Below are 56,986 nucleotides of genomic sequence, written 5' to 3' on the forward strand. Positions count from 1 at the left end.
GGTCCAGGTGCCGGTACCGCCGCGCCGGTGCCTGCCCGCGTGCGAAGGAGGGTGATCCGTCGAATGTGCCCCACCGTTCATGCCGGATCGACCCCCGAGCGCCGCGGGCGTGACGGGAAACGCGGCCGGATTAGACCGATCGGACCAGCGGCGCGCCGTGGATGGCCGGGTGCGATGCTCCCGCCCCGGGAATTTGCACGCCCGGCTGCACGCGCACGCGCATGCGCGTTGCAGGATGCAAGGCCGTGACCCGGCCAGGACGAGGGGGGCACTCCCCAAGACTAAGAGGACGCCGGAGCCCGAGGTGCCGGGACCCCGTGGTTTCACCCTCTCGGGCGCGCCCAAATGGGCGTCACTCGCGAAAAAGTCTGGTACTGCTACCCGCCGTTGCGGTATTTGGCCTGGGTCGACTGCAGCGCCTTGGTCGCGACCGCGCCACTGCCCGCGGCGAGGATGACCGCCACGATGTCCATCCCGAAGCCACCCGAGGTCAGCAGCCACGCGAGCAGCGACACCGCGGTGGTGCCGCCCGCGACCGCCCACCGGCTGCGCACGTACTGCGCGATGGGGGCGCCCCCCGCGCGCTTGGTGGCCGCGTTGTTGAGCATCGCCAGGTACCCGGCGTGGCCGAGCGAGGCGAGCACACTGGCGATCGCGATGAGCACGGCGATCACGTTGAAGATGGCGTCCATGACACCAGTGTGCCCGTGAACCCGGCTTCCCGGCTCAGGGGTTCACCCTGATTTCGCCCCGGGTGCCGGATTTCAGCGGCCGAGCCTGCCCCGCCCGAGGTTGAGCAGCGCCATCGCCAGCTGCCGTCCTTCGGGCCCGAGGTCGCGGTAGCGCGCGAGCACGTCCATCTCGCGGTTGTAGACGATCCTGGTGCCGCCCGCCGCCATGCGCGCCGCGCCGATCGTCTTCGACACCTCGACGCGCCGCTTGACCAGGCGCAGGATTTCGGCGTCGAGGAAGTCGATCTCCTGGCGCAGCTCGCCGATCTGTTCGGCGGTCGGCGCCGCGGGAACCGCGTCCTCGGCTGGTCCGGTGTTCTTGGCGGTCTGCGCGTTCATCTGGTCCTCCGGTCGGTCCGGATCCACCTGCGGCCCCTGAGCTGACGAAAGCCCCGGGTCCGAGGACTCCGGGGCTTGGCGTGACTGCGGTTCGAGCACTACGCGATCACGGGAGCCGGAGTCCGGGTCCCGTAGAAAAATCGGTGCGCGCTCGTCTGGTGCACGCCGTCAGTATGGCACAGCCCGGCGGCCCGCTACCGCGAAACGGCGGAACCTGGCGTGCAGCACCAGGCTGAGCGCGAGCCAGCACAGCGGGACGATCGGCCAGAAGAACTGCACCGGCCCGGCGACCCAGCGCGCCACGAGCGCCGTCGCGATGACCGCGACGACGGCGGCGTGCACCCGGAGCGGCCGCGGGATCCCGCGCCGGGTGGCGGCGGGGGCCGGTTCCGGGAGATCGGCGGTGAGCTCGGTGAGTTCGTCGGTGTACCTGGCCGAGTAGACCCTGCCGAGCCGTTCTTCGATCTCGGCGAGGGTGAGCCTGCCGTCCGCGCCGGCCCGCTCCACGAGCTGCGCGATCCGTTCTCGTTCGGCGTCCGAAGCGCGGAGCCTGGCGGGGTTCGTGTCCATGTCCCCCACGGTCCCCGCCCGCGGACGGCGGCGCGTCGGCCCTGCGGCGGCAGTCGCGGCTACGTCCGCTGCGGTAGCGCAGTAGCGCCTCGACGTTCCGTCGGTGCCCCCGAGTAGCGTGAACACCCGATGGACACCCTCTTCGATCTCCCCGCCGAAACACCCGGAACCGTCCCCGGCCGCCATGCCGAGCTGCTCGAGGACCTGAACCCGGCCCAGCGGGACGCGGTCACCCACACCGGTGTCCCGCTGCTCGTGGTCGCGGGCGCGGGTTCCGGCAAGACGCGGGTGCTGACCAGGCGGATCGCGTACCTGCTCGGCGCGCGGGACGTGCACCCCGGCCAGATCATGGCGATCACCTTCACGAACAAGGCCGCGGCCGAGATGCGGGACAGGGTCAGCGAGCTGGTCGGCCGCCGGTCGAACGCGATGTGGGTGTCCACGTTCCACTCGATGTGCGTGCGGATCCTGCGCCGCGAGGCCAAGACGCTGGAGATGTCGTCGAGCTTCTCGATCTACGACTCCGACGACACCAAGCGCCTGATCACCCTGGTCGCGCGCGATCTCGACCTCGACCCGAAGCGGTACCCGGCGCGCACGCTCGCGGTGGGCATCTCGAACCTGAAGAACGAGCTGGTGGACGCCGACGGCGCCGCCTCGCGCGCGGCGAACGACCTGGAGCGCAGGGTCGCCGAGGTCTACGCCGAGTACCAGCGCAGGCTCGCGCAGGCCAACGCGATGGACTTCGACGACCTGATCATGCGCACGGTCGAGCTGCTGCAGGTGTTCCCCGACGTCGCCGAGTACTACCGGCGGCGGTTCCGGCACGTGCTGGTCGACGAGTACCAGGACACCAACCACGCGCAGTACACGCTGGTGCGGGAGCTGGCGGGCACGGAGACCAGCGGGACGGGCGTGCCGCCTGCCGAGCTGTGCGTCGTCGGTGACGCGGACCAGTCGATCTACGCCTTCCGCGGCGCGACCATCCGCAACATCGAGGAGTTCGAGCGCGATTTCCCGAACGCGCACACGATCCTGCTCGAACAGAACTACCGCTCGACGCAGACCATCCTGTCCGCGGCGAACGCGGTGATCGCGCGGAACCCGAACCGCAGGGACAAGCGGCTGTGGACCGATTCCGGCGACGGCGAGAAGATCGTCGGCTACGTCGCGGACAACGACCACGACGAAGCGGCCTTCGTCGCGAACGAGATCGACGCGCTGGCGGACCGCGGCGAGGCGAACTACGCCGACGTCGCGGTGTTCTACCGGACCAACAACCAGTCGCGCGTGTTCGAGGAGATCTTCATCCGGCTCGGCCTGCCGTACCGGGTGGTCGGCGGCGTGCGGTTCTACGAGCGGCGCGAGGTGCGGGACATGCTCGCCTACCTGCGCGTGCTGGCGAACCCGGAGGACACGGTCAGCCTGCGCCGGATCCTGAACGTGCCCAAGCGCGGCATCGGCGACCGCGCCGAAGCGGTCGTCGCGACGCACGCCGAGCGCGAGCGGATCTCGTTCGCGGCCGCGTTGCGCCAGGCGGCCGGCGGCGGGATCCCGCTGCTCAACCCGCGCTCGCAGAAGGCGATCGCCGGGTTCGTCGCGCTCTGGGACGACCTGCTGGAGCTGGTGGAACGCGGTGACGAGGTCGCCGACGTGCTGGAGGCGGTGCAGGAGCGCACCGGCTACCGCGCCGAGCTGGAGGAGTCGGACGACCCGCAGGACGCCTCGCGCGTCGAGAACCTCACGGAACTCGTGACCGTCGCGAGGGAGTTCACGGAGTTCGCCGTCGAGGTCGCGAACGCCGAAAGCGGCAGCCCCGAAGACACCGAAGACACCGACGGTGCCGAAGACGGCGCTGAAAGCGCGCCCCCGGCCGAAGACGCGGCGGCCGGGGTGCCGGCGGCCGGCTCGCTGCCCGCGTTCCTGGAGCGCGTCTCACTGGTCGCCGACGCGGACTCCATCCCGAGCCCCGATGGCGGCGAGGACGGCGAAGAGCAGGACGCCGGGGTGGTCACGCTGATGACGGTGCACACCGCGAAGGGCCTCGAGTACCCGGTCGTGTTCGGCACCGGCTGGGAGGACGGGGTGTTCCCGCACATGCGCGCGCTCGGCGACCCGGCGGAGCTGGCCGAAGAACGCAGGCTCGCCTACGTCGCCATCACGCGTGCGCGTCAGCGGCTGTACCTCTCGCGCGCGATGGTCCGGTCCGCGTGGGGGCAGCCGTCCTCGAACCCGCCGTCGCGGTTCTTCGACGAGATCCCCGCCGAGCTGCTCGACTGGCGTCGCGAGGAGCCGTCGTCGAGCGGTATGGGTGGCGGCTTCGGCTCGCCGCGCGCGGCGACCACCTGGGGCCGGAAGGCCGGCTTCGGCGAGTCGGCCCAGTCCGGGTTCGGCAGCCCGAAAACCTCGTTCAACAAGGGCTGGAAGGACACCGTCGCGCTCAAGCTCGACGTCGGGGACAGGGTCAGCCACGACAAGTACGGCCTTGGCACCGTGGTCTCCACCGACGGCACCGGCCCCCGCGCCACCGCGACGATCGACTTCGGCGGCTCCGGCAAGGTCCGGCTCATGCTGATCGGCAGCGTGCCGATGGTGAAGCTCTGACGAAGGCGGCCCGCGGCAGGGTTTTGAGCGAAATTGCCGGTGGGCGCGTTCGACGATAAGACCCCGCCACGTCGAAGAGGCGGAATTGCCCCTTGTTCGTACCTTCTCGTGCGGCCCATTCCGGGCTTCGGGTGATCGTCCCGGCACTGCCGCGCCCCGAAACTGTCGGACCACTCCGGTACAACGGTATCGAACACAAGTTCGAACTATGGGGTAAGCTGTCCTAGCGCCCCGGAGCGGGGAACAAACGGTGTGGCGTGGTGGTTTCGATACATCAGTAGCGGGGTACTGGAACGACTGGAGGACATCGCGGGGAGGGCGGCAGCGGATCGGGGTCCGCTCGCCGCCGAGGCGGCCACACTGGCCGCCGCGTGGACGTGCTTGCTGCGCCTGCACCGGCAGCAACCGGGGAAGCGGTGCGCACTCTGCGGCGGTGGCACGGGCACGCCCACCGAGCTGTGCAGCGCCTGGCAGGTGGCGGTGGCGTACTTGCTCCGCCGGATGCCGGAACGGCGCTGAGGGGACACTCGGGGAGTGTTCTCAGCGCCGTTGGCGAATGCCGGGAGAGGGCCCGGTAGAGGGCTTCGAGGGGAAGGAGTCAGAGCTTGACGCCGCGGGCCGCGAGCCACGGCTGCGGGTTGATCTTCTTGCCAGCCGGGGTCCACACCTCGAAGTGCACGTGCGGGCCGGTGGACTGGCCGCGGTTGCCGATCTCGGCGATCTTGTCGCCCGCTTCGACCTTCTGGCCCGCGCGCACCGAGAAGCTGTTCATGTGGCCGTAGACGTTGATCGTGCCGTCGTCGAGCTGGATCCGGACCCACAGGCCGAAACCGCTGGCGGGGCCGGCCTCGATCACGGTGCCGCCCATGGCGGCGACGATCGGGGTGCCGATGGAGTTCGCGATGTCCACGCCGAGGTGGCTCGTGCCCCACCGCGCGCCGAAGCCCGAGGTGAAGGTGCCCTGGGCGAACCGGACGCACTTGGGCTTGTTCTTCTCCGCCTCGGCGGCCTTGGCCGCGGCGTCGTCGCGCTCCTGGCGGGCCTGGGTGATGTGTTCGCTGTCGCTGAGCTTCTGCACCTCGGCGGAAGCGTCGCTGACGCGGGCCACCGGGAGCAGCTCGGGCGCACCCGCGGTGGCGTCGCCGCCGACTCCGAACGCCGCACTCGCGTCACGAGCGCTGGCCAGCGGCGTCACACCGCCGTGCGAATCGGTGGAGTCGGTCGCGGCGGCCTGCAGGGTCTGGCCTGCGGCCGCGGCGGCGAAGGCGCCGCAGGCGACCGCGGCGACCACGACGCGGCCACGAAGGGCGGAGGGGGGCGCGGGGAGCCGGTGCGTGCCCCGGACGCGGACAGCCGCACCGTCCAGTGCGTCATCCAGGTCCGGGGAAGGAGCTTGGCCGCCGGGGGAGCGGTGTCGAGCCAAGACAGGGCCTTCCGTTACTCGGGGAGTCGAACCACCAGACCCGGGCGGGGGATCCCGGTGAGCCGACCTCGGGGGTGGTTGGCTCGGTGCCTGCGTTCGTGATCCGACTGTAATGGGGGACCGGGGGACAGTAACGAAGGGGCACCGGTGTGAGCAAGAACAGGCACGTTTCTGGGCCGAACGGGGAGTCGTGACGGACGATCAACTACGGCGGTGACGTCGAAAAGAGCGCAAATTACTCCATTCGATGTGACCTGCATTACAGTCGCGCAACGACTTGCGGGCGGTGGCGTCGGCAGACTCTTGACCTCGGGTGGAGGGTCTCGCGGCGGTGCCGCCGCCCGTGCGCCGGGCGCGGGCGGTCTCGCGGCGGACCAGCGCGCCTCTTGCTAGCGTCGTCCGCGATGTCCTCGCTCACCTGGCCCTTCCGAGGGGCACCTTCGGAATCGGATCCCCGGTCACTGGACGCCGTCGGCCAGCGCGCGGAAAGGCTGCTGCTGTTCGCACTCGCCGGCGGTGCCGCGGGCGGGCTGCTCGAAGCGGCCGGTGGCGTGGTCCCCGCCGTCGACGGCGGTTCGCCCGGCTTCACCAGCGCGCCGGTGCTCGTGGTGCTCGCGCTGCTCGGTCCCGCGCTGGCCTGGGTGAACGCGCTGCGGGGGCGGCTGCCCGTGGCCGCGGGCCTGCTCGCCGGGGTGGCCGCGCTCGCCCCCGGCAGGCTGGTGCTCGACCTGCAGCTCGCCGCCGACCCGACGTTCGCCGCGCGGCCAGAGTTGTACCGGGCGACGAGCTTCGTGTTCCCCGCGCCCGGCGCCGGGCTGTGGCTGCTGGTCGCGGGGCACGGGGTGCTGCTGGTGGCCGGGGCGGTCGCGATGCGCGCGTCGAGCAGCCTCACCGATCCGGCAGGCGCCCCCGGCGCGCGGCCGTGGCTGCTGCCCGCGCTGCTCGCGGCGCTGGTCGCGGCGGTCGGGGTCACGATGGCGCCGTACCGGTCGGACGACCCGTTCCTGCCCGCGCCGAACGCGTTCGAAGGTCCCGTCGTCGCGATGGCCGCGTTCCTGCTGATCGCCTGCCTGACACCGCTGTCCGCCGCGATCTGCACCGGTTTCGGCACCGCCGAGGTCGGCCGCGGCGGCCTTCTCGGCCTCGCGGCCGCGCTCGCCGGGCTGGCCGTGCCGAGCCTGGTCGCCGGGTTCAGCGTGCCGTCGGCGGGGATTTCCGCGGGGCCGATCGTGACGCTGGCGGGGGCGGCGGCACTGGTCGCCGTCGCGCTCGTCGGCGACCGCGCGCCGTCCGCGGCACCGCCGGAAGAGGACGCTCCGGAGGCGGTGCTTCCCGGCGCGCGCAGGCTGAACTTCGTGACCGGCTGGCTCGCGCTGGTGACCGCGGCGTTCGCCGTGGCGGGCACCTTCACCCCCCAGGTGCTCACCGCCGCGGGCGCTCCGGCGGCGCAGAGCCCGGCGCGCTGGCTGCTGCTGTTCTCCGGCGTGGTCACCGGGCTCGCCGGGCTCGCGCTGCTCGTGCCCAGGATCGCCGCGACGGTCCGCCCGGCGATCTCGGTCTGTTCCCTCGGCGTGCCGTTCGCCGCGGTCGCGGTGTTCGGCACCGCGCGCTCGGCGTCGGAGATCGGCGGGCTGTCGGACGGGTCCGGCGTGGTGTGGACGTGGCTCGCGCTGGTCTTCGCCGTGGTCACCGCGTGCTGCTCGGTGGTGTCCGGGATGGTCGAGCGTGACGTGGATGACGCTGACGGCGACGCGGACGAGCGGCGCCCTGGCCCGGACGTGCTCGCCCCGCTGGCCGCGGCCGCCCTGCTCGCGGTCGTCGGCGCCGGGCTCCCGCCGATCGACGCCGACGGCTACCGGGCACCGGGGCTGTGGTCCAACTTCGGCACCGAGTCGTGGGGCATCCTCCTGATCTTGCTCGCGGTCGTCGGCGCCTGCGTGCTCGCGCCGCGGAGCAGGCCGTCGAGGGCGGCGGCCCTGCTCGTCGGCGCCGCCGCGGTGACCGCGGCCCGGCTCGTCGAACTCCCCGCGCTGGAAGGCGGCGTCGCGAACGCCACCGCGAGCACCGGGTGGTGGCTGACGCTCGCGAGCACGGTGGGGCTGCTGGTGGCGGCGGTGCTCGCGGTGGCCCGGAAGCGGTCGTGAACCGCCAGGTCACCAGGGTGGTGCTCGCGGTCATGGGCGACGGCGACGCCGGTCTGGCCACCGCGTTCGCGAGGGTTCTGCGCGACGCGGGTGCCGAGGTGGTCTTCGCCGGAGTGCTGGCGACGGTCGCGGACGTCATCGCGACGGCCGGGCAAGAGGATCCCCGCGCGCTGGCCGTCACCGGCGCACGAGAGGAAGACGTCGTCGCGCTCGCCGCGGAAGGCGTGCCGCTCTTCGTCTTCGGCGAGCCGTCACCGCCCGTAGTGCCCGACGGCGTCGCGGTGGTGGGACCCGAGTGGGACGAAGCCGCCGAAGCGGTGCTCAGTGCGCGGTTTCACACCGCGGAAGCACCGTCTGACCGCGCACGGTGACGGACTTCACCGGATGCGGAGTGCCCGACCTCTCCGCAGGTCGCTAGGGTCGTTTGCGTCGCAGAGCGGGAGCTGTCGCGCGCTGGCCACCAGCAGGTGCGCAGACGCCCGCGGTCAAAGCACCGTGACATCAGAAGCACAGTTGGTTCAGCAGCACAGTGGTTTCAAAAACACAGTGGCGTGTCGTCAGGAGACTGGAGTAGTGGACCTCTACGAGTACCAGGCGAGGGATCTCTTCGCCGCCCACGGAGTGCCGGTTCTGCCCGGCGCCGTGGCGAACAATCCGGAAGAAGCCAAGGCCGAGGCCGCCAGGATCGGTGGCCAGGTCGTCGTCAAGGCGCAGGTGAAGGTCGGTGGCCGCGGCAAGGCCGGTGGCGTGAAGCTGGCCCAGACCCCTGACGAGGCGAAGGAGAAGGCGGAAGCCATCCTCGGGCTCGACATCAAGGGGCACATCGTGCACCGGGTGCTGGTGGCCGAGGCCTCCGACATCGCCGAGGAGTACTACTTCTCCTTCCTGCTGGACCGCGCGAACCGCACGTTCCTCGCGATGGCGTCCGCCGAGGGCGGCGTCGAGATCGAGCAGCTCGCGGTCGAGCGCCCCGACGCGCTGGCCAAGATCGCCATCGACCCGATCGCGGGTGTCGACAAGGCGAAGGCCACCGAGATCCTGACCGCGGGCAAGTTCCCGGCGGAGGTCGTCGACGAGGCCGCCGACGTCGTGGTGAAGCTGTGGGAAGCCTTCGTCGCCGAGGACGCCACCCTCGTCGAGGTCAACCCGCTGGTGCGCGACCCGCAGGACAAGATCATCGCCCTCGACGGCAAGGTCACCCTCGACGAGAACGCCGGGTTCCGCCAGCCGGGCCACGAGGTGCTCGTCGACAAGCAGGCCGAGGACCCGCTGGAGGCCAAGGCCAAGGCGAAGGACCTCAACTACGTCAAGCTCGACGGCCAGGTCGGCATCATCGGCAACGGCGCGGGGCTCGTCATGTCCACTTTGGACGTCGTCGCGTACGCGGGTGAGAAGCACAACGGCGTGAAGCCCGCCAACTTCCTCGACATCGGCGGCGGCGCCTCGGCGGAGGTGATGGCGGCCGGGCTGGACGTCATCCTGCACGACGCCGACGTCAAGAGCGTGTTCGTCAACGTGTTCGGCGGCATCACCGCGTGCGACGCGGTCGCCACCGGCATCGTCGAGGCGCTGAAGATCCTCGGCGACGAGGCCACCAAGCCGCTCGTCGTGCGGCTCGACGGCAACAACGTGGTGGAGGGCCGCCAGATCCTGGCCGACGCCAACCACCCGCTGGTCACCGTCGTGGACACCATGGACAACGCGGCCGACAAGGCCGCCGAGCTCGCTGCGGCAGGTGCGTGACATGTCGATCTTCCTGACCGAGAACAGCAAGGTCATCGTCCAGGGCATCACCGGGTCCGAGGGCACCAAGCACGCGACCAAGATGCTGAAGTCCGGCACCGACATCGTCGGCGGCGTGAACGCCCGCAAGGCGGGGCAGACCGTCACCATCGAGGGCAAGGACCTCACCGTCTTCGGCACCGTCGAAGAGGCGATGAAGGAGACCGGCGCCGACGTGTCGGTCATCTTCGTGCCGCCGAAGTTCGCCAAGGACGCGGTCATCGAGGCGGTCGACGCCGAGATCCCGCTCGCGGTGGTGATCACCGAGGGCATCCCGGTGCACGACTCGGCGTACTTCTGGGCCCACGCGGGCGCGAAGGGCAACAAGACCCGGATCATCGGGCCGAACTGCCCCGGCGTGATCAGCCCCGGCAAGTCCAACGCGGGCATCATCCCCGCCGACATCACCGGCCCCGGCAAGATCGGCCTGGTGTCGAAGTCCGGCACGCTGACCTACCAGATGATGTACGAGCTGCGGGACATCGGCTTCTCCACCGCGGTCGGCATCGGCGGCGACCCGGTCATCGGCACCACGCACATCGACGCGCTCGCGGCGTTCCAGGACGACCCCGAGACCGAGGTCATCGTGATGATCGGCGAGATCGGCGGCGACGCCGAGGAGCGGGCCGCGGACTACATCAAGGCCAACGTCACCAAGCCGGTCGTCGGCTACGTGGCGGGCTTCACCGCGCCGGAGGGCAAGACGATGGGCCACGCCGGCGCCATCGTCTCCGGCTCGTCCGGCACCGCCGCGGCGAAGAAGGAGGCCCTCGAGGCCGCGGGCGTCAAGGTCGGCAAGACCCCGACCGAGACCGCCAACCTCGCGCGGGAGCTGTACCAGGGCCTGCACTGAGCGGGTTCGAGCTGAACGGCTGACGGGCCGGGCACCCATCGGGTGCCCGGCCCGTTGTCGTTGGTGAGTGGCCAGTTCGGCCGCCGACGCAACCGTTTGCGGTCCCGGCACGTCGGTTACTCGCAGAGGGCGCGGTGCGCTAGCTTTCCGGTGCGCGCCGACCTCGTATTCGTTTCCGACGGCCACATGGCAGAGCTGGCATCGGTCCAGCGAGTTCCTCGAATGACAGGAGAGCACGGATGTCCTTCCCCAGCGGGCCCGGTTACCCCCAGCAGGGTGGTGGCGCGCAACCCGGCCCCCAGGCCCCCGGCACCGGCGGGTTCGGCCAGGCGGGCCCGGCGCAGCAACCTCCGGCGCCGCCCGCGCCGTCGCAGGCGAGCGCGGGGATCCCGATGAACCCGGGCGTGCTCGCCGCGCTCGTCACCACCGTGCTCGGGGTGGTGGCCTACTTCCTCAGCTTCTCCAGCGAGGCTTCCGGCACCAGCATGGTCGTCACGCTGCTGCTCGTCGGCGGCCTGCTCGCCGCGCTGCGGCTGCTGCCGAACGGCCCGAAGGCGCTGCCGTTCGCCACGGTGATCAGCGTGGCCGGTGGGCTGCTCGGCGTCTCCACGGTGGTCGGCGCGCCCGCCGACTCCACCGTGCCCGGCATCGTGGTCGTGCTGCTGATCGTCGGCATCCTGCAGCTGCTCGCCGCGGTGGCGGCCCTGCTGTTCGAGTACAAGCTGCTCAAGGTGCCCGCCCCGAAACCGCAGCAGCCGCAGCAGCAGGCGTACGGCCAGGGGTTCGCGCCGCAGCAGCACCAGCAGCAGAACCAGCAGTTCCCGCAGGGCCAGACGACGCAGTACCCGCAGCCGCAGCAGGGCCCGAACGAGGGTGGCGGGTTCGCCCAGCCGACGAAGTACGGCCCGCCGGTGACGCCGCCGGGTTCGGCTCCGCAGCAGCCGCCCCAGCCGCAGGCCACCACCTACGCGCCGCAGCAGGGCCAGTTCTACCAGCAGCCCAGCGGCGAGGGTGAGCAGAAGCCCGGCACTCCGCCGGGAGGCTTCGGCCAGCCCAGCTGACCCTCCGGCTCAGGCACGGAAACGCCCGCGGTGACCCTCGGTGTCACCGCGGGCGTTTTTGTCATGCGGCTGACTCGACCGGGTGGGGATGGGCGCACCTGGCGCGGAAAAACCGGCGTGGCTCACCCGGACGGCCCAACGCGAATGCGATGGTTTTGATCATGCTGCTCGCCACGTCTGAACGCCAGGAGGGGGACGAGCTGCCGCCGGAGCCCGGCGACGGCGACGCGCTCACGGGCGCGGCGCGCACGCGGGCCGTGCTGGCAGCCGCCCTGTCTCCGCTGGTCACCGGGTACCTGGTGGTCGCGGCGCTGCTCGCGCTGGTCACCGCGATCGCCTCGCAGGCGCAGTTCAGCACCACCGGCGTGCTGTTCGCCGCGGCGCCGGCGTGGCTCGCGGCGTACCAGGTGCCGGTGGAGATCGCGGGCCAGCAGCTCGGCGTGCTGCCCCTGCTCGCGACGATCGGCGTGTGCCTGCTGGTGGCGCGCGCCGCGGGCAACGCCGCCCAGCGCCTCGGCTACCGCGAGCCCGGTCGCGCGGTGCCGCTGGTCGCGGTGATCGCGGGCGCGCACGCGGTGGCGGGCACGGTCGTCGCCGTCGTGGTCACCAGCCCCCAGCTCGACGTCGAACCGCTCCCGGCGTTCGGCGCGCCCGCGCTGCTGTCCGCGCTCAGCGCCGTCGCCGGTGTCGCGCCCCGGTGCGGCGCACGGCGGGTGCTGCACGCCTACCTCGACCCGATCGCGATCCGCGGCCTCCGCGCGGGTGCGCTCGGCCTGGCCGGGCTGGTGCTGTGCGGCGCGGTCGTGTTCACGGTTTCGTCGCTGCTGAGCTTTTCGACGATGCGCGAGCTGTTCGCCGCGGGCGGGCCGGGTTTCGGCAGCGGCGCCGGGATGACGCTGCTGTCGCTCGGGTACCTGCCCAACGCGGTTGTCGGCGGCCTCGGGTTCGCGGCCGGGCCGGGCTTCTCGATCGGCGGCGCCACCGTGTCGGCGTTCGGCTACACCGGCGGCCCGGTGCCCGCGCTGCCGTTGCTGGCAGGCGTGCCGGAGAGCCAGGCCGGGTGGTGGCCGGTGTTCCTGCTGCTGCCCCTAGCCGTCGGCGCGCTGGTCGGCTGGACGCTGCGGGCGATCGATCCCGATCCGGTGGTGCGGCTGCGCACGGTGGCGGTCGCGGGCGCGCTCGTCGGGTTCGGCTGCGTGCTCCTGTGCACCTTCGCGGGCGGGAGGCTGGGCGGCGGCGCTTTCGACCCCGTTTCGATGTCGGCGGTCACGGTCTCGCTGGCGGCGTTCTGCTGGATCGTGATCCCGGGCGGGTTCGTCGCCTGGCTGGCCGGGCCGAGCGCGCCGGAGCCCGCCGCCGAAGAGCCCGCCGCCGAAGAGGCCGTCGCCGCAGTTCCCGCCGAGGAGCCGGTCGAAGCGCCTGCGGAGGAAGCCGTCGAGGAGTCGTTCGACGAGGCCCACGAAGAGCCGTTCGCCGAATCCGAGGACACCTGGGACGACCTGGAAGACCTCGAAGCCGGGATGGCCGAAGAGGAAGAAGAGCCCGAACCAGCGGAAACCGGCGAAGGTGCCGGAGACCACAGCGAGCCGGAGCCGGAGGCCGCGACGGCGGAACACGGGCAGGACCGGGCTGATCCCGAGGTCGAGCCGGAAAAGTGACCGGCAGCGCCCGCTTCGGGTGCGCTCGCTGGCCGCGTCTACGCTGAACACCCCCAGGTGGATCGCGCCAAGGAGACCATTCTGTCCAGTCGGTTGGACCTGCCCACGCCGGTCAAGCTCGTGGTGCTCGCGTCCGGTTCCGGGACGCTGCTGCAGGCCGTGCTCGACGCCGCGCGCAAGCCCGGGTACCCGGCGAGGGTCGTCGCCGTGGGCACCGACCGCACCGGGATCGAGGCGCTGGACCGAGCGGAGCGCGCGAGCGCACCGCACTTCACGGTGCGCCTGTCGGACCATCCCGACCGTGCGGCCTGGGACGAGGCGCTGACCGAGGCGGTCGCCGTCTACCGGCCCGATCTGGTGGTGTCCGCGGGGTTCATGAAGATCCTCGGCCCCGGCTTCCTCGCCCGGTTCTCCAACCGGGTGCTCAACACGCATCCCGCGCTGCTGCCCGCGTTCCCCGGCATGCACGCGGTGGCGGACGCGCTCGAACTCGGCGTGAAGGTGACCGGCTCGACCGTCCACTTCGTGGACGCGGGCGTCGACACCGGGCCGATCATCGCGCAGGAGGCGGTGCCGGTCGAGGCCGACGACGACGAGGCGCGGCTGCACGAACGGATCAAGGCGGTCGAGCGCCGCCTGCTGGTCGAGGTGATCGAACGGCTCGGCCGCGGCGGGTGCACTGTGGACGGACGAAAGGTGAGTTTCAGGTGATGGGATCCACGGAGTCCACTTCGGACGGCCGGCGGCCGGTGCGCCGCGCGCTGATCGGCGTGTCGGACAAGACGGGCCTGCTCGAGCTCGCGACCGGGCTGCACGCGGCCGGGGTCGAGATCGTCTCCACCGGCGGCACCGCGAAGGTGATCGCGGACGCGGGCGTGCCGGTGACGCCGGTCGAGGAGGTCACCGGGTTCCCGGAGTCGCTCGACGGCAGGGTCAAGACGCTGCACCCCCGCGTGCACGCCGGCCTGCTCGCCGACCGCGACCGGCCGGAGCACGTCGAGCAGCTGCGCCAGCTCGACATCGCGCCGTTCGACCTGCTCGTGGTGAACCTGTACCCGTTCCGGCAGACGGTGGCGTCCGGGGCGAGCCCCGAGGACTGCGTCGAGAACATCGACATCGGCGGGCCCGCGATGGTGCGCGCGGCGGCGAAGAACCACGGCAGCGTCGCGGTCGTGGTGGACCCCGCGCGGTACGAGTGGGTGCTTTCGTCCGTGCGCGACGGCGGTTTCGCGCTGGCGGACCGGAAACGGCTCGCTGCCCAGGCCTACGCGCACACCGCGAGCTACGACGTCGCGGTCGCCGCGTGGTTCGCCAACGTCTACGCCCCCGCGGACGACTCCGGGTTCCCCGAGTTCACCGGCGGCGCGTGGGAGCGCGGCGAAATCCTCCGCTACGGCGAGAACCCGCACCAGCGGGCCGCGGTCTACAAGCACTGGCGCGGCGGGCTCGCGCACGCCGAGCAACTGCACGGCAAAGCCATGTCGTACAACAACTACGTCGACACCGACGCCGCGCGGCGGGCGGCCTACGACTTCAGCGAGCCCGCGGTCGCGATCATCAAGCACGCGAACCCGTGCGGTATCGCGGTCGGCGCGGACGTCGCCGAAGCGCACCGCAAGGCGCACGCGTGCGACCCGGTCTCGGCCTACGGCGGCGTGATCGCCAGCAACCGGCCGGTCACGCGCGAAGCGGCGGAGCAGATCGCGGAGGTGTTCACCGAGGTCGTGCTCGCGCCCGAGTTCGACGCCGACGCGCTGGAAGTGCTGCGCCGCAAGAAGAACGTGCGGCTGCTGCGCCTCGCGCCGCTCGCCGACGCCGATCCGATCGAGTTCCGGCCGATCTCCGGCGGCATGCTGGTGCAGACCGTCGACACGATCGAGGCGCCCGGTGACGACCCGGCGAACTGGCAGCTCGCGACCGGCGAAGCGGCCGACGAGGCGACGCTGGCGGATCTCCGGTTCGCGTGGCGCGCGGTGCGGGCGGTGAAGTCGAACGCGATCCTGCTCGCGCACGACCTCGCGACCGTCGGCGCCGGGATGGGCCAGGTCAACCGGGTCGACTCGTCGCGGCTCGCCGTGCAGCGCGCCGGGGACAGGGCCAAGGGCTCGGTCGCCGCGTCCGACGCGTTCTTCCCGTTCCCCGACGGGCTGCAGGTGCTGCTCGACGCGGGCGTGCGCGCGGTGGTGCAGCCGGGGGGCTCGGTGCGGGACGCCGAAGTGATCGCGGCCGCCGAGGAAGCGGGCGTCACCCTGTACCTCACCGGCACCCGCCACTTCGCCCACTGACCCCCGTCACCCTGAGCGACCCCTGGCCTGGTCGCGGAGTGCGTTTAGCCCGCTAAACGCACTCCGCGACCAAGCTGGAAGGTCCGGAATGGGGGGAATGGGCGGATTGGGGTGTGAAGGCGGCTACGGTGCGTGTGTGCCCCAGGAGTCGGGCTGGGTGCCGTCGATATCGGTGAAGCCGTAGGTCCTGGCGAGGTCGGCGGCGGTGACCGACCGCTGGTTCCAGCGCGCGCGGTCCTGGTCGGCGGCGAGCGAGGCGACGGCCCTGCCGACGTAGCGGGGTGATTCGGACTGGGCGAATCCCGGCGGCGCGGTGGGGTTGCCGTCGGCGCGGTCCTGGTCGAGCGCGTCGCGCCAGTGGGGTTCGGCGACGCCGAAGTTGTCGAGCATCATCTCCGAACGCAGCCAGCCCGGCGTGATGGCGACGGCGGTCGCGCCGTGCGGTTCGAGCTCGTGCCCTTGGGAGAAGGCGAGCCGGTTCACCGCGACCTTCGCCAGGTCGTAGAACACCGAGATCCGGTACTCGGCCGCGTTGAACTCGGTGGTGCCGTCGGTGATCTCGGCGAGCAGGCCGCCCCGGCGGCGGATCAGCAGCGGCAGCAGGTGGTGGGAGGTGATCAGGTGGGTGTCCACGGCGAGCCGGAGGATGCGCAGGCCGGTGTCGAGATCGTGCTCCCAGATCGGGGTGTTCCAGTCGGCGGGGCCGCCCTTGAGCACCTCGGCGCCCCAGATGTCGTTGACCAGCACGTCGATCCCGCCGTGCTCGGCGTCGATCCGCTCGGCGAGGCGGCGCACCTGGGCCGGGTCGAGGTGGTCGACCGGGACGGCGATGCCGGTGCCGCCGAGTCCGGTGACCAGGTCGGCGGTCCCTTCGATCGTCTCGGCGCGGTCGTAGTCCGACGGGATCGCGCCGGTGACGCTGCTGCGCCCGGTGCAGATCACGGTGGCGCCGGCTTCGCCGAGCGCGGCGGCGATACCGCGCCCGGCGCCCCTGGTCGCGCCCGCGACCACCGCCACCCGGCCTCGCAGTGCCTCAGGATCAGGTGCCCAGGTCATCGGGCGAGTATGCGCGACCGGAACCTCGGCGAGCTACCCGATGCACTGATCTGTACCTAAACTTCCTCATTTGAGGTAACTTGGATGCTGTTACGGATGGATGAGGAAGGGCCGATGCTGGAGCTGTACTCGGTGGAGCAGGTGGCCGATCTCCTCGGCCTGCACGTCCGCACGGTCCGGGGCTACGTGCGGGACGGAAAGCTGCCCGCCACCCGCATCGGCAAGCAGTACCGGATCGCGCGCCACGACCTCGAGGAGTTCACCGGCGGTGCGCTGCCGGGGCCGGTTCAGCGGCACCGGCGGGTCGAGGTGACCAGCGTCGTGCAGGTCGACGCGGTCGATCCCGACACCGCGAGCCGGATCGGCATGACGGTGGTGGGCATGCTGAACGGCCGGGACTCGGGCGACGCGCGGATCCGGGTCGAGACGGCCTACGACGCCGAACGCGCCTGCCTGAAGATCGTGCTGATCGGGGACACGGACGACACCGCCGAGCTGCTGCGGCTCGTCGGAGCGATGGCCAGGGGAGATCGATGACCGAGAACTACCGGAGCGCGCTGGGCAAGCGCATCGTCGAACAGCGCTATCGCGCGCTGCTCGACACGTGGCCGGTCGAGAAGACCGAGCTGCGCGTCCCGACGAGGGAAGGCGAGACGTTCGTCGTCGCGAGCGGCCCGGAGGACGCGCCGCCGGTGATCGCCCTGCAGGGATCGGGCGCCAACGCGGCGATGTGGCTGCCGTCCATCGCCGTGCTTTCCGCGCGGTTGCGGGTGTACGCGGTCGACGTGATCGGCGAGCCCGGGTTCAGCGCGCCCTCGCGCCCGGAACTGGGTTCCGAGGCGTACGCGTGGTGGCTCGACGACGTGCTGCGCGAGCTGGGGCTGAGCGAGGCGGCCTTCCTCGGCGTTTCGCTGGGCGGCTGGTTCGCGATCGACTACGCGTCGCGAAGGCCGGACGCGGTGACCCGGCTCGTGCTGCAGACGCCGAGCGGGATCGGCAGGCAGAAGCTCGGCGTGCTGTTCAAGGCGATCGCGTTGCGCCCCTTCGGTGACTGGGGAGCGCGCAAGCTGCTGCGCGGTGTCGCGGGCGTGGACGTGCCGGCGGGTGACGAGCTGGTCGACCTGATGCTGAGCGTGGGCAAGCAGTTCCAGTACCGGATGGGCACGATCCCGATCTTTTCCGACGAAACGCTGGCCGGCCTGAAGATGCCGGTGTTCGTGGAGGTCGGCGGTAAGGATTCGATGATCGACACCCACGCCACCCAGCGGCGGGTCGAGGCGAACGCGCCGAACGCGTTGGTGCGGATGCTGCCGGAGGCGGGGCACCTCCCGCTGAAACCGTCGCGGCCGTTGCTGAAGTTCCTCGGCGGTGCCCCGTGACGGCCCGGCGCGGCGGATGATCGAGGTCGGGCACGCCTGACCACGTCAGCAAGGACGCCGTCCCGAAAGCGCGGCACCGTCAGGCAAGGCGGCTGCGGCTGATCGGCGAGGCGCTCGACACCGGGCGCGAGGTCGCGGTCGACAACACCAATCCCTCGGCGGAGGAGTGGCAGCCGATCATGGCGGCGGACCGGGAGCGCGGAGCGGGGGTCGTCGGCTACTGGTTCCCGCCGGACCTCGCCGGGGCGCGGGCGCGTGACGCCGTACGGGACACCGAAACCCGAGTGCCCGACGTGGGGCTATGCCACCCTGAAGCGCCTGCGGCGGGCCGACGGGTGCGGCAAGCCGTTCGACGCGGGGGTTCTCCCGGTCGATGGCGGAGACCGCGCAGGCACTGCTGACCGAGTTCGGCGCCCGCTACGCCTATGCCGAGAGCGACGAGATCTCCGTCGTGCTCGACCCCGGCCACGGCATGTTCGGGCGCAGTGTGTGGAGAAGATCGTTTCGATTTCGGCTGGCGTCACCTCCGCCGTGTTCACCCACGCCGCCGGGCAGCCGGCCCAGTTCGGATGCCGAGGTCACCGCCACCAGGCGGGATGACGCAGGCGAGCCCGCTTCGGGCGGCGATTCCGCTGGGTAGGCTTGCGGTATGACCGAAGAAGGCGGTGTACCGACGGGGCCGGTCGCGCCCGGGGACTTCCGGGTGTCCGATGTGGACCGTGCGAGGGCGGCGGCGCTGCTCGAAGAGGCGGTGGGTCAGGGCATGATCACCCTGGCCGAGTTCGAAGAGCGCGCCGGGATCGCGATGGCCGCGCGGGTTCGCCGCGAGCTGGAATCGGTGCTCGCGGACCTCCCGGTGGGCGAGGCCGCCGCCGTCGAGGAGGCGCCGCTGGAGCTGAGCGCGGGGATGGGTGAGGTGAAGCGGACCGGTCGCTGGGTCGTGCCGCGCCGGATCACCGCGCGGTGCTCGATGGGCAACGTCAAGCTCGACTTCACCGAAGCCGACTGCAGGCACAGTGAAGTCGGGCTCGAGGTGCACTGCGGGTGGGGCACCGTGACCGTGATCGTGCCGAAGGGCTGGACCGTGCTGACGGAGTCGATCTCGGTCGGGTCCGGCGATTTCGTCAACAAGGCGACCGGGCCGGGCAGCCACGGCAAGCCGGTGCTGCGGGTGAGCGGCAAGGTGACCGCGGGCACGATCAAGCTCAAGCACCCGCGACGCTGAGCGGCCAGGATCCGCTTCGCGCGCCGGAATTGTCGGTGCGCCGCGGTAGTGTTGAAATCAGGGGCTCCCCTGAAGCGGGTGTACGAAGGGTGGACCTCGTGTGGGGGCGAAGGGCACCCCTCACCGGCGGTGCCGGTAGGCCGTGCGGGCGGCGCGCGGGAGCCACGAGCCGTCGCCGGGCGGGGCGAAGACCTCGTCCAGGTGGGCGATCAGCTCGGGCAGGCCGTGGTGGCGGTCGCCGGTCCGCCAGACCAGTGAGTGCGGGTAGTACGGCATCGGGCCCGCCACCGGGATCCGCCTCAGGTCGTGGTCCTGCGGCCAGACGATGCTGGTCCGGTCGCCGACGAAGGTGAGCGTGGTCGCCGATTCGGCGACCACGTCGAGCAGCGCCTCGATGCCGAAATCGGGGCCGGTCGCGTCGACGGTGATGCCGAAGTCCTCGGACAGTTCGCGGTAGAAGTCCTCCCATTCGCTGCCGCCCGCGATACCGGGCATCCAGACCCGGAACGGCGCGAGCTCGGCCATCCGGACCGATCTGGCCGCGGCCAGCGGATGCCGGTTGCCGACCACGACCTGAACCGGGTCGAGGTAGGCGAACGCGTGCTCCAGCCCGGCGCCGACCGGCTCGCGCAGGTAGGCGAACCCGGCGTCGATCTCGCCGTCCCGCAGCGCGCGCGTCATGTCGTCGGCGTTCGCCAGCGTCACCGTTTCGACCGGAAGATCGGGGTGCCCGCGGCGGAACTCGCGCAGGATGTCCGCCGTGCAGACGCGGCGGTGCCGCACGTCGACGCGCAGTGGCCGGGTTTCCGGCCGCACCGAGCCGATCGCGTCCTCGACCGCGGTCAGCACCGCCCGCGCGCGGGGCAGGAACGTCCGCCCGTCCGCGGTCAGCGCCGCGCCCGTGGCGACGCGGGCGAACAACGCGGTGCCGAGATCGGTTTCCAGCGCGGCGATCCGCTTCGACACGGCTTGCTGGCTGATGCCGATCTGATCGGCGGCGAGCCGGAACTGCCCCTCCTCGGCGACCGCGACGAACGCGCGCAGGCCGTCGAAGTTCATGACCGCGACCCTAACATCGCACAACAAACGGTTGTCGTACCTGACTTCGATGCGCGGAACGGCCGAGTGTGGCGTGCGCACGAACAACCCCGAATTGTGCACTGCTCGGGCACGGGTGCGTGCCCTACCCGGAGGCGGTGGTACTCCGGCGTGAGCGCGGCCGCCGCGATCCCCAGCGCGCTGGAACCGGGCGCACCATCGGTGCGGCTGCATATCGTCCACTGTGGACGAACTGCGCACGGCGTGCGGCATGGAGTTGCGGCGCCACCCGTCGAAACCGTTCGCCGACGGCGTGTGCTCCGGCGGTTCGACGCACCTCGGCTCGACCGTGACGGCCACCGCGGACATCGTGCGCTGGTTCACCGGCCGGTTCCCACCGGGATAATCGGCGGGATGGGGATCTGTGCCGACGACGGACAGCGGCTGTGGGCGGTGGAGCGCGGTGCCGGGGCACCGGTGGTGTGCTGCCACGGCGGGCCGGGGCTGTGGGACATGTTCGAGGACGTGACATTGCCGGGCCGGGTGATCCGCTGGGACCAGCGCGGCTGCGGCCGGTCGGCGCCCGGCGGCCCGTATTCGCTGGCACGGACCGTCGACGACCTGGACGCGGTGCGGCGCGCCTTCGGGCTGGAGCGGATGGCCCTGTTCGGGCATTCGTGGGGCGCGCAGGTCGCGCTGCGGTACGCGCTGGACCATCCGGAGCGGGTGACCGAGCTGGTCTACGTTTCCGGCGTCGGGCTCGGCGGAAGCTGGCACGCGGAGTTCCTGGAGAACTTCCTCGCCAGGCTGGGCGCGGACCGTCCGCGCTGGGAGGAACTGCGAACGCGCGAGCGGACCCCGGACGAGGATCGTGAGCTGGCGGTGCTGCAGTGGACGACGGACTTCGCCGACACCTCCCGCGCCCGCGAGCACGCCGAGGGCATGGCGACGCCGTGGTTCGAGGTCAACTACGAGTGCAACGCGGCGATCGCGGCGGAGGAGCCGCGGGTCTGGCGGGAACCCGAGCTGGTGGCGGAATGCCGTGCGCTCACCGTTCCGGTGCTGCTGGTGGACGGCGCCGCCGACATTCGGCCGCGGCGGGCGGTGGATTCCCTGGCGGCGGCGCTGCCTTCGGTGGACCGGGTGGTGCTGCCGGGGGTGGGGCACGTGCCGTGGCTGGAGGCGCCGCGGGAGTTCTACGCCGCGGTTTCCGGGTTCTTGACGAGGACGACGTAGGGATCGCCGTCGGCGTAGGGCCGCCTGGTGAGTCCCGCTCGTTCGGCCACGGTGATGGCGGCGGCGTTACCGGGCCTCGTTTCGACCATGACTGGCCATTGTGGACGGATCTCGGCGGCGAGCGCGAGCGCTTCGCGGGCCATTTCGGTGGCGAGGCCCCTGCCGTGGAGCGCCGGGTCGATGCGGTAGTAGAGGTTCCAGTGCGGGCCGTGGTCGCCGGTGATCAGCCGGATGCCGCCGAAACCCGCGATCCGGCCCTCGTGGAGCATCGTCCAGTAGCCGAGTTCGCCCGCTTCCCACACCTCGACGAAGGCGTTCAGGTACTTCGCGGAGGTTTCGCGCGAGGGTGGATCGCGCGGTGGCTCTTCCTCGCGCCGGATGGCGATTTCGAGCGCGTGGAAGGCGTCGAGATCGGTCCGCTCGGCGCGGCGCAGCCGGAGCCGCGCGGTGGTCCGCTCGTACGCGGTCATCGGCGCGCCGCCAGGAAGTCCTCGATCAGGGCGTTGACCTCGGCGGGGCTTTCCAGCGCGGCGAGGTGCGCGGTGCGGGGCAGCACCTCGAACCGCGCGCCGGGGATGGCCTCGGCCATCGCGCGCGTTTCGGCGACCGGGAAGGTCGCGTCCTCCTCGCCCGCGACGACCAGCACCGGCGTGCGGATGCCACCGAACAGCGCGCGCTGATCGGGGCGCCGCGGCACCACGCTCGTGACCGCCCACGAGGCCGACCGCGGGTCGGCGCGTTCCGCCGACGCCTTGATCGCGGCCACCACGTCGGGCTTCTCGCGCCGGGTGGTCGGCCCGGTGAACGCGGTCACCACCGATCTCGTCAGCGGCGGCCGGATCCCGCCGAGCAGCTTCGCCACCCGCGTCAGCAGCGGGTATTCGAGCCGCTGCCGCAGCCCGGCCGGGGACGCCGTGCAGTTCATCAGCACCGCCGTGCGCACCCGCTCGGGATGGCGCGCCGCGAAGGTGCCGCCGATCATGCCGCCCCACGAGTTGCCCACGAAGTCGGCCGCGGTGAGATCGAGCCCGTCGAGGATGTCGACGACGCAGCGCGCGCACTCGTCGAAGGAGAACCCGCGCGTCAACGGTTCGCTCGCGCCGTGCCCCGGCGGGTCGACGAGCACGACCCGGCGGCCGGTGCCGAAGTGGCCGGCCTGCGCCGCCCACAGCGAACCGTCCATCAGCAGGCTCGGCCAGAAGAGCATCGCCGGGCCTTCCCCGCCCACGCGCACCCTGATCCTGCCGAGCACCGTCGGCACGTCGCGATCGGTCAGCTCCATGCGCGGAGTCTGCCCCACCCCCGCCCCGATATCGAGCCGATATGCCCGGTGACCACCCCTTTCCGCCGCTACGCCCGCTCGAAGATCAGGTCGAAGTCCTTGCGCCAGGTCGCCCCGTGGTCCTGGGACGCCTCCCAGCGGCCGTCGATCCGGCCGGGCCCGATATCCGCGATGAAGCGCTGGAACAGGTCGGGGTCCTCGCGGTTCAAAGTCCACCGCGAACCGTCGAAGGTCATGGCGAAGACCCGGCAGACCCCTCGTTCGTCGTGGTAGAGGGCCGTGTAGACGTCCTGCGCGTCGCTGCGGCCGAGCACCAGGACCGTTTCGCTCGCCGCCTTTCCGGGCTCGCCCGCCATCGTCCAGCGGAGGACCACGAACGCGTCACCGAGCCACTCGGCCGTCGCCTCGCCCGGCACCTCCTGGCCGGCGGGCTCCAGGAACCACGCGTTCCGCAGCGTGGTCCGCCACGATCCCACCAGCGCGCCCACCCGCTCCATGGCCTCGTTGCGCATTGTCTCCTCCTCGATGTCGTCGGCAACGTTAGCCACGGGGTACGACAGTTTCCGGAAAGTGCCGTTTTCCTCGCGGCGGCAAGGAAAACGGCACCCCGGGGATCACGCCGTCCGCTGCGCCACCCGATCGCGGCGGGCCGCCACGCTCGCGCCGGACTCCCGCCGCGCCATCCGCCGGAGCACGGCGGGTGCCAGCACGAAACCGAGCACCACCCACGCGCCGAGCGCGCCCGCGGTGGCCAGGTGCCGCCACGAGCCGCCGATCTCGGCGACCGCGAGCGCGTCCGGCAGCAGCGCCGAGCGCAGTCCGAGGCCGAGCCAGTACACCGGGAACACCTGCGCGACCCACTGCAGCCACTCCGGCATCGCGGTCACCGGGTAGTACACCCCGGAGATCACCACGAGCCCCATCACGAGCATGGTGACCAGGCTGAGGCTCTGCGCGTTGGTGAACAGCGAGCCGAGTACCGCGCCGAGCGGCAGCGTCGCGACGAGGCCGAGCGCGGTCATCCAGGCCACGGCGAGCCAGGACGGGGCGAACCCGTCGAACAGGAGCACCGCGGCCACCTGCACGATCGCCAGCACCACCACGGTCAGTCCCGCTTGGGCGAGCACCTTGCCGGTGACGTAGCCCAGCATGCCGTTCGGGGTGGCCTTGGCGCGCAGCAGCGTGCCGTCCTCGCGGTCCATGGTCAGCGCCATCGCCAGCCCCAGCATCCCGGTCATCGCCACGTTCATCGCGAGGATTCCGGGAACCGCTTGCGTGCCAAGGGAAAACGTGGTTCCCGGCACAGTGCTGCCCCGCAGCACGTACATCACCACGACGGTCGCGGCGGGGAGGAACAGCCAGCCGATGAGCTGCATCGGGCTGGTCAGGATCTGCCGCAGCTCGATCCAGCCGCGCCGCAGCCCGGCGAGGAACGCGGTCATGCCAGCACCTCCGCCAGCTCGGTGCGGGCGCCGGATTCGAACTCCCGCACCATGGCCAGGTAGACGTCTTCGAGCCGGACCCTCCGCACTCGCAGCTCGCTCAGCGCGTCGCCGTGCCGTTCGAACAGGCCGCGCACGTGTGCGGTCGCGTCGGCCACGGAGTCCACATAGGACTCACCGGAGATCCGGTAGGACACTTCGTCCTTTCCGGACACTCGGGCGGCCAGTTCGGCCGGGGTGCCGTCGGCCGCGATCCGCCCGCCGAGCAGGATCACGATGCGGTCGCACAGCTTCTCCGCCTCGTCGAGGTCGTGCGTGGTGAGCAGGATCGTGGTGTCCTCCCGCGAGGCCAGCTCGTGCACCAGCTCGTGGAAGTCCTGGCGCGCCTGCGGATCGAAGCCGACCGTCGGCTCGTCGAGGAAGAGAAGATCGGGTTTGCCGACGAGCCCGACGGCCACGTCGAACCGCCGCCGCTGCCCGCCGGAGAGCTTGCCGACCGGGGTGTGCGCGTGCTCGGTGAGGCCGACCAGCGCGATCAGTTCGTCGGCGTCGTACGGACGGTGCCGCGTGGGTGTGCCGTACGGGGCGTAGTAGCGGCCGAGGTGGTCGAGCAGTTCGCGGACGCGCCATTTCGCGTGATCGCGCCACGACTGCAACACGATGCCGAGCCGCGCGCGCCACGGTTCGCCGCCGTCGTCGGGGTCGACGCCGAGCACGCGCACTTCGCCCGCGGAACGCTTCCGGAAGCCTTCCAGGATCTCGATGGTGGTCGTCTTGCCCGCGCCGTTCGGGCCGAGCAGGCCCAGTACCTCGCCTCGATGGGCGTGAACGTCCACGCCGTGCAGCACATCGGTGGTGCCGTACCGCATCCGCAAGCCGCTGGTCACGAACTCGGGTGGGTGCACCGGTTTTCGGGGATTTTTCCTGACAGCCATGGATTCAAGTGTGTCATTGAACGACCTGGTGAAACTTTTCCGGAACTTGCCGGGAGGGAGTCCGAAAACCCTCAAACGGGAGTGGAATGTCCAGGTTCCCCGTCCTCGCGGGCGTGCCGGGGTTGTGCATGCCCTGAAGGACGCTCCTATCGGGGTCAAGGCGAGGTCCGCCGCGCATTCCCCGAAGGTGGCCTTCGGGGAATCTGACGTCGCGAAGGCCACAGTGATGATGTGTGCGCGTTGATTCTGGTGAGGTGGGTGGCGGAAGCGCGGAGCCGCCCGGGGGCTTGGTCCGTGAAGGTCGCCTTCGGGGAATCTGACGCCGCGATCTCGTCCCTCGCGGCGGGCGGCATGGTGGTGCTGATGCCCTGAAGGGGCCCTTTGCGGCGTCTGATTCCCTCATGGGCCCCTTCGGGGCATGTGCCCCGGAGCAGAGTGGGTCCGTGGAGGCCGCTTCCGTGGCATTCACGCCTATGAAGGCCCTTTTTTGGGGCGCCAGCGCGGGGATGAGAATGAGACGTGAGTGGCGAAGTCCCGGTGCATGCTGTGAAGGGCACCTTCGGGGAATCTGATGCCGCGATCTCGTCCCTCGCGGCGGGCGGCATGGTGATGCTGATGCCCTGAAGGTGCCCTTCGCGGCATCACATTCCCTCAAGGGCCCCTTCGGGGCATGCGCCCGGAGCAGAGCGGGTCCGTGGAGGCCGCTTCCGTGGCATTCACGCCTATGAAGGCCCTTTTTTTGGGGCGCCAGCGCGGAGATGAGAATGAGACGTGAACGGCGAAGTCCCAGTGCATGCTGTGAAGGGCGCCTTGAGGGAATCTGACGCCGCGATCTCGTCCCTCACGGCGTGCGGCATGGTGGTGCTGATGCCCTGAAGGTGCCCTTCGCGGCATCAGATTCCCTCAAGGGCGCCTTCAGGGCACCTCGCTTTTGACCTCTATAGGAGCATCCTTCAGGGCATGGGCATGGGCATGGGCATGGGCATGGGCATGGGCATGGGCATGGGCATGGGCATGGGCATGGGCATGGGCATGGGCATGGCCGTGTCGTATGCCTGTGAGGGGCGAGATTGTGGCGTCGGATTCCCTCAAGGTGACCTTCAGGGATCAAGCCCTGGCGGCTCCACGCCCCCCCCCGCCGCCCATCGCACCGGAATCCATCACTGTGACCTTCGGGGACCCGGATGCCGCGAAGGGCAGCTGCGGATCAGGCGGCGGCGGGCGAGGGAGCGCGCGTGGCCAGGCGTTTCGCCCGCGTCGCGAGTGCGGTCACCAGTGCTTCCAGCGGGCCGCGGCCCGCGGTGGCGCGCCAGGCGAGGCCGATCAGCAGGGCGGCCACGAGTTGCAGCAGGTAGCCCGTGGTGGCGTCGTACTGGTCGTAGTCGGAGTTGATGAACACGATGTGCGCGACGTACAGCGTCAGCGTCATGCTCCCCGCGGCGGCGAGCGGGCTCAGCACGGCGGTGAGCACCCGCCGCGCCCACTTCCCGGTCAGGTGCCCGAGCAGGAGCAGCAGGCCCAGCACCCCGATCGCGGTGCCCGTGGTGCCGATCAGGTCCACCGGTGTGCTGGTGTGCGGTGCGTCGACGGCGAGCCACCACCACGTCGACACCGGCACCGTGCCGTCGCCGCCGAGCGCCAGCATTTCCGCCGTTTCGGCCGAGGTGAGGATGCTCCCCGGCATCGCCGTCCAGATGTGCGTGAGCCCGCCGAACCTGGTGAGCAGCAACGAAGAAACCACCGACGAGCCGACGGCCATGGTCACGCCCGCGGTCAGCATCGCGGCCGCGACCTTGACGCTGCGCAGCGAAAGCCGCCCGACCACGATCCCGGCGCACAGGTACGCCATCCACGGCAGCGCCGGGTACTCGCCGTTCACGGAAAGCTCCGTGAGCAGCGTCAGCGGCTGGTGCACCAGATCGGAGACGGTCGGGTTGTCGAGGTTCGCCACCGGCAGGTGCGCCAGCCACACGTGGCTGAGCGCGGGCATCCCCACCGCGATCGCCGCGCCGAGCGCGGCGACGACCGGCGTCGGCAGGAACACCAGCGGCACGGCCAGCAGGAACATCACACCGTAGTACGGCAGGATCACCGCGCCGAACGACGCGTCGGCGTAGCCGAGCGCGAGCCCGATCGCGGTCACCGCGAGCGCCCGCACCGCGAGCATCGACGCCGTCGGCAGCGCGTCGCACCGCTTCACCCGCGCCCGCCCGGTCATGAACGCGATCCCGACCCCGGCCAGCACGGCGAACCCCGCCGCCGCGCGCCCGCCGAACACCGCGAACGTCCACGTAGGACTGCCGTTCGCGGTCGATTCGTACAGCGAGTGCACGGCGATCATGCCGAGCAGCGCGATCCCGCGCGTGGCGTCGATCGCGACCAGCCGGGTGCTCATCTCATCACCGCGTCGACGAGTTCGTGTCCGAGCCCGCCGTCTCGTGGCACCGAAAGCCCGGCGTCGGTGAACCAGTCCTCGGTCGCTTCGGGATGCGGCCCGACGACGCCGACCTTGCCCGCGCCGAATTCGGTGACCACGGCGGCGATCGTGTCGTTCGGGTAGCGCGCGAGCACGGACGCGCGCGCGTGGCCTTCGAGCCAGAAGTACGGCCCGTCCTGGAAGAACAGGGTGTGCGCGCGCCCTGACCCGTACACGCGCACGAGCGCGTTCTCGTCGTGGGAAACCGTCGCGGCGCGCGTGCCGATGTACTGGTCGGTGTCGCCGGGCAGCAGCCCGAAGCCGGGCGTCGCGCCCGCGAGGTAACCGCCGAGGCAGAACCCGAGGTACGCGCCACCGCCGGAAACGAAGTCGCGGATCGCGTCGCGGCGCTTCTTCAGGTGCGGGTAGGCGTCTTCGAGTGTTCCGCCGCCGGGTTGCGCGTACAGCACGGCCTGGTCGAGGTTCTTGCGCTTCAGCTTCAGTTCCTCGCCGGGGCCGACGTAGCGGACGTCGAAGTCCCACCGGCTCGTCTCCAGGAGGTTCGCGACCGCTTCCGGGCAGCCCTCCGTGGTCGCGGGGCCGCGGTACACCAGCGCGAGGCTCATCGGTTTTCTCCCTCCCCTCGTGCCTCGGTGCGGGACGACACCGAGGCACGAGGGCGCTGTGCCTTCGGGAGCGATTCCTCCCCGCGGTCGTCATCGCTGCGGACCCCCTGCGCGGGAATCCCGTGCCAGCGCGTGCTTTCCGGCAGCCGTTCGCCCTTCATCAGCAGCGACAGCGAGCCGAGCGACACCTCCTCGCCGACCACGGCGTCGTACAGCACGATCGCCCTGGTGCCGATCGTGCTGCCCGCTTCGATGGTCACCCGCGACATCTTCATCACCCTGTCCTCGAAGAGATGGGTCTGCAGCGACGATTCCGTCCCCACGGTCGCGTCGTCGCCGACGCGCACGAGGTCGAATTCGGTGAGATAGGTGGTGCCGATCCAGGTGCGGCGCCCGATGTCGGCGCCGAACCAGCGCAGCACCGGCGGCAGGAACGGCGTCCCCACGAGCATGCCGACCCCCGCGGGGACGGCGGCCGCCTCGTAGAGCCCGGTGACGAACTCGGCCTGCCGCACGAACGCGCTCCACAGCGGTTCGACGCGGGGGCGGTACTTCCCGACGACGTTGCGCTTCGTCGCCGCGCAGTAGCCGATGACCGCGACGGCGGCCGCGATCGCGACGAACGGCGACACCAGCGCGGGGACGATCAGGTAGTTCCCCTGCGCGAGCCCGGAGAGCACCAGCAGGTAGAGGTAGAAGCTCACGCCGAGCACCGACGCGGGGAGCGTGGCGCGGCAGAACTCGATCGCCAGCCGGTGCGCGATCACCTTGCGCGGCGGGGAAAACGTCTCCTCCTCGGCGAAGTCGCCGCTGTCCTGCCGCACCGGCAGGTGCATCGCGGGCGAGCCGAGCCACGACGTGTCCTGCGGCACGCCCTCCGGGGGCGGCACGGTGCCGACGCCGACCAGCGAACCGGAGCCCATGCTCGTCCCGGCGGGCACGAACGCGGCGTTGCCGATGAACGCGCGGCTGCCGACTTCGGTGGGCAGCAGCACCACCCTGCCGTTCGCGAAGGTCGCACAGCCGACGCTCGCCATGTCCGCGACGAAGGTTTCCGCGCCGAGCGTGAGCAGGTCGGGGTCGAGGTGCGCGGCCGTCGACACCTCCGCGCGCCGCCCGATCCGCGCGCCGAGCAGCCGCAGCCACGGCACCGTGTACAGCGTGGCGTAGAGCGAGTTCGTGAACGTGAGGCTGAATTCGAGCAGCTTGTCCACGATCCACTTGCGCACGCCGAGCATCGAGCGGACCCCGAACACGCCGACCGGGACGGTGCGCAGCACGGCGCGTTTGCCCAGTGCCACCACCGCGCACACGGTGAGCACGAACACCGGCCCGGCGAACACCGTCGCGACGAGCCCGGCCAGCACGCCCCAGCCCAGCAGCGCCCACCACACGAGCGCCACGCCGGGCACGATCATCGCGATCGCCACCACTTCGAGGAACGCCAGCCCGAACAGGGACACCGCGAGGTGGTGCGCCCGCCAGCCGCGCAGTTCGCCCCGCGCGGCCATGACCGACTCCGTCGACGCCTCCAGCGCTTCGACGGGTTCCGCGGGCGAGCCGGACCAGCGCGCCGCGGCCGGGATCGACTGGTGCTGCCCGAGCGCGGACTGCTCGCCGAGCCCGGCCAGCTCGCCGACCGTGCAGCCCGGCTCCAGCACCGCGTTCGCGCCGACGAAAGCGCCTCGTCCGACGGTGATCGGCGCGACCACCACCCAGCCGTCCTCCACCCGCCACGGCCGGAGCACCGCGCCGTAGCCGATCGAGGCGTCGGGTCCGATGTGGACCATCGAGGGCAGGCTGATCGAGCTGCTCGCGATCGTGGTCCGGCGCCCGATCTTCGCGCCGAGCACGCGCAGGTACGGCGCCATCAGCGGCGACCCGCTCAGCACCGGCAGCGGGCCGACCGCGAGCAGCAGGTCGAGCACCCAGAGCCGCAGGTAAGTGGGGCCCCACAAGCGATACCGGCCCGGTTCGATCCCGGCGGACAGCGGCCTGACGAGCAGCGGCGGCACCACCCAGCGGACCCCGAGGTAGCTCACCAGTATCGCGACGAGCAGCTCCACCAGCACGCCGACCGAGATGTCACCGTCGTTCTGCGTGTACACATAGGACACCGGGAGCGTGATGAGCAGCAGCAGCAGGTAGATCGCCACCGCCTGCGCCGCGCCGGCCCCGCCGATGCGGCGGGCGGTGTGCCGGATCGGCGGGACCCTCGGCGGCACGCGCACCGAGGGTTCGGTCGGTGCGTCGAGCTGCTTCGCGAGTCCGCGCACGGTCGGGTTCGCGTACAGGTCGCGGACCGCGGGGCTCATTCCGATCCCGCGGGCGCGCAGCAGGGACACGACCGTCGCGGCCAGCAGCGAATGCCCGCCGAGATCGGTGAAGAAGTCCGCCTCGACCGACAACTCGGCCGGCACCAGCCCGAACACCTCGGCCCACACCTCGCGCACGCGCGTTTCCAGCTCGCCTTCGGCGTCGACCACCGGACCGTCGACGAAGGTGAGGCGTTTCCCCGCGGGGAAGGGCAGTTTCGTCCGGTCGACCTTGCCGCTGGGCATGATCGGCAGCGCGGGGAGCACGTCGAGGAACGACGGCACCATGTACGCGGGCAGTCGCTTGTGGACTTCCCGGTGCAGTCGCCGTGAAACGTCCGCGGCGTCCTTTTCGGACTCGGTGCCGGGCGCGCGCACGATGAAGGCGACCAGTTCCGGCGCGGCCTCCGGCGGTTCCGGCGGGGCGAGGAGCGCGGCCACCGCTTCGGACACCTCCGGGTCGGCGAGCAGGATGTTCTCGATCTCGCCGAGGTCGACGCGGTAGCCGCGGATCTTCACCTCGGCGTCGGCGCGGCCGAGGTACTCGATCTCGCCGTCCGCGGTGTACCGGCCGAGGTCGCCGGTGCGGTACAGCCGCCCGCCGTCGCCGAGCGGGTGCTCGATGAACTTGTCCGCGGTCAGCTCCGGCCGCCCGACGTACCCGCGCGCGACGCCGGGACCGCCGAGGCAGATCTCGCCGATGTGCCCGTCGGGAACCGGGCTTCGCGCCTCGTCGAGCAGGAACGCGGAGTAGGTCGGCAGCGGTTTCCCGATGGTCACCGTGCGGCCGGGCAGCAGCTCGCACCAGGTGGCGGTCACCGTCGCCTCGGTGGGCCCGTAGGTGTTGAGGATGCGGCGGCCCTTGCGCGCCCACCGCTCGACGAGCTGGCCGGGGCAGGCTTCGCCACCGACCAGGAGGGACCTGATCAGCGGCAGCTCGCGCGGCATGGTCGCCAGCAGCGTCGGCACGCAGTAGAGCACCGAAATCCGGTGCTCCTCCAGGAAGTCGGCGAGTTCGGCGCCGAGCCTGCGCGAATCGTTCGGCCCCGCCACGAGCGTCGCGCCGACCGACCACGTCGGCCAGATCTCTTCGATCGAGAAGTCGAACGAGATCGTCATGCCCTGGTAGACGCGGTCCGGCTGCCGCACGTCGTAGAGATCCGGTACCACGTCGAGGAAGTTGCAGATGCTCGACTGCGCGACCTCGACGCCTTTCGGCCTGCCGCTCGAGCCCGAGGTGTAGATGACGTAGGCCGTCGGGTCCGGGTCGTCCGCGCCCAGTTCCGGCGGGGTGGCGGGGGCGGCCGCCAGCTCCGCGCCCGCCGCGTCGAGGTCGAGGATCCGGCAGGCGAGCCCGTCGACCGCGAGATCGCCGGTGGTCAGGAGCAGGTCGACCGCCGAATCCTCGGTGATGTAGGAGATCCGGTCCGCCGGGGAGGCCGGGTCGATCGGCACGAAGGCGGCGCCGGACTTGCCGACGCCGAGCAGCGCGACGTAGGTCGCGAACGAGCGGTGCAGCAGGATCGCCACCCGCGACCCTTCGCCGATGCCGCGGCCGCGCAGCACCCGCGCGAGCCGGTTGGCGTGCGCGTCCAGTTCGGCGTAGGTCAGGCTCTCGTCTTCGCGTTCCACCGCGATGGAGCCGGGAAACCGGCGCGCCGCGGCCTCGAACACCTGATGGAGCCGACGGCAGGGGAGCGGGTGGTCAGGAGCGTGTTCGAGCCGGTCGGCGAAAACTCCCGAAACCGTCATGTCCCGGCACCCTGTCTGCCGGGACGGTGTTCGCGGGGAAAGGGGAAAACGTGCACAGTTCGACCTCTTTGACGGAATCAAGGCACCGTCGGGCGCCGTTGCCTCGTGGTGTGCCGAAATACGGATCGATCATCGGGAGTCCGGCGTTACGCACACGTAAGAAAAGATCACGAACGTCGTAACGATCGCGACGAGGATCACCTGCTGGGACGCCGTTGACCGGCAAAAAGTCCGTAACCTTCCCGGTCGCACGGAGTGAGAACGGCGGCGGGTCGCCGGTTCGTCGAGCCGAATAAAGGGGGAATTCTGCCGTTGTTCACGTCGGCGGCGGCGTGCTACATGATCATTTCGCATTCTGGAATTCGACCCGCTTGGCCGATGGTTTCCCGTCGTTACCGGGGTACGCTCCCCGGCAATTTCGTAACGCTTGTCACCTTCCGTCCGCCGCGGCCGGGTCCCGGAGCCCGGGCAGGCCCACGAAGGCCGCATCCGCGGCACGCGCTCCCTGACGGCCCCTTTTCGGGCATGAGCGCGGGAACGAGGAAGAGCCGCGAGCTGCGACACCCCGGCACATACCAACAAGGGCGCCCGCACGGCATCCGGCGCCGCGTTCCCGGCCGTCACGGGCACAGGGCATGCGCGGCGGGCCTCACCGTGGCCTCTGCGGGAGCATCCTTCAGGGCATGCGGGAGCCCCACTGAGGCAGCACGGATTCTTGCGAGGGCCGCCCTGCTCGTGACGACGTTTAGCCCGCTAACTGCAGGCCACGGGGGTGGCGACGGTGAGCCCGCTGATTGCGGCCACCGGGGAAGGCGGTAGGTCGGGGTGGTTCGCACGGGGGGTGTATCCGTTCGGTCGTCGTCGCGCCTCGGCCTGCCGGTCTGGCTGGTCTCCGCCGCGGTGTTCGCCGTACTCGCGGCCACGCGGTGTTCGCCGCGGCGTCGGGGGTCACCCTGCAGCTCGGGCACATGCTGGTCACCAACACCACGGACCTGTTCTTCGCCGCGTTGACCGGGTGGCTGGCGGCGAGGCTGATCCGCACCGGCGACCGGCGGCTGCTGCTCGCGATCGGCGTCGCGGCGGGTATCGGGGTGGAGAACAAGACCCTGCCCGTGCTCGCCCTGGCCGCCGGGATCCTCCTGGCCGGTCCTCGTGACGTGGTGCGCGGCCGGTGGCTGGCCGCCGGGATCGCGGCCGCGGTGCTGCTGTGGGCGCCGAACCTGATTTGGCAGGTCCAGCACGGGTTCCCGCAGCTGGGCATGGTGGGCCCGATCAGCGCGAAGGAACGGCTCGGCGGGCAGTGGGGGCTGCCGCCCTTCCAGTTCGTGCTGTTCGGGCCGCTGCTGGCACCGGTGTTCGTGGCGGGGCTGGTCCGGCTGCTGCGCACGCCGTCGGCGCGCCCGTTCCGCGCGTTCGGCGTCGCCTACCTGGTGATGTTCGCGCTTTCGCTGTCCGCGGCGGTCGTGCTCGCGGTGGTGCCGGGCGCGGTACTGGGCCTGCCGCTGATCCCGGTCGACTCCCTGCGCGACAGCCCCGCACTCGCCTTGTCCGAGGAACCGGGTGAAACGGTGGGGTGGCCGCAACTCGCCGAGACCGTGGCGGGCGCCTATCGCGCGCTCGGGGACCAGGACCGGGCGCGGGCGGTGGTGCTCGCGACGAACTACGGCGAGGCGGGGGCGCTCGACCGGAACGGCCCCTCGCTCGGGTTGCCCGCGGTTTTCAGCGGGCACAACGGTTTTCACGACTGGGGGCCGCCGCCGGAGGACAACGACCTCGCCGTCGTGGTCGGCGGCGACCCCGGCGTCCCGCCGCCGTGGATGAGCGCGTGCCGCGATCTCCGCCAGATCGCCGTACTGGACAACGGATACGGCCTGGCCAACGACGAGCAGGGCCGCCCGGTGTGGCTGTGCCGGGGATTGACCGCGCCGTGGTCGAAGGTGTGGCCGGCACTGTGGCGGCTGGGCTGACGCTTCACCGGGAAGCCGTTCATCGAACGATTTCGCGAAATGTCAATTCCCGCGCGCGGCCCCGCGCGTTCGCATTTTCCCCAGAATGCCGTCGGCGGTCTGCCACAACAGCCGCAGCGCTTCACCGGGGTTCGGTGCGTCCCGGACGGCAGCCAGCGCGACCCCGTCGACGTTCCGGGCGACGCCGGGAGAGAACGCTTCGCGCGGAAAACGTGCCTGCCGCATCGCGGCGCGAGACAAATTCCGCTCCGGTGACCCTGAAGCCGATGACAGAATTTGACACACCGTCGCGGCATAGCCGATTCTTGGCGCCCATTACCTGCCGCAGAGAGATGGCGATGTCCCCCAGCAGAGGTGCCCGAAGCCGCGCCGTGCACGACTACGACGTGATCGTGGTGGGCTCGGGGTTCGGCGGCAGCGTCGCCGCGTTGCGCCTGACGGAGAAGGGGTACCGGGTCGCGGTCGTCGAGGCTGGCCGCCGGTTCGCCGACGGAGAGTTCGCGAAGACCTCGTGGGACCTGCGCCGGTACCTGTGGGCGCCCCGCTTCGGGTGCTACGGGATCCAGCGGGTGCACCTGCTCAAGGACGTGATGATCCTGGCAGGCGCGGGGGTCGGCGGCGGTTCGCTGGTCTACGCGAACACGCTGTACCGCCCGCTCCCGCCGTTCTACCGCGACGTCCAGTGGGCGCACATCACCGACTGGGAAGCCGAGCTGGCACCGCACTTCGACCGGGCGAGCCGCATGCTCGGCGTCGTCACCAACCCGACGGTCACGCCGTCCGACGAGGTGATGCGGGCGGTGGCCACCGAGATGGGCGTCGGCGAGACCTTCCGGCCGACGCCGGTCGGCGTGTACTTCGGCGAGCCGGGCCGTCGGGTGCCCGACCCGTACTTCGGGGGCGCCGGCCCGCCGCGGACGGGGTGCACCGAGTGCGGGGCGTGCATGACCGGGTGCCGGGTCGGTGCGAAGAACACGCTGGCCAAGAACTACCTGCACCTCGCCGAACGGGCCGGCGCGACGGTCATCCCGATGACCACCGTGCTCGATCTGGCGCCGCACCGCGACGGCGGCTTCGCGGTGCGGACCCGCCCCACCGGCGGGCTGCTGCGCCGCCCCGGCGCCATCCTCACCGCCGATCGGGTCGTGCTGGCCGCCGGCACCTGGGGCACGCAGCGGCTGCTGCACCACGCGCGCGACACCGGATCGCTGCCGGACCTCTCGCCGAGGGTGGGCGAACTGACCAGGACGAACTCCGAAGCGATCATCGGGTCCGCCCGGCCGCGCGTGGACCCGCGACAGGACTTTTCCCGCGGCGTGGCGATCACGTCGTCGTTCCACCCCGACCCGGTCACCCACGTCGAGCCCGTCCGCTACGGCAAGGGCAGCAACGCGATGAGCCTGCTGCAGACCGTCGCGACGGACGGCGGCAGCGCGACGCCGCGGTGGCGGCAGATGCTGGGCACCATGGCGCGGCACCCGGTGCGGGTGGCGAAGGTCGCGGCCGGGTACCGGTGGAGCGAGCGCACGGTGCTCCTGCTCGTGATGCAGAGCCTGGACAACTCGATCACCACCTACACCCGCCGGACCAGGTCCGGGCGGCGCAAGTACACGTCGAGGCAAGGGCACGGCGCCCCGAACCCCACCTTCATCCCCGCCGCGTACGAAGCCAACCAGCGCACCGCCGCCCGCATCGGCGGCGTCGCGGGCGGCACCTGGAGCGAGATCGCCGACATCCCGCTGACCGCCCACTTCATCGGCGGCGCCCCGATCGGGACCACCGAGGCGGACGGCGTGATCGACCCCTACCACCGGGTGTTCGGCTATCCGAGTCTATCCATTGTGGACGGTACGGCGATCACCGCGAACCTCGGCGTGAACCCGTCGCTGACCATCGCGGCACAAGCGGAACGCGCCTTCGCGCTGTGGCCGAACAAGGGCGATCCCGACCCGCGCCCGCCCCAGCACGCCCCGTACGAACGAATCGGCACCGTGCCACCGCGCCGTCCAGCGGTACCGGGCGACGCGCCCGGCGCCTACACCGCCCCAGCCGTCCCATCCCAAGGAGGCGACCCCGTGACAGACACCCCCGCCGACGAGCCGCGCACCCTGTTCGACCGGCTTCCCCCCGACGATGTCCGCCGCCTCCGCAAGGCCGGTCGCGGCGTCACGGTCCCCGCCGGGTGGCCGTTCATCTCCCAGCACACCCCGGGGGACGTCGCCTACATCGTGCTCGAGGGCCGCGCGTCGGTGTTCAACGGCCGCGACAAGATCGCCGAACTCGGACCAGGCGACATCATCGGGGAAATCTCCCTGCGGCGCGGGCGCCTGCGCACCGCGACCGTGTCCGCGCTGACCCCGGTGACCGCGCGCAGGCTGGACGCCAAGGCGTTCGCGGACCTGGAAACGCGGATACCGGGCCTTGCCGACGCCATCGACGCGCAGATCACCGCGCGGCTGCCCGCGTCACATCGCGAACCCGGCGCGGGCTGACCGCTCAGCGCCTGCCCGGCTGCCTGAGCCTGGGCCGCACACCGCGTTCCCGGTGGTGGATTCGGCGATCCGGCGTGCGCGAAGGGCCTTCCCCGCGGCTCGGGGAAGGCCCTTCAGTCCGAAGTGGACTCTCAGATTCGGCCGCAGTTCCCGTTTCCGGCCTGGCCCTTGAACACGCCCTGCAGCCACGCGGTGGCATCACCGGACGCGGTCATCATGCCGAGCGCGTGGGAGAGGAACGGCGAGAAGGACGTCAGATCCTTCCACTGGACGTTCGCGCCCTTGCCGCACCAGTCCTTGGCCATCTGCTTTCCTATCGCGGCCGGGATCACGTCGTCCATCGGGCTGTGCTCGACCATGACCGGCATGGGTGGCTTGCTGGTGCCGATCCGGTTCTCCGCGACGATCTTGTCGAACGGGGGCTGGTTCAGGAACGAGGCGACCGGCTGGCCGCTCTTGGTCAGCGTGCTGGTCTGCTTGAACATGAACCTGAAGACCGAGTCGAGCGTGCAGGTCTGGCGGGCCTGCAGGAACAGGTCGGCGCCGGCCGGGTTGGCCAGGTCCATCAGCCTTGCCTCGGGGTAGGCCTGGTTGATGCCGATCAGGGCGTAGCCGAGGAACCCGACGTACATGCCGCCGTCGAGGGACTTGGCCAGCGCGGCCTTGTCGGCGGGCGGGGCACCCGCGTAGACGCCCTTGACGTCCAGTTCGGGTGCGTAGGTGCCGGCCAGTTCCGCCGCGGACGCCGCCGCGCTGCCGCCCTCGGAGTACCCGGCGATCCCCACCGGGCCGCCCTTGGGCAGGCCGCTTTCGGGCAGCCGCTGCGCCGCGCGGACCACGTCGAGCACGGTGTGCGCCTCGGCCAGCCGCATCACGTACGGGTGCTCGCCGCCGCCTTCGACCCACGGCCCGAGGTAGTCGGTCTGCGCGACCGCGAACCCGGCGCCCAGCAGCGCGTTGACGAAGCCGCCCTGGAAGCCGGAAATCAGGTCTCCGCCCTCGCCTGCCAAGGTCTTCGAGGGGGCGCACTGCGGGCCCATGCCGAAGGTGAACGGCGCGTAGGCCACGATCGGCCGCTCGCCGGGACCGTTCCACGGGGCGTTCGGCACGAGCACCGTGCCGCTGACGGGAACCTGCTTGTCCTTGTTGTCGCGGGACAGGTACAGGATCCGCGTCGCCTTGGCGTTGGTGTAGGTCGACGGCGCGGATTTGAGCACGTCACCGTTCTGGCCCGCGGGCAGCGGCGAAGGCGGGGTGTAGATCGAGTTCGGGTCGGCGGCGGCCGATGCGGCGCCTGCCGCCGGTACCGTGCCGGTCGCGACCAGCGTCGCGGTCAGGGTGGCGATCAGGCCACGACGGAGGGAAAAGGACATGGGGGCACTCCACACTGGGTCGGAACGTGAGGTCGGCTGACCAGGTGCCTGACCGCGCCGGCCGGTCGCAGTGACCGCCGGGACCGTGTCCCGCACCATGCCCACGATGGAAGCCGATCGGGCACACCCCGTCAATGGATAAAGACCGACCGGTCTCTAAGTTGTCACGGGGCGACGATCCGATGGCTCCCGAATTGTCAAGGCGGCGACCAGCCGGGGCTCCCGTAGCCTGTGCGCATGGTGGACGACGCGCCCTCGGCGACGGGGTCGCGCGGCGGCCGGGCGGATTCGAGCGCGCCGCGGCGGCGCACTCAGCGGGAGCGCCGCGAGACGACGATCAAGCGGCTGATCGACGCGACGATCGCGGCCATCGCCGAAGTGGGATACGCGAACACCTCGCTCGGCGTGATCTGCGAACGCTCCGGGGTGTCCCGCGGCGGGCTGTTCCGGCATTTCGACTCGCGGCTGGACCTGATGGTCGCCACCGCGGCCGAGGTCGGCGAGCGGCACATCGCCCAGATCAGGCGGCGGCTGTCCGAACTGCGCGACCCGGCGCTCATCGACGCGCTCCGGCTGATGCGCGACCGCCACCGCGCCAGGGAGAACGTCGTCTGGTTCGAGCTCATGGTCGCCGCCCGCACCGACCCGGACCTGCGCGCCAGGCTCAGCGAAACCGGCCGCCGGTTCTTCGCCGAGGTCGTCGAAGCGTCCCGGCTGGTCCCCGGCACCGAACTGTTCCCGGCCGAGGACCTCGACATGCTGGTCACGACCCTGGAGCACACGTTCGACGGCGAAGCGATCCGCCGGGAGATCGCGCCCGATCCCGTCGCCGAGGAGCGCAGGCTGAACCTGGCCGCCGAGTTCGCCGAGTTCCTGCTCCTCCGCCGGATCAGCCGCACTCACCCGGCTGATCGGTGACGGCTGACAGGAGTACGCGAACTGGCGCGAGCTGATCTGGTCGTTGACGAACCGCTCGATCTCAGCGGACCGTCGGTGCTCGCGGCGTGACCGCCTCGCGCAGCTCGGCGGCGGCCTTGGCGATGAGCTCGGACAAGGTCGCGTCCGGGTCGGCCAGCCAGCGGGACGTGGCGCGCCGGGAAAGCGCGATCGCCACGTCGATGATGAAGCGTGCCTCTCCGGACTCGACGCCGCGGAGTTCGAGTGCCCGCGCCAGTGCGCCGGCGATGTCGGCGAGCTTGATCAGGTCGCGTTCGGCCAGTGCCGGGCTGGCGGCGATCACCCCGGTGCGGCGCAGCAGGAACTCGCGCGAGCGAAAGACCTCGTCGGCGGCCCCCAGCGCGGTCAGCAGCGCCTCGAACGGCGTGAGGTCCGGGGCGGCCGCCTCGACCTTGGCGACGAGGTGGGCCTCGAGCTCGTTGCCCGCGAAGAGGACTTCCCGCTTGTCGGGGAAGTAGCGGTAGAAGGAGCGCTCGGTCAGACCGGCGGCACGCGCGATCTGCGCGACCGTGGTGCGCTCGAACCCCTGCGTCTCGAACAGCTCGAGCGCCGCGCGCTCGAGCCGGCCCTGTGCGTCGGACTCCCATCTCGGCATGGTCACCAGGATGACAGCAGGGGCTGTCGTCGCGCTGGTAGGGTCGATGACAACAGATGCTGTCATCACAAAGGAGATCGTCGTGCAGGCTCTGCAGTTCGACCGATTCGGTTCCCCGGACGTGATCGTGCTCCGTGACGTCCCGAAGCCGGAGCCGGGACCGGGTCAGATCCGGATCGCCGTGCGGGCGTGCGGCCTGAACCCGGCCGACTGGGCGGTGGTCGACGGCCTCCTCGCCGACCGGTTGCCGCCGCTGCCGCGCGGGCTCGGCTTCGAGGTCGCGGGCACCGTCGACGCGCTCGGTGAGGGCGTCACCGGCGTCGAGATCGGCGACGGCGTGTTCGGCCCGGCGGCCTTCGACGGCCCGACGGCCGGAGCCGCCGAGTACGCGCTGATGGCGGGCTGGGCGCGCATTCCCGACGGTGTCGCCGCCGAGCAGGCCGCCGCGCTGCCGATGGCGGCCGAGACGGCGTGGCAGGCGCTCGATGACCTCGGCGTCCAGCCGGGCGAGCTGCTGCTCGTCCACGGCGCGGGCTCCACCGTGGGCGAGGCCGCGGTGCGCCTCGCGCTGCACCGGGGTGCCCGGGTGATCGCCACCGCCGGGGCCGCCCGGGCCGCCGCACTGGAAGAGATCGGCGCACGGGTGACCGGCTACCACGACGGCATGGCCGAACGCGTCGCCGCTCTGGCGGGCGGCCGCGTCGGCCGCGCCCTGGACGCGGCCCCGACCGGCGGCCGGATCGACCGCCCCGGCCAGGCCAGCCCGGCCGGTGGCGCGCTGCCGGCCCTGATCGAGCTGACCGGGGATCCCGACCGCGTCCTCACCGTTTCCGACTTCGCCGCCGCGGCCGAGCTGGGTGCCCGCGTCACCCACATCGAAATGCGCTACGAACGGCTGGACGAGTTCGCCCGGCTGGCAGGCGAAGGCGTACTGGCCGTATCGGTCGCCCGCACCTACCCCCTCGACCGGATCCACGAGGCGGCCGAGCTCAGCAAGTCCCGCCGGCCAGGGGGCAAGCTCATGCTCGCCCCGTGATCACCTCGCCCGGAGGGCCATCAGCGCCTCGGCGGTCCGACCACGCGTCCCGCCGAGGCGCTGATGTCTTGTGGTCATCGAAGCCCGACCAGCGGCCGAGGTGGTTCGCGCGCCCCGTCGTCGAGTTCGGTCGTCGAGTTCGAAGGGCCCCTCGGGGATGGTGCGGAACTCATTGCCCAGGCCGTGGGGACTCATCGGCACGGTCGCCTTGACAGGAGTGGCGGTCCGGTGTTGACTGAAGGAGTCGAACAAGTGTTCGAACCGCTGCCTTCCCCGTAGTGGCTCGGGTGCCGTTCGCCCACGCTGGTTCCCCGGTGGGCGGCGGCTGTCGTGAGGGGGAAGGTGGTACCTGGTGACGGCTGGGTTGGTGGAGGAGCGTGCGGCGCCGTTGGCGCGGCTGGCGGCTCTGCCGGGGGTGAGCACGGCGAGCGGAGTCGCGGCCGCCGCCTTGCACGCACAGGTGACCGGGCAGGTTCTTCCGGTACTGCCGGAGCTCGCTGACCTGATGCCCTCGGCCGGGCTCCGGCGCGGCACCACGGTGGCGGTTCACGGGTCCACGTCGTTGTTGCTCGCACTGCTCGCCGGTGCGACGGCGGACGGGGCCTGGGCCGCCGTGGTGGGGATGCCGAACCTCGGCCTGGTGGCGGCCGAGGAGCTCGGGGTCGAGGTGGCCAGGCTCGCACTGGTGCCCCGGCCAGGGGCCGAGTTCGCTCCGGTCACCGCGGCCCTGCTGGACGGGATGGATCTGGTGGCGGTCGATCCCAGGGCGCTGGGCCGGGCTCGTGGTGCCCCCGGCCCAGCGCCGCAGGTCGCGCGGCGGCTTTCCGCGCGGGCACGGCATCGGGGTGCCGTGCTCGTGGCGCTCGGCTCGTGGCCGGGTGCCGACGTCGAACTGAGCTGCGAGCCTGGCGGATGGGCCGGGCTCGAAGCCGGGTACGGCCGGTTCCGCACGCGCCGGGTGACCGTGCGGGCGGGCGGCCGTGGTTCGGCGGCGCGCCCCGCGCACGCGGATCTGTTGCTGCCGGGCGAAACCGGCGTGACACGGGCGGAAACCGCGCCCGCGCTGGAAGAAGTGGGCTGATGTCCACAACGGAATTCTTTGTGGACGATTCGGGGCCGCCGCCGAGGATGCTGGTGCTGTGGTGCCCGGACTGGCCCGCGGTCGCCGGTGCCGCCGCGGCGGGCGTGCCCGCGAACCGGCCTGCCGCGGTGCTGCTCGGCAATCGCGTGGTGGCCTGTTCGGCGGTGGCGAGGGCGAGCGGGGTGCGCCGGGGGATGCGCCGCCGCGAAGCCCAGTCCACCTGCCCGGAACTGGCCGTCTTCGCCGCCGACGAGGCGCGGGACGCGCGCCTGTTCGAAACGGTCGCGATGGCGGTGGAGGAACTGGTCGTCGGGGTCGAGGTGGTCCGGCCGGGGATCGTGGCGGTCCCGGTGCGCGGCGCGGCGGGCTACTTCGGCGGCGAGGACGCGCTGGCCGAGCTGCTGGTCGACCACGTGTCCGGGAACGCGGGCGTGGAGTGCCAGATCGGCGTCGCCGACGGGTTGTTCGCGGCGACGCTCGCGGCACACCGGTCGATGTTCGTGCGGCGCGGGGAGGCCGGGGAGTTCCTCGCCCCGCTGGCGATCACCGAACTGGACCAGCCGGGTGCCGAGCGCGGCGAACTGGTCGACCTGGTGAAACGGCTCGGCCTGCGCACCTTGGGCGCCTTCGCCGCGCTCGCCGAACGCGACGTGGTGTCCCGGTTCGGGGCAGGGGGCCTGCTCGCACACCGGCTGGCGAACGGGCGCGCCGAGCGCCCGCCGGACCGGCGCAGGCCGCCGCCGGAGCTGACCGCGGAGAAGACGTTCGACCCCGCGCTCGACCGGGTGGACGCGGCCGCGTTCATGGCGAAGTCCCTGGCGAGCGGGTTCCACGCCGGGCTCGCCGCGCACGGCCTGGCGTGCACGATGCTCGGCATCTACGCCACCACCGAGAGCGGTGAGGAGCTGGCGAGGGTGTGGCGCTGCGCCGAACCGCTCACCCCGGAAGGGATCGCGGACCGGGTCCGCTGGCAGTTCGACGGCTGGCTGCGCGCGGTCCCCGGCGCGAGGCCGACGGCGGGGGTGTCGCGGCTCCGGCTGGTGCCGGAGGAAACCGTCGAAGGAGCGTCGCTGCAGCAAGGGTTGTGGCAGGGCGGTGAGGGCGGTGAGGGCGGTGAGGACGGGGTCGCGGCGGAACGGGCGAGCAGGGCGATGGTCAGGGTGCAGGGACTGCTCGGCCCGGAGAGCGTGTTCACCGCGGTGCTCGACGGCGGCGCCGGCCCCGGCGAACGGGTGCGCCTCGTGCCGTGGGGCGATCAGCGCGCCGAACGGGACCCGCCGGGCGCCGCGTGGCCGCGCAGGCTGCCGAAGCCCGCGCCCGCGACCGTGCTCGCCGAACCGATGCCGGTGCGGGTGCTCGGCCCGGCCGGTGACGAACTCGGGTTCACCGCGCGCCGCGAGCTCACGGGGCGGCCGTGCGCGGTCTCGGTGGACAGGGCGCCGACGAGGGCGGTGCTCGACTGGGCCGGCCCGTGGCCGGTGGACAGCCGCTGGTGGACGGCGGTGGAACGGCCGGAGCACGTCCGGCTGCAGGTGCTGCTCGCCGGTGCCGGTGCGGCGGCGCTGCTGTTGCGCGGAACAGGACGGGAAAGTCTGAAATGGACAGTAGAAGGGATCTACGACTGATGGACGCGCGGTCAGGCGCAGCGGAAGCCGGGGTCGGCACGGCACGAAAGGTGGTGAAGCGTGGAGGATCCGTTTCTCGGTGAGGTCAGCCGATGGCTCGAAACGAGGAAACCGGCAGGGGAATCCACTGTGGACTCCTCGGATGAGCCACCGCACTGGCTTTCGGTGCTGATCCCGTCGCCGAGGGAGTCGCTGGAGCGTCTTCCCTGACATGGGCTGGAACAACCCGAACGTGCCGTGGCACGAACTGCGGCGCGCACTGAACGGAGACGGCGGAGACAGCCCCGCGTGGTCGAGGAAGCGCGAGGGCTATCTCCGCCCGTCGGACCTGCACGACCTGCGCGGGGACGATCTTTCCGGCGGCGGGCTGCGCACGCCCTACGCCGAACTGCACTGCCATTCCCACTTCAGCTTCCTCGACGGGGCGAGCTCCCCGGAGGAACTGGTCGAAGAGGCCGCGCGGCTCCAGCTCGACGCGCTCGCGATCACCGACCACGACGGCATGTACGGCGTGGTCCGGTTCGCCGAGGCCGCGCGGGAACTGGGGGTGCGCACCGTGTTCGGCACCGAGCTCAGCTTCGGGTTGTCCGGCCCGCAGAACGGCGTCGCCGATCCCGGAGGCGAGCACCTGCTGCTGCTCGCCAGGAGTTCGGCCGGGTACGCGAGCCTGTGCCGGGCGACCACGTCCGGGCTGCTCGAAGGACACGACCGGCCCGCGCCGGAACGCGGTGCCGAAAAGGGAAAGCCGGTGTACGACCTGGAAGCCGTCGCCGAAGAGGTCCGGGGCAAGGTCGTGGTGCTCACCGGCTGCCGGAAGGGTGCGGTGCGCGGCGCGCTGCTGCGCGACGGCGTCCCGGCGGCGGCCGGACAGCTACGGCGGTTGCGGAACCTGTTCGGCGGGGAGCACGTCTACGTCGAACTGTTCGACCACGGTTTTCCCGAGGACAGCGCGCACAACGACGCGCTGGCTGGCCTCGCGGCGGAGTTCGGGATGCCGGTGGTCGCGTCGAACGCGGTGCACTACGCGCGCCCCGCGGGCAGCAGGCTCGCCGAAGCGATGGCCGCGATCAGGGCGCGGCGCTCGCTCGACGACATGGAGGGCTGGCTGCCCGGCGCCGGAATGGCGTTCCTGCGCTCCGGCGCGGAGATGGCGGCCAGGTTCGCGCGGTACCCCGGCGCGGTGCAGCGGGCCGCGCTGCTCGGTGTGGAATGCGCGTTCGACCTGAAACTGGTGGCGCCCGAACTGCCGCCGTTCGAATCCGGCGGGCTCAGCGAAAAGGAGATCCTGCGCGAACAGGTGCGGCTCGGCGCGGCCGAGAGGTACGGCACCAGAAAGGACAATCCCGAGGCGTACGAGCAGATCGACCACGAAATGGAGATCATCGAACGGTTGAAGTTCCCCGGGTACTTCCTGATCGTCTGGGACATCGTCGAGTTCTGCCGCCGCAACGACATCCTCTGCCAGGGCAGGGGATCGGCCGCGAACTCGGCGGTCTGCTACGCGCTCGGCATCACCAAGGTCGACTCGGTGAAGTGGAACCTGCTCTTCGAACGGTTCCTCGCCCCGGACCGGGACGGGTACCCCGACATCGATCTCGACATCGAATCCGACCGGCGCGAGGAAGCGATCCAGTACGTCTACGAAAAGCACGGGCGGCTGCGCACCGCGCAGGTGGCGAACGTGATCACCTACCGCGCGAAGTCCGCGGTGCGGGACGCGGCGCGCGCGTTCGGGTACTCGCCGGGGCAGCAGGACGCGTGGAGCAAGCAGATCGACCGCTGGGGGCCGTTGCGCGAGACGGAAAAGGACCACGACCACGACATCCCGCCGGAGGTCGTGGGGCTGGCTTCCGCGCTGGAGGACGCACCGCGGCACCTCGGCATCCACTCCGGCGGCATGGTGATCTGCAAGCGCCCGGTGAGCGAGGTGTGCCCGATCGAATGGGCGCGGATGGCCGAGCGCAGCGTGCTGCAGTGGGAGAAGGACGACTGCGCCACGATCGGGCTGGTGAAGTTCGACCTGCTCGGCCTCGGCATGCTCTCCGCGCTGCACTACATGATGGATCTGGTGCGGGAGCACGAAGGCGTCGACGTCGATCTGTCCAATTTGGACTTGAAGGACGAGGCCGTCTACGAGATGCTGTGCCGCGCCGACGCGATCGGCGTCTTCCAGGTCGAAAGCAGGGCGCAGCTCGCGACCCTGCCACGGTTGAAACCGAGGGAGTTCTACGACCTGGCGATCGAGGTGGCACTGATCCGGCCCGGCCCCATCCAGGGCGGCTCGGTGCACCCGTACATCCGGCGCAAGAACGAGCTGGAGACCTGGGAACACGATCATCCGTTGCTGGAGAAGGCATTGGGGAAGACCTACGGCGTGCCGCTGTTCCAGGAGCAGATGATGCAGATCGCGCTCGACGTCGCGGACTTCACCGCGGCCGAGGCGGATCAGCTCCGGCATGCCATGGGCGCCAAGCGGTCCGAGAAGAAGATGCGGCGGCTGCGCCAGCGCTTCCTCGACGGTGCCGCGGCCAACGGGGTCGACGAACCGACGGCGGAGAAGATCTTCACCAAGCTCCAGGCGTTCGCGAACTTCGGCTTCCCGGAAAGCCACGCGCTGAGCTTCGCGTACCTGGTTTTCGCCAGCGCGTGGTTCAAGCTGTACCACCCGGCGGCGTTCTGCGCGGGCCTGCTTCGCGCGCAGCCCATGGGGTTCTACTCGCCGCAGTCGCTGGTCGCCGACGCCAGGCGGCACGGTGTGTCGGTGTTCGGGCCGGACGTGAACGCGAGTCTTCCCCATGCCACGCTCGAACTCCACGAAGGTGCGCAGGCGATCAGGAACGGGCTCGCCGGGGTGCGGATGATCGGGCAGAAGCTGGCCGAACAGCTTGTCGCGGAACGAAAGCGCGAAGGTCCTTTTAGGAGCATGACCGATGTCGCGCGCCGCGTCCGGCTGAGCACACCCCAGGTCGAAGCGCTGGCGACGGCGGGCGCGTTCGGCTGTTTCGGCGTCGAGCGCAGGGAAGCGCTGTGGGCGGCGGGCGCGGTCGCCCAGGACCGGCCGGACAAGCTGCCCGGCAGCGTGGTGGGCACCGAGGCGCCCGCGCTGCCGGGGATGGACGAGGTCGACACCGCGGTCGCGGACGTGTGGGCCACCGGCCTGTCCCCGGACAGCTTCCCCACCCAGTTCGTGCGGGACCGGCTGGACGCGCTCGGCGTGGTGCCCGCCGACCGGCTGCACACCGTCGACCACGGGACGAGGGTGCTCGTCGGCGGCGCGGTGACCCACCGGCAGCGGCCCGCCACCGCGGGCGGGATCACCTTCCTCAACCTCGAAGACGAGACGGGCATGGTGAACGTGGTCTGCTCGGCGGGCCTGTGGGCGCGCTACCACCGGATCGCGCGCACCAGCCCGGCGCTGCTGGTGCGGGGCATCGTCGAGAAGACGGAAGGGGTGGTGAACGTGCTCGCGGACCGGCTGCAGCACCTGACCTTGCGCATCCCCGCGAAATCCCGCGACTTCCGCTGACCTTTCCACGGCACTGAAGTGCCGCGACCCGCTGCCTCCTCGCCAGCGGGTCGCGTGCCGGGAGGTGTCGTGGTTCCGGTGCGGGGTGGCTTTCGGGGCAGGCGCCACCCTGGCACCTCCGGTCAGGAGGAGGCGTCGGTCAAGCGCTTGAGCTCGGCGTCGGTCAGGGTCAGGTCGTGCAGCGCGATCAGTGCGGGCACCTGTTCGACCGTGCGGGCGGAGGCGATCGGCGCGGCCACGGTCGGCTGCTGCGCGACCCAGGCCAGCGCGACGGTCGCCATCTCCACGCCACGCTCCGCCGCGACCTCCTCCAGCGCGGCGAGTACCGCCATGCCGCGTTCGGTGTCCACGTAGCCGCCTGCCAGGCCGGGCAGGTCGCGCACGCTTTCGACGGTTTTGCCCGGCCGGTACTTGCCGGTCAGGAAGCCGGAAGCGAGCCCGAAGTACGGCACGCAGGCCAGCCCCTCGCGCCGCACGATCTCCCGCCGCTCGCCCTCGTAGGTGTCGCGCGCGACAAGGTTGTACGGCGGCTGGAGTGCCACGTAGCGGGCCAGGCCCTCGCGGTCGGAAAAGGCGATCGAGGCGGCGAGCCGCTCGGGTTCGATGTTGGAAGCCGCGATGGCGCGGACCTTGCCCGCTTTCACGAGGCCGTCGAGCGCGGTGATGATCTCCTCGACCGGGACGGACTCGTCGTCGAAGTGGGTGTAGTAGAGGTCGATGCGATCGGTGCCCAGCCGCCGCAGGGATTCCTCGGCCGCGGCCTTGATGTTCGCGGGTGCGAGGCCCTTGTACCCCGGGTGGTCCCCGACCTTGGTCGCGACGATCACGTCGTCGCGATTGCCGCGGGCGGCGAGCCACTTGCCGATGATGGTCTCGGACTGGCCAGGCTCGTTGCCCTGTTCCGGATAGTAGTTCATGTATGAGTCGGAGGTGTCGAGGAAATTGCCACCCCCTGCGGAATAGGCGTCGAGGACCGCGAAGGACGTCGATTCGTCGGCGGTCCAGCCGAATACGTTGCCGCCCAGGCACAGCGGGGAGACGGCGAGGTCGGATTTGCCGAGAGGGCGAAAGAAGGACATGGTTCGATTGAACCACTTGGGCCGTTGCCTGTTCGGGCCGGAGAGGGTGAGCGAACGGGAATGATCCGGCCGCGAGGTGTCCGAGCACGGCGTCGATCGCTTTCGTGAGCGCGTCGCGGAATTCGGCGGTGCCGTCGAGGCAGGCGGAACCGTGGAGGCCGTTCGGCACGTCGATCACCCGCGTCGACCGCCTCGGCGAGATCTTCCGCCGACGGACCGTAGTCGCGCGTCGCGCGGCCGGTGATCGAGCACGGCACCCGCCACGCCGCGCGCCGCCTGCCCGTAACCGGCGTACGCCGGCCAGTCACGAGGTTCCGGGTGCCAGTAAGTACATAGTGGACTGCGGGCCGCTCGTGGTGCCGTTCCGCGCCGACGGGTGCGCCCCTGAGCTCCGCCGTCGGGTGCGATCCGCTGCCGTTCGCGCGACCGGGGGCACCGCCGTGTCCTTGACCGCTAGGCTGGAGTCCCCGCGGCGACGCGGGGGTGAGCAGATGGGGAAACCCATCCCTCCGGGGCAACCCCGGGGAGCACGACCACGCTGAGGCAGGGCGCCCCACGCGCCTGTGCACGCTGCGCGTACCTGTTCGGAGCGCGCGGACGGCCACGGGAGAAAGGTCACCCCCGCGTCGCTGCGGCTCGGCCGATGAACGGGGGCGATGGGTGCGGTTCGGGAATGCCGGCGGTGAATTCGATCCGGCGGAACTCCGCCCGTACGCCGAAACCCTGGCGTCTCGTCGCGCCGCGGTCGCGCTCGACGGGCCGTGGGAGCCCGCCGCGGTCGCCGATCGGCTCGTGACCACCGCCCTCGACATCGAGGTGGCGCAGGACCTGGCCGCGCGGCTTTTCGCACTCTGCCCGTCCCGGCCCTACGGACCGCGCCAGCTCGCGGATCTGCTGCGCGCGCTACCGGAACCTCCGCTCGCGCGACCCGCTGAACCGGAACGACCTCCCGAGGCCGCGCCACGGGAATGGCGCTGGGGCGTGCCGCGCTGGGAAACCCCGGCCGCCCTCGCCCGCGCGCTCGACCTCACCGTCGGCGAACTCGACTGGTTCGCCGATCTCGGCGGCTGGAACCGGCGCGCCCCGGTTCCGGTGCGGCACTACCGGTGCCGCTGGCTACCCGGCGGCAGGCGGCTCGTGGAGGAGCCGAAACCGCGGCTCGCCGAACTGCAGCGGCGGATCCGGCGGCACGTGCTCGACCGGATCCCGGTGCACGACGCCGCGCACGGCTTCCGGCCCGGCCGGTCGCCGCTGACCTGCGCGCGTCCGCACGCGGGCCGCGCGCTCGTGGTGCGCATGGACCTCGAAGGGTTCTTCGCCGCGGTCAGCGGGCACCGCGTCCGCCGGATGCTGTGCCACAGCGGGTATCCGGACCGGGTCGCCGCCGTTGTCGCCGGTCTGCTCACCACCCGCGCGCCGGTCGACGTGCTCGGCGAGCCGGACCGCGGTGACCCGGCGAGGTGGCGGCTCGCGCGCAACCTCGCCGCCGAGCACCTGCCCCAGGGCGCGCCGTCCTCGCCCGCGGTGGCGAACGCGCTCGCGTACGGCCTCGACCGCAGGCTCGCCGGGCTGGCCGAAGCGCTCGGCGCGACCTACACCCGGTACGCCGACGACCTCGCCTTCTCCGGCGACGCGGAGCTGCCGTTGCACCGGTTGCTGCCCGGCGTCCGCAGGATCGCGCGCGAGGAAGGGTTTCGCGTCCGCGAGGACAAGACGGGCGTCGCGGCCGCGCACCAGCGCCAGCGGATCGCGGGGCTGGTGGTGAACTCCGCGCCCGCGGTCCCGCGTGCCGAATACGACGAACTGCGGGCGCTGCTGCACAACTGCGCCCGCACCGGGCCCGCGGCGCAGAACCACGATGGCAAGCCGGACTTCGCGGCGTACCTGCTCGGGCGGATCGGATGGGCGTCGACCGGAAGCCCGGCGCGGGCGGCGAAGCTGAAGGAGATGTTCGGCCGGATCCCGTGGTGAGGGGCGGGTATGGCAGGCTCGGCACCATGACGGCACCGGGCGAGATCGAGACCGGCGAGGACTACCGCGAAGCCGTGCTTCCCAACGCCAGGTGGGAAAAGCGCCGGTTCGCGGGCTGCGACTTCGCCGAGGCGAACCTGCGCGGCCTCGTCACGCAGGGCTGCACGTTCGACGACTGCGACTTCACGAAGGCCGACCTGAGCGCGTCGCGGCACCAGGGCAGCGCGTTCCGGTCGTGCACGTTCGACCGGACCGTGCTCGCGGACAGCCGGTGGTCGGCCAGCTCGTTCCTCGGATCGTCCTTTGTGGACATCGGCTTCATCAGGGTGGCGCTGCGGGAATGCGACCTCTCGCTCGCTTCGCTCTCCGGCGCGCGGCTGCGCAAGGCGAACCTCTCCGGCCTCCGGTTCCGCGAGGCGAACCTGACCGACGCGCTGTTGCGGGAAGCGGACCTGCGGGAAGCGGATTTCAGCGGCGCGCGCCTGCACGGCGCCGATCTCGAAGGCGCCGACCTGCGCGGGGCGCGGGTGGACGCGGACCTGCTCACCCAGGCGAAGCTGCGCGGCGCGCGGGTGGACCTGGAAACGGCCGTCGCCTACGCCGCGGCGCACGGCCTGGTGGTGCGCTGACGACCGGGGCCCTTGCCCGTCGCGGGAACCACACGAAGGTACCCGTTCGTGCGCTTCCGCCAGGGGAGCCCCTGTTTTCAACATTACCGCGCGGCACCGACAGAACGGGCCGCGGAACCGGCCGGGGCCGCACGAGAGTGCCCCTTCGTTCGCTTTCGCTGGGGGACCCCCGATTTCAACACTATCGCGGGGCACCGACAGAAAGGTGCTCGGAAGAAACGCGGCGAGCGCGTGTGACGAGCCCGGCTACGGGTCACAAAGGACTGCCCGCCGCACGGGGACGCGCGGCGGGCAGCCGGAGGGTCAGCGACGGCCTCAGTCGATCGGCGGTTCCCCAGGGTCGAGTTCGATCAGGTCGCCGTCGGCGAGCAGTTCTTCGACGGAGGCGGGCAGCAGGTACGCCGAACCGCCGCCCGGCTGGTTGAACCACGGGATCGCCACCCCGGTCAGCGCTTCGAGCGGGCGCTGCACGCGGTACACGTGGTACGGCCGGTTGACCCATTCCGGCACCAGCGACCGCTCTTCGAACGGCGTGCCCGCCACGTAGGTCAGGTTGCCGTTCGGGTTGCCGAACCGGTCCAGCTCGCTGCCCGCGGGCAGCTCGCGCAGTTCCTTGCCCCGGAACAGGGTCAGCGGCGGCTCGCCCGCCATCGGGCCGATCGGCCACGGCTGGCCGCCGTTCGACCGCTCGGCCGTCCTCGTCTCTTCCCGGCGCGGCCGGTCACGCCGCGCGGGCGGCTGCGGCGGCGTCGCGGACAGTGCCGTCGCGCCGCCGGGCGCCTCTTCGGCGCGGTTGGGCGCGGCACCGCGGGGCGACGCGTCCGCCATCGGGACCGCCTCCGCGATCTGCGTCCGCCCGTTGTCCGGCACCGGGCGCTGCGGTGGCGGTGGCGGTACGGCGGGCTGCCTCGCCTCCGGCGGCGGTTCCTGGCGCCGTGCGGGCGGCGCGACACCCGTGGCGATCTCCGGCGACAGCGTCGCCATCACCGGGCGCTGCGGCGGCAGCTCCTCCTTGGGCGGCTGCGGCTGCCCCTTCGCGGGCTGCCGCTGCTCGGGACGGGACGCCCTCGCGGTGCCGTCCGGGTCCAGCAGCAGCTTCCCGAGCATGAACGCCGCGGCGTCCTCGGCGTCGCCGAACACCGCGGGGCTCGTGGGCCTGCCGCCGTCGAACCGGCTGACCCGCCAGCCCTCGTCGATCTCCTCGACGCCCCAGCCCGCATCGGCGGGACCGCCGATGCGGTAGCCGTCCTCAGGCACGCCGAGCTGGACCAGTTTCGTCCGAAGCTGGTTCAGCGGCGGCTCGTCGGACCGCGGGGCGGTCTGCGGCGGCTCGCGGCGCGTCGGCGCCGGAGCGGACGGGGCCGCCTCGGCGGCCACCGGCGCGGGCATCGCAGGGGGAACCGGCGAGACGAGCTGCGTCGCCGGGCCTTCGTCGTGCGGTGCCTGCTGCGAAAGCGGCGTGGGCTGGGCCGAAGAAGGGTGGGTCAGCAGCGGCGGCTCGTCCGGGTCTTCGGCTGGCTCCGCTTCGGGACCGTCGTCGAGCACCGGCGGCGCGAACATCGTCGGCGGCCCGCCGTCGTCGTCGAACGACTGCGGCTGCCGGTCGGGGTGGTCGCCGTTGCGGCCACCGTAGACCGGCGCTTCGTCGTAGTGGTCGTCGTAGGCCTCGTGCTCGTCGACGTAACCGCCCGGCCGCTCGGCGGTCTTTTCCTCCGGCTCCTCGGCGTACGGCTCGTGCGTTTCCCGGGTGTCGAGGCCGCCTTGCCCGTCGGAGTGGTTCTCCGCGTAGGCGGTCACCGGTGGCGCGTAGGTGGTTTCCTCACTCGCGTACCGGGCAGGTTCGGACTCGTCCTCCTGGTAGCCCGGCGACGGGGTGTCGGTGTAGAACGGCTCGGCGTACTCGGCGGAGCCGGTGTGCTGCGGCGCGCCGTGCGACGGCTCCTCGAAGTCGGGCTCGCCGAGGCTGTCCTCATAGCTCGGCTCGGCGGCGTAGGAGGCGCGCTCCGGCTGGCGCGATTCGACGGGCACCGACACCGCTGCGGCCTGCACCGGAGCGGCTTGCGCCGGCGGCGGCGCGGCCTGGGCCGGCGCGGGCGGGCCGGGAGGCCGCTGCGGGGGAGTGCCGCGGTTCAGGTGCGCGGCCGCGGCCTGCACGGTCTGCTCGCCGACCTCGGACAGCGCGAACCCGGTCGACCGGATGTGCTGCACGAGATCGGGCTCGGGCGCGACCCCGTACTCCTGCAGGTAGAAGTTGACCGCGGCGGGCCAGATCCACACGCCGTCGGTGTGGAAGGCCACCGGCACCGCGGGGGCGGGGCTGGCGGCGAGCAGGTCGACGTCGTAGCCGCGTTCGGAGACCACCACCGGCGCGTGGTCGAGGTAGTCCAGCACGCGGTCCTGCTCGTCGACCTCGAGTTCGGGCCGGTTGATCACCGGCCTGCCGCCCGCGCCCTGGCCGTCGAAGATCCTGGCGATCCGGAAGTGCGGCCCCGGCTGCTCGGGGGCGAGCCCGGACATGCGGCGCAGCAGCCACTCCGGCACGTTCTCCTCCGAGCGGGGGAACATCCTCAGCTCGTCGGCGTAGGCCTGCGGCGGCGGCGCGAGGTCCCATTCGGGCTCCTCGCGGTCGTACTCGAGGTTGTAGCTGGACGGGTGGTCGAGCTGGTAGCGGGCGTTGAACCAGGTGCCCCTGCCGTCGCGGTACATGCCGGCGCGCAGCTTGCCGAAGAGGGTCGCGATGTCGTGCGTGGCCACCCACTCGTGGGTCTGGCCGTCGCCGGTGGCGACTTCTCCGGTCAGCTCGTGGTAACGCCCGACCGCGCGGTACTGCGCGGTCACGCGGCGCCAGTCGCGCGGCGCGGCCCGCAGCAGGGCGAGGCCGATCTGCTTGACCAGGGTGTCCTGCTCGGTCGCGTTCAGCTGGGTCGTCGGTTGAGCCACCGGTCCATTTTGACTCTTCGGCCGCGCTAATGCACCCGCATCCTCCCCTTCGGCCTAGCCGCCGCGGCGGCTTCAGCCGCTTGACCTCGGCCGGGCGGGGGTGGGTGAGTTATCGGTATCACTCTCTTTCGGATGGATCGAGACGGTGTGGCGGCGTGACAATAGGAAGGATGAGTACCGCGAGCGCCACCGTCATCACCCCGCGCGACCAGGGTAACAGGACAAAAGGCGCAGAGCGGGCACTCGGGATTGGGCTCGCGGTCGTGTCGGGACTCGCCATGGCTACGCAGAGTCGCCTGAACGGTCAGCTCGGTGCCGAACTGCACGACTCCCTGTTCGCCGCGGTGATCTCCTTCGGCGGCGGGCTCGTGCTCCTGCTGCTCGCCCTGCCCTTCTCCCCGAAGATGCGCGAAGGTCTCCGTTCGGTGGCAGGCGGCGTCCGGGAGGGCCGGTTCAGCCCCTGGTACTGCCTCGGCGGCGTCGGCGGCGCGACCTATGTGGCGGGGCAGTCGGTGACGGTGTCGGTGCTCGGGGTGGCGATGTTCACCGTCGGCGTGGTCGCAGGGCAGACGCTCAGCGGGCTCGCCGTCGATCGCGCGGGGCTCGGCCCCGCCGGGCCGCAGGCGCTGACCTGGACCCGCGTGCTCGGCGCGGTCCTCACCCTCGCCGCGGTCGCCTGGTCGCTGTCGGGAAGCCTCGGCAGCGCGCCGGCCGGGCTGTGGCTGCTCGTCCTGCCGCTGGTCGCGGGCGCGCTGATGGCGGTGCAGCAGGCGTTCAACGGCCGCGTCAACGCGCAGTCGGGCAGCTCGCTGACCGCGGCGCTGATCAACTTCACCGGCGGGACGATCGTGCTGGTGCTCGCCTGGCTCGTTTCGCTCGCCTTCGGCGGCGGGCCGCACGCGTTCCCGTCGAATCCGCTGCTCTACCTCGGCGGGCTCGTCGGCATCGTGTTCATCGCGCTCGCCTCGGTCGTCGTCCACTGGACCGGTGTGCTGCTGCTCGGGCTCGCCACCATCGCGGGCCAGCTGATCGGCTCGGTGCTGCTCGACCTGATCGTGCCGGCGCACCCCGCGACGCTCGGCGCCGCCACCTTCGGCGGGACCGGCCTCGCGCTCGTCGCCGTCGGGATCGCCGCGATCAGCACCCGCCCTCGGCAGGGGTGAGCCTGGACCTTTGCCAGAATGGGCGCCGTGACGGTGACGATTCTCGACGGCAAGGCAACGAAGGACGCCATCTTCGCGGAGCTGGGGCCGCGGGTGGCCGCGCTCGCCGAGCGGGGGATCACCCCCGGGCTCGCGACCGTGCTGGTCGGCGATGACCCCGGCTCGCACTCCTACGTGAAGATGAAGCACGCGGACAGCGCCAAGGTCGGGGTGAACTCGATCCGCCGCGATCTGCCCGCGGACATCGCGCAGGACGAGCTCGAAGCGGTGGTCGCCGAACTCAACGCCGACCCCGCCTGCCACGGCTACATCGTCCAGCTCCCGCTGCCGAAGCACCTCGACGCGGGCCGCGTGCTCGAACGCATCGCGCCGGAGAAGGACGCCGACGGGCTCGCGCCGGTGAGCCTCGGCAGGCTCGTGCTCGGCGAGCGGGCGCCGCTGCCGTGCACGCCGCTCGGGATCGTCGAGCTGCTCCGCCGCTACGAGGTTCCGCTGGCCGGGGCGCGGGTCGCCGTCGTCGGCAGGGGGATCACCGTCGGCAGGACGCTCGGGCTGCTGCTCACCCGGCGCAGCGAGAACGCCACCGTGACGCTGTGCCACACCGGCACCCGCGACCTCGCGGCCGAGGTGCGGCGCGCGGACATCGTGGTGGCCGCCGCCGGCTCGCCAGGGCTCATCACCCCGGACATGGTCAAACCCGGTGCCGCCGTGCTCGACGTCGGCGTTTCCCGCGTCGACGGCAAGCTGACCGGCGACGTCGACCCCGGCGTGCGCGAGGTCGCCGGGTTCGTGGCGCCGAACCCCGGCGGGGTCGGGCCGATGACCAGGGCGATGCTGGTCAGCAACGTCGTCGAAGCGGCGGAGCGAGCCGCCTCGTGAGCATGCCCGTCACGCCCCGCGGGAAGAAGCCGTTCCTGACGCACCTGCCGTTCGGGCTGGTACTGGCGCTGGTCGCGATCGCGGGCTGGCGGATCTGGCTCTACCACTGGCGGCAGGGCGTCATCATCATCGGCGGCGCGCTGCTGGTGGCCGCGCTGCTGCGGATCGTGCTCGCGGACGCGCAGGCCGGGCTGCTCGCGATCAGGGGCAAGCCCGTCGACGCGCTGAGCTACGCGGGCCTCGGCGTGCTCATCCTCTTCATCGCCTTCACCATCTCCGGCGGCCCGCTCACGTAGGCCCCCTGCTCGCGTTTAGCGGGCTAAACGTCGCGCGGAGGGGCCCGGCTCAGGGAGGGGCCTGGAGTGCGTTTAGCGGGCTAAACGTCGTCGACGGGAACCGGCCGCCGCGGGGGTGGCGGCCGGTCCCGCCGGGTCATGCCTCGACGAGCACCGGGCGCTTCGCGGCCTTGCGGTCGAGGCCGCCGGACACCGCGGCCAGGCTGAGCCCGAACACGGCGAGCAGCGCGCCGATCCAGTTCGGCGCGACGAGCCCGAGCCCGCCCGCGATGACGAGCCCGCCGAGGTAGGCGCCGATCGAGTTGGCGATGTTGAACGCCGACTGCACGGCTGCCGACACGAGCGACGGTGTGCCGCCGGCCTTCTCCATGATCCTGGCCTGCAGCATCGGGCCGATCATGAACCCGGCGACGCCGACGAAGAAGATCGTGATGGCGGCGCTGACCTTCCCCTGCGCGGTGACCGTGAAGATGCCGAGCACCGCGGCGAGGCTGAGCAGCGCGACGTACAGGCTGGGCATCAGCGCCTTGTCCGCGAGCCTGCCGCCGAGCAGGTTCCCGATCGTCATGCCGACGCCCGCGAGCGAAAGCAGCAGCGTGACCTGCGACGGCGAGTACCCGGCGACGTCGGTGAGCATCGGCGCGATGTAGGACAGGCACGCGAACACGCCGCCGAGGCCGAAGGTGACGATCGCGAGCGCGAGCCACACCTGTGGCCGCTTGAACGCGCCGAGCTCGCCGCGCAGCGACGGGTCGGCGGGCCTGCCCTGGTGCGGTACGAGCCTGGCGATGGCGGCCATCGCCACCAGCCCGATGACCGCGACCACGGCGAACGTCGCGCGCCAGCCGACCTGCTGGCCGAGCAGGGTGCCGAGCGGCACGCCGACGACGTTGGCCAGCGTCAGCCCGAGGAACATCATCGACACGGCCTTCGCCCGGTTGCTCTTGTCGACGAGCCCGGACGCGACGACCGCGCCGGCACCGAAGAACGCGCCGTGCGGGAGCCCGGCGACGAACCGGAACACGACGCCGAACTCCTGGTTAGGGGCGAGCGCGAACAGGGTGTTGCCGACGGTGAACAGGGCCATCATCGCCAGCAGCATGGTCTTGCGCGGCAGCCGGACGGCGGCGGCGGTGAGCAGCGGGGCGCCGACGACGACGCCCAGCGCGTACCCGGAGATCAGGTGGCCCGCGGTCGGGATGTCGACGCCGAAGTCGGTGGCGGC

48 protein-coding genes and 2 pseudogenes (2 of these 50 running past the window's edge) are annotated in these 56,986 nt (G+C 71.6%); 30 read left to right on the forward strand and 20 right to left on the reverse strand.

Annotated features, from left to right (window positions below):
- The 4 genes from ABD256_RS07025 to ABD256_RS07040 all read right to left on the reverse strand — a co-directional run.
- A protein-coding gene (locus ABD256_RS07025) for a hypothetical protein (RefSeq protein WP_344414739.1) crosses the window boundary here: on the reverse strand, positions 1–81 show its beginning. Its footprint begins 1,164 nt before the window's first position; the window shows 81 of its 1,245 coding nt (coding positions 1–81); it begins with the start codon at positions 79–81; its stop codon lies beyond the left edge, outside the window.
- A 296-nt stretch (positions 82–377) separates the two neighbouring features.
- On the reverse strand, positions 378–692 hold the full coding sequence (locus ABD256_RS07030; protein ID WP_344414741.1) for a hypothetical protein: 315 nt from the start codon (positions 690–692) through the stop codon (positions 378–380).
- A 72-nt stretch (positions 693–764) separates the two neighbouring features.
- The gene (locus tag ABD256_RS07035) at positions 765–1,070 is read right to left on the reverse strand and encodes a chorismate mutase (RefSeq protein ID WP_344414743.1); all 306 of its coding nucleotides are present in this window, start codon (positions 1,068–1,070) and stop codon (positions 765–767) included.
- Between the two features lie 168 nt (positions 1,071–1,238).
- Positions 1,239–1,640, reverse strand: a complete 402-nt coding sequence (locus ABD256_RS07040; RefSeq protein ID WP_344414745.1) for a DUF1707 SHOCT-like domain-containing protein — start codon at positions 1,638–1,640, stop codon at positions 1,239–1,241.
- A gap of 129 nt (positions 1,641–1,769) precedes the next feature.
- Here ABD256_RS07040 and ABD256_RS07045 point away from each other — a divergent pair, with 129 nt between their 5' ends.
- On the forward strand, positions 1,770–4,244 hold the full coding sequence (locus tag ABD256_RS07045; RefSeq protein WP_344414747.1) for a UvrD-helicase domain-containing protein: 2,475 nt from the start codon (positions 1,770–1,772) through the stop codon (positions 4,242–4,244).
- Positions 4,245–4,496: 252 nt separating this feature from the next.
- Positions 4,497–4,763, forward strand: a complete 267-nt coding sequence (locus ABD256_RS07050) for a hypothetical protein (RefSeq protein ID WP_344414750.1) — start codon at positions 4,497–4,499, stop codon at positions 4,761–4,763.
- A gap of 79 nt (positions 4,764–4,842) precedes the next feature.
- Here ABD256_RS07050 and ABD256_RS07055 read toward each other — a convergent pair whose 3' ends face one another.
- Positions 4,843–5,667, reverse strand: a complete 825-nt coding sequence (locus ABD256_RS07055) for a M23 family metallopeptidase (RefSeq protein WP_344414752.1) — start codon at positions 5,665–5,667, stop codon at positions 4,843–4,845.
- A gap of 404 nt (positions 5,668–6,071) precedes the next feature.
- Between ABD256_RS07055 and ABD256_RS07060 the strand changes: the two genes are divergently transcribed.
- The 8 genes from ABD256_RS07060 to purH all read left to right on the forward strand — a co-directional run bounded on the left by ABD256_RS07060 (position 6,072) and on the right by purH (position 15,450).
- Positions 6,072–7,811, forward strand: a complete 1,740-nt coding sequence (locus ABD256_RS07060) for a hypothetical protein (RefSeq protein ID WP_344414754.1) — start codon at positions 6,072–6,074, stop codon at positions 7,809–7,811.
- A complete protein-coding gene (locus tag ABD256_RS07065; protein WP_344414756.1) occupies positions 7,808–8,182 on the forward strand; it encodes a hypothetical protein in 375 nt (124 codons plus the stop codon). Before ABD256_RS07060 ends, ABD256_RS07065 begins: the two co-directional genes overlap by 4 nt.
- A gap of 202 nt (positions 8,183–8,384) precedes the next feature.
- Entirely contained in the window at positions 8,385–9,554 is a 1,170-nt protein-coding gene (sucC, locus tag ABD256_RS07070) for an ADP-forming succinate--CoA ligase subunit beta (RefSeq protein WP_344414758.1), read from the forward strand.
- 1 nt (position 9,555) lies between these two features.
- Positions 9,556–10,446 carry a succinate--CoA ligase subunit alpha gene (gene sucD, locus ABD256_RS07075; protein WP_344414761.1) on the forward strand — a complete coding sequence of 297 codons (891 nt, stop codon included), beginning with the start codon at positions 9,556–9,558 and terminating at the stop codon, positions 10,444–10,446.
- Between the two features lie 239 nt (positions 10,447–10,685).
- Complete coding sequence (locus ABD256_RS07080; protein ID WP_344414763.1) at positions 10,686–11,507, forward strand: DUF5336 domain-containing protein; 822 nt, start codon at positions 10,686–10,688, stop codon at positions 11,505–11,507.
- Positions 11,508–11,668: 161 nt separating this feature from the next.
- The gene (locus ABD256_RS07085) at positions 11,669–13,165 is read left to right on the forward strand and encodes a cell division protein PerM (protein ID WP_344414765.1); all 1,497 of its coding nucleotides are present in this window, start codon (positions 11,669–11,671) and stop codon (positions 13,163–13,165) included.
- A 93-nt stretch (positions 13,166–13,258) separates the two neighbouring features.
- Positions 13,259–13,876, forward strand: a complete 618-nt coding sequence (purN, locus tag ABD256_RS07090; RefSeq protein WP_344414767.1) for a phosphoribosylglycinamide formyltransferase — start codon at positions 13,259–13,261, stop codon at positions 13,874–13,876.
- Entirely contained in the window at positions 13,876–15,450 is a 1,575-nt protein-coding gene (gene purH, locus ABD256_RS07095; protein ID WP_344414769.1) for a bifunctional phosphoribosylaminoimidazolecarboxamide formyltransferase/IMP cyclohydrolase, read from the forward strand. Before purN ends, purH begins: the two co-directional genes overlap by 1 nt.
- 123 nt (positions 15,451–15,573) lie before the next feature.
- Here the strand turns inward: purH and ABD256_RS07100 are convergent, their stop codons facing one another.
- Positions 15,574–16,506, reverse strand: a complete 933-nt coding sequence (locus ABD256_RS07100; protein ID WP_344414771.1) for an SDR family oxidoreductase — start codon at positions 16,504–16,506, stop codon at positions 15,574–15,576.
- Positions 16,507–16,602: 96 nt separating this feature from the next.
- Here ABD256_RS07100 and ABD256_RS07105 point away from each other — a divergent pair, with 96 nt between their 5' ends.
- From ABD256_RS07105 to ABD256_RS07120, 4 genes are all read left to right on the forward strand, one after another.
- Positions 16,603–17,043 (forward strand): helix-turn-helix domain-containing protein, encoded by a 441-nt coding sequence (locus ABD256_RS07105; RefSeq protein ID WP_344414773.1) that lies wholly within the window; start codon positions 16,603–16,605, stop codon positions 17,041–17,043.
- Positions 17,040–17,885, forward strand: coding sequence for an alpha/beta fold hydrolase (locus ABD256_RS07110; protein ID WP_344414776.1), 846 nt, complete (start codon positions 17,040–17,042; stop codon positions 17,883–17,885). The genes ABD256_RS07105 and ABD256_RS07110 overlap by 4 nt, the downstream gene beginning before the upstream one ends.
- Before the next feature lie 373 nt (positions 17,886–18,258).
- Entirely contained in the window at positions 18,259–18,525 is a 267-nt protein-coding gene (locus ABD256_RS07115) for a hypothetical protein (RefSeq protein ID WP_344414778.1), read from the forward strand.
- A gap of 9 nt (positions 18,526–18,534) precedes the next feature.
- Complete coding sequence (locus tag ABD256_RS07120) at positions 18,535–19,110, forward strand: DUF1707 SHOCT-like domain-containing protein (protein ID WP_344414780.1); 576 nt, start codon at positions 18,535–18,537, stop codon at positions 19,108–19,110.
- A 120-nt stretch (positions 19,111–19,230) separates the two neighbouring features.
- Here ABD256_RS07120 and ABD256_RS07125 read toward each other — a convergent pair whose 3' ends face one another.
- Positions 19,231–20,169 carry a LysR family transcriptional regulator gene (locus ABD256_RS07125; RefSeq protein ID WP_344414782.1) on the reverse strand — a complete coding sequence of 313 codons (939 nt, stop codon included), beginning with the start codon at positions 20,167–20,169 and terminating at the stop codon, positions 19,231–19,233.
- A 223-nt stretch (positions 20,170–20,392) separates the two neighbouring features.
- On the opposite strand from ABD256_RS07125, the gene ABD256_RS07130 reads away from it, so the two are divergent.
- Both ABD256_RS07130 and ABD256_RS07135 read left to right on the forward strand, forming a co-directional pair.
- Positions 20,393–20,554: a hypothetical protein gene (locus tag ABD256_RS07130; RefSeq protein ID WP_344414784.1), complete on the forward strand. Its 162-nt coding sequence runs from the start codon at positions 20,393–20,395 to the stop codon at positions 20,552–20,554.
- 8 nt (positions 20,555–20,562) lie between these two features.
- The gene (locus tag ABD256_RS07135; RefSeq protein ID WP_344414787.1) at positions 20,563–21,384 is read left to right on the forward strand and encodes an alpha/beta fold hydrolase; all 822 of its coding nucleotides are present in this window, start codon (positions 20,563–20,565) and stop codon (positions 21,382–21,384) included.
- Here the strand turns inward: ABD256_RS07135 and ABD256_RS07140 are convergent.
- The 8 genes from ABD256_RS07140 to ABD256_RS07175 form a co-directional block, all read right to left on the reverse strand.
- On the reverse strand, positions 21,345–21,854 hold the full coding sequence (locus tag ABD256_RS07140; protein WP_344414789.1) for a GNAT family N-acetyltransferase: 510 nt from the start codon (positions 21,852–21,854) through the stop codon (positions 21,345–21,347). The genes ABD256_RS07135 and ABD256_RS07140 overlap by 40 nt on opposite strands.
- Entirely contained in the window at positions 21,851–22,666 is an 816-nt protein-coding gene (locus ABD256_RS07145) for an alpha/beta fold hydrolase (protein WP_344414791.1), read from the reverse strand. The genes ABD256_RS07140 and ABD256_RS07145 overlap by 4 nt, the downstream gene beginning before the upstream one ends.
- A gap of 68 nt (positions 22,667–22,734) precedes the next feature.
- Positions 22,735–23,214, reverse strand: a complete 480-nt coding sequence (locus tag ABD256_RS07150) for a hypothetical protein (protein ID WP_344414794.1) — start codon at positions 23,212–23,214, stop codon at positions 22,735–22,737.
- Between the two features lie 66 nt (positions 23,215–23,280).
- Entirely contained in the window at positions 23,281–24,108 is an 828-nt protein-coding gene (locus ABD256_RS07155) for an ABC transporter permease (protein ID WP_344414796.1), read from the reverse strand.
- Positions 24,105–25,043, reverse strand: a complete 939-nt coding sequence (locus ABD256_RS07160; protein ID WP_344414798.1) for an ABC transporter ATP-binding protein — start codon at positions 25,041–25,043, stop codon at positions 24,105–24,107. Before ABD256_RS07160 ends, ABD256_RS07155 begins: the two co-directional genes overlap by 4 nt.
- Positions 25,044–26,250: 1,207 nt before the next feature.
- Positions 26,251–27,438, reverse strand: a complete 1,188-nt coding sequence (locus ABD256_RS07165) for a heparan-alpha-glucosaminide N-acetyltransferase domain-containing protein (RefSeq protein ID WP_344414800.1) — start codon at positions 27,436–27,438, stop codon at positions 26,251–26,253.
- The gene (locus tag ABD256_RS07170) at positions 27,435–28,085 is read right to left on the reverse strand and encodes a BPL-N domain-containing protein (RefSeq protein ID WP_344414802.1); all 651 of its coding nucleotides are present in this window, start codon (positions 28,083–28,085) and stop codon (positions 27,435–27,437) included. The genes ABD256_RS07165 and ABD256_RS07170 overlap by 4 nt, the downstream gene beginning before the upstream one ends.
- Positions 28,082–32,152 carry a Pls/PosA family non-ribosomal peptide synthetase gene (locus ABD256_RS07175; RefSeq protein ID WP_344414804.1) on the reverse strand — a complete coding sequence of 1,357 codons (4,071 nt, stop codon included), beginning with the start codon at positions 32,150–32,152 and terminating at the stop codon, positions 28,082–28,084. Before ABD256_RS07175 ends, ABD256_RS07170 begins: the two co-directional genes overlap by 4 nt.
- A 926-nt stretch (positions 32,153–33,078) precedes the next feature.
- Between ABD256_RS07175 and ABD256_RS07180 the strand changes: the two genes are divergently transcribed.
- From ABD256_RS07180 to ABD256_RS07190, 3 genes and pseudogenes are all read left to right on the forward strand, one after another.
- Entirely contained in the window at positions 33,079–34,119 is a 1,041-nt protein-coding gene (locus ABD256_RS07180; RefSeq protein WP_344414806.1) for a glycosyltransferase family 39 protein, read from the forward strand.
- A 338-nt stretch (positions 34,120–34,457) separates the two neighbouring features.
- Positions 34,458–36,161, forward strand: a pseudogene (locus ABD256_RS07185) (FAD-dependent oxidoreductase); the annotation flags it as partial.
- A gap of 141 nt (positions 36,162–36,302) precedes the next feature.
- Positions 36,303–36,611, forward strand: a pseudogene (locus tag ABD256_RS07190) (cyclic nucleotide-binding domain-containing protein); the annotation flags it as partial.
- A gap of 131 nt (positions 36,612–36,742) precedes the next feature.
- Here the strand turns inward: ABD256_RS07190 and ABD256_RS07195 are convergent.
- The gene (locus tag ABD256_RS07195; protein ID WP_344414809.1) at positions 36,743–37,984 is read right to left on the reverse strand and encodes a lipase family protein; all 1,242 of its coding nucleotides are present in this window, start codon (positions 37,982–37,984) and stop codon (positions 36,743–36,745) included.
- Between the two features lie 237 nt (positions 37,985–38,221).
- Between ABD256_RS07195 and ABD256_RS07200 the strand changes: the two genes are divergently transcribed.
- On the forward strand, positions 38,222–38,902 hold the full coding sequence (locus tag ABD256_RS07200; RefSeq protein WP_344414811.1) for a TetR/AcrR family transcriptional regulator: 681 nt from the start codon (positions 38,222–38,224) through the stop codon (positions 38,900–38,902).
- 61 nt (positions 38,903–38,963) lie between these two features.
- On the opposite strand, the gene ABD256_RS07205 is transcribed toward ABD256_RS07200, so the two are convergent.
- Positions 38,964–39,536, reverse strand: coding sequence for a TetR/AcrR family transcriptional regulator (locus tag ABD256_RS07205; protein ID WP_344414814.1), 573 nt, complete (start codon positions 39,534–39,536; stop codon positions 38,964–38,966).
- A gap of 82 nt (positions 39,537–39,618) precedes the next feature.
- Between ABD256_RS07205 and ABD256_RS07210 the strand changes: the two genes are divergently transcribed.
- The 5 genes from ABD256_RS07210 to ABD256_RS07230 all read left to right on the forward strand — a co-directional run bounded on the left by ABD256_RS07210 (position 39,619) and on the right by ABD256_RS07230 (position 46,804).
- Positions 39,619–40,572, forward strand: a complete 954-nt coding sequence (locus tag ABD256_RS07210; protein ID WP_344414816.1) for an NADP-dependent oxidoreductase — start codon at positions 39,619–39,621, stop codon at positions 40,570–40,572.
- A 352-nt stretch (positions 40,573–40,924) separates the two neighbouring features.
- Positions 40,925–41,653, forward strand: coding sequence for a hypothetical protein (locus ABD256_RS07215; RefSeq protein WP_344414818.1), 729 nt, complete (start codon positions 40,925–40,927; stop codon positions 41,651–41,653).
- Entirely contained in the window at positions 41,653–43,278 is a 1,626-nt protein-coding gene (locus tag ABD256_RS07220; protein WP_486303464.1) for a DNA polymerase Y family protein, read from the forward strand. The genes ABD256_RS07215 and ABD256_RS07220 overlap by 1 nt, the downstream gene beginning before the upstream one ends.
- A gap of 60 nt (positions 43,279–43,338) precedes the next feature.
- Positions 43,339–43,488 carry a hypothetical protein gene (locus ABD256_RS07225; protein WP_344414820.1) on the forward strand — a complete coding sequence of 50 codons (150 nt, stop codon included), beginning with the start codon at positions 43,339–43,341 and terminating at the stop codon, positions 43,486–43,488.
- 1 nt (position 43,489) lies between these two features.
- Positions 43,490–46,804, forward strand: coding sequence for an error-prone DNA polymerase (locus tag ABD256_RS07230; protein WP_344414822.1), 3,315 nt, complete (start codon positions 43,490–43,492; stop codon positions 46,802–46,804).
- A gap of 122 nt (positions 46,805–46,926) precedes the next feature.
- Here ABD256_RS07230 and ABD256_RS07235 read toward each other — a convergent pair whose 3' ends face one another.
- Entirely contained in the window at positions 46,927–47,883 is a 957-nt protein-coding gene (locus ABD256_RS07235; RefSeq protein WP_344414824.1) for an aldo/keto reductase, read from the reverse strand.
- 660 nt (positions 47,884–48,543) lie between these two features.
- Here ABD256_RS07235 and ABD256_RS07240 point away from each other — a divergent pair.
- Together ABD256_RS07240 and ABD256_RS07245 are read left to right on the forward strand one after the other, a co-directional pair.
- A complete protein-coding gene (locus ABD256_RS07240; protein WP_425546395.1) occupies positions 48,544–49,854 on the forward strand; it encodes a reverse transcriptase family protein in 1,311 nt (436 codons plus the stop codon).
- A gap of 26 nt (positions 49,855–49,880) precedes the next feature.
- A complete protein-coding gene (locus tag ABD256_RS07245; protein WP_344414826.1) occupies positions 49,881–50,483 on the forward strand; it encodes a pentapeptide repeat-containing protein in 603 nt (200 codons plus the stop codon).
- A gap of 315 nt (positions 50,484–50,798) precedes the next feature.
- Here the strand turns inward: ABD256_RS07245 and ABD256_RS07250 are convergent, their stop codons facing one another.
- On the reverse strand, positions 50,799–53,423 hold the full coding sequence (locus tag ABD256_RS07250) for a TNT domain-containing protein (RefSeq protein ID WP_344414828.1): 2,625 nt from the start codon (positions 53,421–53,423) through the stop codon (positions 50,799–50,801).
- Between the two features lie 278 nt (positions 53,424–53,701).
- Here ABD256_RS07250 and ABD256_RS07255 point away from each other — a divergent pair, with 278 nt between their 5' ends.
- The 3 genes from ABD256_RS07255 to ABD256_RS07265 are packed head-to-tail and all read left to right on the forward strand — an operon-like array spanning position 53,702 to position 55,761.
- On the forward strand, positions 53,702–54,586 hold the full coding sequence (locus tag ABD256_RS07255) for a DMT family transporter (RefSeq protein ID WP_344414830.1): 885 nt from the start codon (positions 53,702–53,704) through the stop codon (positions 54,584–54,586).
- A 27-nt stretch (positions 54,587–54,613) separates the two neighbouring features.
- Positions 54,614–55,465, forward strand: a complete 852-nt coding sequence (locus ABD256_RS07260) for a bifunctional methylenetetrahydrofolate dehydrogenase/methenyltetrahydrofolate cyclohydrolase (RefSeq protein ID WP_344414832.1) — start codon at positions 54,614–54,616, stop codon at positions 55,463–55,465.
- Between the two features lie 2 nt (positions 55,466–55,467).
- Positions 55,468–55,761 carry a DUF3017 domain-containing protein gene (locus ABD256_RS07265; protein ID WP_344414891.1) on the forward strand — a complete coding sequence of 98 codons (294 nt, stop codon included), beginning with the start codon at positions 55,468–55,470 and terminating at the stop codon, positions 55,759–55,761.
- Positions 55,762–55,897: 136 nt separating this feature from the next.
- Here ABD256_RS07265 and ABD256_RS07270 read toward each other — a convergent pair whose 3' ends face one another.
- Positions 55,898–56,986, reverse strand: the 3' portion of a protein-coding gene (locus ABD256_RS07270) for an MFS transporter (RefSeq protein WP_344414834.1). Its footprint extends 84 nt past the window's final position; the window shows 1,089 of its 1,173 coding nt (coding positions 85–1,173); its start codon lies off the right edge, out of view; its stop codon occupies positions 55,898–55,900.

The organism is Amycolatopsis minnesotensis (assembly GCF_039529815.1).
GTDB classification, from domain to species: Bacteria; Actinomycetota; Actinomycetes; order Mycobacteriales; family Pseudonocardiaceae; genus Amycolatopsis; species Amycolatopsis minnesotensis.

Bases quoted from the DNA above. Each gene is read 5' to 3' on its own strand.
- ABD256_RS07030 (WP_344414741.1), bottom strand. From the start codon at position 692: ATGGACGCCATCTTCAACGTGATCGCCGTGCTCATCGCGATCGCCAGT.
- ABD256_RS07035 (WP_344414743.1), bottom strand. From the start codon at position 1,070: ATGAACGCGCAGACCGCCAAGAACACCGGACCAGCCGAGGACGCGGTT.
- ABD256_RS07040 (WP_344414745.1), bottom strand. From the start codon at position 1,640: ATGGACACGAACCCCGCCAGGCTCCGCGCTTCGGACGCCGAACGAGAA.
- ABD256_RS07045 (WP_344414747.1), top strand. From the start codon at position 1,770: ATGGACACCCTCTTCGATCTCCCCGCCGAAACACCCGGAACCGTCCCC.
- ABD256_RS07060 (WP_344414754.1), top strand. From the start codon at position 6,072: ATGTCCTCGCTCACCTGGCCCTTCCGAGGGGCACCTTCGGAATCGGAT.
- sucD (WP_344414761.1), top strand. From the start codon at position 9,556: ATGTCGATCTTCCTGACCGAGAACAGCAAGGTCATCGTCCAGGGCATC.
- ABD256_RS07080 (WP_344414763.1), top strand. From the start codon at position 10,686: ATGTCCTTCCCCAGCGGGCCCGGTTACCCCCAGCAGGGTGGTGGCGCG.
- ABD256_RS07085 (WP_344414765.1), top strand. From the start codon at position 11,669: ATGCTGCTCGCCACGTCTGAACGCCAGGAGGGGGACGAGCTGCCGCCG.
- purH (WP_344414769.1), top strand. From the start codon at position 13,876: ATGGGATCCACGGAGTCCACTTCGGACGGCCGGCGGCCGGTGCGCCGC.
- ABD256_RS07100 (WP_344414771.1), bottom strand. From the start codon at position 16,506: ATGACCTGGGCACCTGATCCTGAGGCACTGCGAGGCCGGGTGGCGGTG.
- ABD256_RS07105 (WP_344414773.1), top strand. From the start codon at position 16,603: ATGGATGAGGAAGGGCCGATGCTGGAGCTGTACTCGGTGGAGCAGGTG.
- ABD256_RS07110 (WP_344414776.1), top strand. From the start codon at position 17,040: ATGACCGAGAACTACCGGAGCGCGCTGGGCAAGCGCATCGTCGAACAG.
- ABD256_RS07115 (WP_344414778.1), top strand. From the start codon at position 18,259: ATGGCGGAGACCGCGCAGGCACTGCTGACCGAGTTCGGCGCCCGCTAC.
- ABD256_RS07120 (WP_344414780.1), top strand. From the start codon at position 18,535: ATGACCGAAGAAGGCGGTGTACCGACGGGGCCGGTCGCGCCCGGGGAC.
- ABD256_RS07125 (WP_344414782.1), bottom strand. From the start codon at position 20,169: ATGAACTTCGACGGCCTGCGCGCGTTCGTCGCGGTCGCCGAGGAGGGG.
- ABD256_RS07135 (WP_344414787.1), top strand. From the start codon at position 20,563: ATGGGGATCTGTGCCGACGACGGACAGCGGCTGTGGGCGGTGGAGCGC.
- ABD256_RS07140 (WP_344414789.1), bottom strand. From the start codon at position 21,854: ATGACCGCGTACGAGCGGACCACCGCGCGGCTCCGGCTGCGCCGCGCC.
- ABD256_RS07145 (WP_344414791.1), bottom strand. From the start codon at position 22,666: ATGGAGCTGACCGATCGCGACGTGCCGACGGTGCTCGGCAGGATCAGG.
- ABD256_RS07155 (WP_344414796.1), bottom strand. From the start codon at position 24,108: ATGACCGCGTTCCTCGCCGGGCTGCGGCGCGGCTGGATCGAGCTGCGG.
- ABD256_RS07160 (WP_344414798.1), bottom strand. From the start codon at position 25,043: ATGGCTGTCAGGAAAAATCCCCGAAAACCGGTGCACCCACCCGAGTTC.
- ABD256_RS07165 (WP_344414800.1), bottom strand. From the start codon at position 27,438: ATGAGCACCCGGCTGGTCGCGATCGACGCCACGCGCGGGATCGCGCTG.
- ABD256_RS07170 (WP_344414802.1), bottom strand. From the start codon at position 28,085: ATGAGCCTCGCGCTGGTGTACCGCGGCCCCGCGACCACGGAGGGCTGC.
- ABD256_RS07175 (WP_344414804.1), bottom strand. From the start codon at position 32,152: ATGACGGTTTCGGGAGTTTTCGCCGACCGGCTCGAACACGCTCCTGAC.
- ABD256_RS07195 (WP_344414809.1), bottom strand. From the start codon at position 37,984: ATGTCCTTTTCCCTCCGTCGTGGCCTGATCGCCACCCTGACCGCGACG.
- ABD256_RS07200 (WP_344414811.1), top strand. From the start codon at position 38,222: ATGGTGGACGACGCGCCCTCGGCGACGGGGTCGCGCGGCGGCCGGGCG.
- ABD256_RS07205 (WP_344414814.1), bottom strand. From the start codon at position 39,536: ATGCCGAGATGGGAGTCCGACGCACAGGGCCGGCTCGAGCGCGCGGCG.
- ABD256_RS07220 (WP_486303464.1), top strand. From the start codon at position 41,653: ATGTCCACAACGGAATTCTTTGTGGACGATTCGGGGCCGCCGCCGAGG.
- ABD256_RS07230 (WP_344414822.1), top strand. From the start codon at position 43,490: ATGGGCTGGAACAACCCGAACGTGCCGTGGCACGAACTGCGGCGCGCA.
- ABD256_RS07235 (WP_344414824.1), bottom strand. From the start codon at position 47,883: ATGTCCTTCTTTCGCCCTCTCGGCAAATCCGACCTCGCCGTCTCCCCG.
- ABD256_RS07245 (WP_344414826.1), top strand. From the start codon at position 49,881: ATGACGGCACCGGGCGAGATCGAGACCGGCGAGGACTACCGCGAAGCC.
- ABD256_RS07255 (WP_344414830.1), top strand. From the start codon at position 53,702: ATGGCTACGCAGAGTCGCCTGAACGGTCAGCTCGGTGCCGAACTGCAC.
- ABD256_RS07265 (WP_344414891.1), top strand. From the start codon at position 55,468: ATGCCCGTCACGCCCCGCGGGAAGAAGCCGTTCCTGACGCACCTGCCG.